This is a genomic window from Sulfitobacter dubius (assembly GCF_027214245.1).
GTDB classification, from domain to species: Bacteria; Pseudomonadota; Alphaproteobacteria; order Rhodobacterales; family Rhodobacteraceae; genus Sulfitobacter; species Sulfitobacter dubius_A.
In genome coordinates, this window is the sequence record NZ_JAPWHM010000001.1 from 566,094 (window position 1) to 621,588 (window position 55,495).

Annotated in this window: 54 protein-coding genes (1 of these 54 running past the window's edge); 31 read left to right on the forward strand and 23 right to left on the reverse strand. The window is 64.3% G+C overall.

The window, feature by feature from the left end; translation table 11 throughout:
• Positions 1–61 precede the first annotated feature (61 nt).
• The 9 genes from O4H31_RS02730 to cobJ all read left to right on the forward strand — a co-directional run bounded on the left by O4H31_RS02730 (position 62) and on the right by cobJ (position 9,210).
• Positions 62–745, forward strand: coding sequence for a CbtA family protein (locus O4H31_RS02730; protein WP_269342533.1), 684 nt, complete (start codon positions 62–64; stop codon positions 743–745).
• Between the two features lie 11 nt (positions 746–756).
• Entirely contained in the window at positions 757–1,254 is a 498-nt protein-coding gene (locus tag O4H31_RS02735) for a hypothetical protein (protein WP_269342536.1), read from the forward strand.
• A gap of 72 nt (positions 1,255–1,326) precedes the next feature.
• Positions 1,327–1,701, forward strand: coding sequence for a DUF1636 family protein (locus O4H31_RS02740; RefSeq protein WP_067628930.1), 375 nt, complete (start codon positions 1,327–1,329; stop codon positions 1,699–1,701).
• The gene (gene cobW / locus O4H31_RS02745; RefSeq protein WP_269342539.1) at positions 1,698–2,732 is read left to right on the forward strand and encodes a cobalamin biosynthesis protein CobW; all 1,035 of its coding nucleotides are present in this window, start codon (positions 1,698–1,700) and stop codon (positions 2,730–2,732) included. Before O4H31_RS02740 ends, cobW begins: the two co-directional genes overlap by 4 nt.
• A 6-nt stretch (positions 2,733–2,738) precedes the next feature.
• Positions 2,739–5,981, forward strand: coding sequence for a cobaltochelatase subunit CobN (gene cobN, locus O4H31_RS02750; protein ID WP_269342541.1), 3,243 nt, complete (start codon positions 2,739–2,741; stop codon positions 5,979–5,981).
• Positions 5,978–7,126, forward strand: coding sequence for a precorrin-3B synthase (cobG, locus tag O4H31_RS02755; protein WP_269342542.1), 1,149 nt, complete (start codon positions 5,978–5,980; stop codon positions 7,124–7,126). Before cobN ends, cobG begins: the two co-directional genes overlap by 4 nt.
• Complete coding sequence (locus tag O4H31_RS02760; RefSeq protein ID WP_269342543.1) at positions 7,116–7,745, forward strand: precorrin-8X methylmutase; 630 nt, start codon at positions 7,116–7,118, stop codon at positions 7,743–7,745. Before cobG ends, O4H31_RS02760 begins: the two co-directional genes overlap by 11 nt.
• A gap of 2 nt (positions 7,746–7,747) precedes the next feature.
• Positions 7,748–8,479 (forward strand): precorrin-2 C(20)-methyltransferase, encoded by a 732-nt coding sequence (gene cobI / locus O4H31_RS02765; protein ID WP_269342544.1) that lies wholly within the window; start codon positions 7,748–7,750, stop codon positions 8,477–8,479.
• Positions 8,476–9,210 carry a precorrin-3B C(17)-methyltransferase gene (gene cobJ / locus O4H31_RS02770; RefSeq protein WP_269342545.1) on the forward strand — a complete coding sequence of 245 codons (735 nt, stop codon included), beginning with the start codon at positions 8,476–8,478 and terminating at the stop codon, positions 9,208–9,210. The genes cobI and cobJ overlap by 4 nt, the downstream gene beginning before the upstream one ends.
• Here cobJ and O4H31_RS02775 read toward each other — a convergent pair.
• Positions 9,186–9,935 (reverse strand): cobalt-precorrin-6A reductase, encoded by a 750-nt coding sequence (locus O4H31_RS02775; RefSeq protein WP_269343013.1) that lies wholly within the window; start codon positions 9,933–9,935, stop codon positions 9,186–9,188. The two genes, cobJ and O4H31_RS02775, sit on opposite strands and share 25 nt — an antisense overlap.
• On the opposite strand from O4H31_RS02775, the gene O4H31_RS02780 reads away from it, so the two are divergent.
• Genes O4H31_RS02780 through cobF form a run of 7 tightly spaced genes read left to right on the forward strand, consistent with a single transcriptional unit; the run spans position 9,934 to position 15,360 of the window.
• Positions 9,934–11,115: a bifunctional cobalt-precorrin-7 (C(5))-methyltransferase/cobalt-precorrin-6B (C(15))-methyltransferase gene (locus O4H31_RS02780; protein ID WP_269342546.1), complete on the forward strand. Its 1,182-nt coding sequence runs from the start codon at positions 9,934–9,936 to the stop codon at positions 11,113–11,115. The two genes, O4H31_RS02775 and O4H31_RS02780, sit on opposite strands and share 2 nt — an antisense overlap.
• Positions 11,112–11,489 (forward strand): cobalamin biosynthesis protein, encoded by a 378-nt coding sequence (locus O4H31_RS02785; RefSeq protein WP_067940166.1) that lies wholly within the window; start codon positions 11,112–11,114, stop codon positions 11,487–11,489. Before O4H31_RS02780 ends, O4H31_RS02785 begins: the two co-directional genes overlap by 4 nt.
• Positions 11,486–12,271: a precorrin-4 C(11)-methyltransferase gene (gene cobM / locus O4H31_RS02790; RefSeq protein ID WP_269342547.1), complete on the forward strand. Its 786-nt coding sequence runs from the start codon at positions 11,486–11,488 to the stop codon at positions 12,269–12,271. The genes O4H31_RS02785 and cobM overlap by 4 nt, the downstream gene beginning before the upstream one ends.
• The gene (locus O4H31_RS02795; protein WP_269342549.1) at positions 12,268–13,590 is read left to right on the forward strand and encodes a cobyrinate a,c-diamide synthase; all 1,323 of its coding nucleotides are present in this window, start codon (positions 12,268–12,270) and stop codon (positions 13,588–13,590) included. The genes cobM and O4H31_RS02795 overlap by 4 nt, the downstream gene beginning before the upstream one ends.
• Entirely contained in the window at positions 13,590–14,315 is a 726-nt protein-coding gene (gene cobA, locus O4H31_RS02800; RefSeq protein ID WP_269342551.1) for a uroporphyrinogen-III C-methyltransferase, read from the forward strand. The genes O4H31_RS02795 and cobA overlap by 1 nt, the downstream gene beginning before the upstream one ends.
• Positions 14,312–14,614, forward strand: coding sequence for a DUF1636 domain-containing protein (locus O4H31_RS02805; RefSeq protein ID WP_132443870.1), 303 nt, complete (start codon positions 14,312–14,314; stop codon positions 14,612–14,614). Before cobA ends, O4H31_RS02805 begins: the two co-directional genes overlap by 4 nt.
• The gene (gene cobF / locus O4H31_RS02810; RefSeq protein ID WP_269342553.1) at positions 14,611–15,360 is read left to right on the forward strand and encodes a precorrin-6A synthase (deacetylating); all 750 of its coding nucleotides are present in this window, start codon (positions 14,611–14,613) and stop codon (positions 15,358–15,360) included. The genes O4H31_RS02805 and cobF overlap by 4 nt, the downstream gene beginning before the upstream one ends.
• A gap of 3 nt (positions 15,361–15,363) precedes the next feature.
• Here the strand turns inward: cobF and arfB are convergent, their stop codons facing one another.
• The 6 genes from arfB to O4H31_RS02840 all read right to left on the reverse strand — a co-directional run bounded on the left by arfB (position 15,364) and on the right by O4H31_RS02840 (position 20,686).
• Positions 15,364–15,786, reverse strand: coding sequence for an alternative ribosome rescue aminoacyl-tRNA hydrolase ArfB (arfB, locus tag O4H31_RS02815; RefSeq protein WP_269342556.1), 423 nt, complete (start codon positions 15,784–15,786; stop codon positions 15,364–15,366).
• 331 nt (positions 15,787–16,117) lie between these two features.
• The gene (locus O4H31_RS02820; RefSeq protein WP_269342558.1) at positions 16,118–16,738 is read right to left on the reverse strand and encodes a queuosine precursor transporter; all 621 of its coding nucleotides are present in this window, start codon (positions 16,736–16,738) and stop codon (positions 16,118–16,120) included.
• A 63-nt stretch (positions 16,739–16,801) separates the two neighbouring features.
• A complete protein-coding gene (locus O4H31_RS02825) occupies positions 16,802–17,716 on the reverse strand; it encodes an esterase-like activity of phytase family protein (RefSeq protein WP_269342560.1) in 915 nt (304 codons plus the stop codon).
• Positions 17,689–18,633, reverse strand: coding sequence for a penicillin-insensitive murein endopeptidase (mepA, locus tag O4H31_RS02830; RefSeq protein WP_269342562.1), 945 nt, complete (start codon positions 18,631–18,633; stop codon positions 17,689–17,691). Before mepA ends, O4H31_RS02825 begins: the two co-directional genes overlap by 28 nt.
• Complete coding sequence (locus O4H31_RS02835; protein WP_269342564.1) at positions 18,630–20,003, reverse strand: MFS transporter; 1,374 nt, start codon at positions 20,001–20,003, stop codon at positions 18,630–18,632. Before O4H31_RS02835 ends, mepA begins: the two co-directional genes overlap by 4 nt.
• Before the next feature lie 104 nt (positions 20,004–20,107).
• Complete coding sequence (locus O4H31_RS02840; protein WP_269342566.1) at positions 20,108–20,686, reverse strand: acyl-CoA thioesterase; 579 nt, start codon at positions 20,684–20,686, stop codon at positions 20,108–20,110.
• 132 nt (positions 20,687–20,818) lie between these two features.
• Here O4H31_RS02840 and O4H31_RS02845 point away from each other — a divergent pair, with 132 nt between their 5' ends.
• The 5 genes from O4H31_RS02845 to O4H31_RS02865 all read left to right on the forward strand — a co-directional run bounded on the left by O4H31_RS02845 (position 20,819) and on the right by O4H31_RS02865 (position 25,679).
• Positions 20,819–21,106: a YggT family protein gene (locus O4H31_RS02845; protein WP_067622549.1), complete on the forward strand. Its 288-nt coding sequence runs from the start codon at positions 20,819–20,821 to the stop codon at positions 21,104–21,106.
• A 109-nt stretch (positions 21,107–21,215) separates the two neighbouring features.
• The gene (gene recQ, locus O4H31_RS02850) at positions 21,216–23,261 is read left to right on the forward strand and encodes a DNA helicase RecQ (RefSeq protein ID WP_269342569.1); all 2,046 of its coding nucleotides are present in this window, start codon (positions 21,216–21,218) and stop codon (positions 23,259–23,261) included.
• Positions 23,262–23,292: 31 nt separating this feature from the next.
• Positions 23,293–24,072 (forward strand): peroxide stress protein YaaA, encoded by a 780-nt coding sequence (gene yaaA / locus O4H31_RS02855; protein WP_269342571.1) that lies wholly within the window; start codon positions 23,293–23,295, stop codon positions 24,070–24,072.
• Positions 24,073–24,162: 90 nt separating this feature from the next.
• The gene (locus O4H31_RS02860) at positions 24,163–24,813 is read left to right on the forward strand and encodes a DUF1007 family protein (RefSeq protein ID WP_269342573.1); all 651 of its coding nucleotides are present in this window, start codon (positions 24,163–24,165) and stop codon (positions 24,811–24,813) included.
• Complete coding sequence (locus tag O4H31_RS02865) at positions 24,798–25,679, forward strand: nickel/cobalt transporter (protein ID WP_269342575.1); 882 nt, start codon at positions 24,798–24,800, stop codon at positions 25,677–25,679. Before O4H31_RS02860 ends, O4H31_RS02865 begins: the two co-directional genes overlap by 16 nt.
• Here O4H31_RS02865 and O4H31_RS02870 read toward each other — a convergent pair.
• From O4H31_RS02870 to O4H31_RS02885, 4 genes are read right to left on the reverse strand one after another with little or no spacing between them, the layout of a single operon-like run.
• The gene (locus O4H31_RS02870) at positions 25,676–27,718 is read right to left on the reverse strand and encodes a hypothetical protein (RefSeq protein WP_269342577.1); all 2,043 of its coding nucleotides are present in this window, start codon (positions 27,716–27,718) and stop codon (positions 25,676–25,678) included. The two genes, O4H31_RS02865 and O4H31_RS02870, sit on opposite strands and share 4 nt — an antisense overlap.
• Complete coding sequence (locus O4H31_RS02875; RefSeq protein ID WP_269342580.1) at positions 27,715–30,480, reverse strand: DUF4159 domain-containing protein; 2,766 nt, start codon at positions 30,478–30,480, stop codon at positions 27,715–27,717. The genes O4H31_RS02870 and O4H31_RS02875 overlap by 4 nt, the downstream gene beginning before the upstream one ends.
• Positions 30,477–31,364 (reverse strand): DUF58 domain-containing protein, encoded by an 888-nt coding sequence (locus O4H31_RS02880; protein WP_269342582.1) that lies wholly within the window; start codon positions 31,362–31,364, stop codon positions 30,477–30,479. The genes O4H31_RS02875 and O4H31_RS02880 overlap by 4 nt, the downstream gene beginning before the upstream one ends.
• Entirely contained in the window at positions 31,361–32,368 is a 1,008-nt protein-coding gene (locus O4H31_RS02885; RefSeq protein WP_269342584.1) for an AAA family ATPase, read from the reverse strand. Before O4H31_RS02885 ends, O4H31_RS02880 begins: the two co-directional genes overlap by 4 nt.
• Before the next feature lie 70 nt (positions 32,369–32,438).
• On the opposite strand from O4H31_RS02885, the gene O4H31_RS02890 reads away from it, so the two are divergent.
• The gene (locus tag O4H31_RS02890; RefSeq protein WP_269342586.1) at positions 32,439–33,014 is read left to right on the forward strand and encodes a DUF1285 domain-containing protein; all 576 of its coding nucleotides are present in this window, start codon (positions 32,439–32,441) and stop codon (positions 33,012–33,014) included.
• A gap of 18 nt (positions 33,015–33,032) precedes the next feature.
• Positions 33,033–33,797, forward strand: a complete 765-nt coding sequence (locus O4H31_RS02895) for a hydroxypyruvate isomerase family protein (RefSeq protein WP_269342589.1) — start codon at positions 33,033–33,035, stop codon at positions 33,795–33,797.
• Here O4H31_RS02895 and O4H31_RS02900 read toward each other — a convergent pair.
• From O4H31_RS02900 to O4H31_RS02915, 4 genes are all read right to left on the reverse strand, one after another.
• Entirely contained in the window at positions 33,786–34,403 is a 618-nt protein-coding gene (locus O4H31_RS02900; RefSeq protein ID WP_269342591.1) for a glutathione S-transferase, read from the reverse strand. The genes O4H31_RS02895 and O4H31_RS02900 overlap by 12 nt on opposite strands.
• 213 nt (positions 34,404–34,616) lie before the next feature.
• On the reverse strand, positions 34,617–34,823 hold the full coding sequence (locus tag O4H31_RS02905; protein ID WP_269342593.1) for a YdeI/OmpD-associated family protein: 207 nt from the start codon (positions 34,821–34,823) through the stop codon (positions 34,617–34,619).
• Positions 34,823–37,621, reverse strand: coding sequence for a DNA polymerase I (gene polA / locus O4H31_RS02910; RefSeq protein ID WP_269342595.1), 2,799 nt, complete (start codon positions 37,619–37,621; stop codon positions 34,823–34,825). The genes O4H31_RS02905 and polA overlap by 1 nt, the downstream gene beginning before the upstream one ends.
• Positions 37,622–37,743: 122 nt before the next feature.
• The gene (locus O4H31_RS02915) at positions 37,744–37,923 is read right to left on the reverse strand and encodes a zinc-finger domain-containing protein (RefSeq protein WP_067263007.1); all 180 of its coding nucleotides are present in this window, start codon (positions 37,921–37,923) and stop codon (positions 37,744–37,746) included.
• Between the two features lie 168 nt (positions 37,924–38,091).
• Here O4H31_RS02915 and gpmI point away from each other — a divergent pair, with 168 nt between their 5' ends.
• From gpmI to O4H31_RS02930, 3 genes are read left to right on the forward strand one after another with little or no spacing between them, the layout of a single operon-like run.
• A complete protein-coding gene (gene gpmI / locus O4H31_RS02920; RefSeq protein ID WP_269342601.1) occupies positions 38,092–39,609 on the forward strand; it encodes a 2,3-bisphosphoglycerate-independent phosphoglycerate mutase in 1,518 nt (505 codons plus the stop codon).
• Complete coding sequence (locus tag O4H31_RS02925; RefSeq protein ID WP_269342603.1) at positions 39,606–40,742, forward strand: murein hydrolase activator EnvC family protein; 1,137 nt, start codon at positions 39,606–39,608, stop codon at positions 40,740–40,742. The genes gpmI and O4H31_RS02925 overlap by 4 nt, the downstream gene beginning before the upstream one ends.
• A 3-nt stretch (positions 40,743–40,745) precedes the next feature.
• Positions 40,746–42,086 (forward strand): S41 family peptidase, encoded by a 1,341-nt coding sequence (locus tag O4H31_RS02930; protein WP_269342605.1) that lies wholly within the window; start codon positions 40,746–40,748, stop codon positions 42,084–42,086.
• Positions 42,087–42,226: 140 nt separating this feature from the next.
• On the opposite strand, the gene O4H31_RS02935 is transcribed toward O4H31_RS02930, so the two are convergent.
• From O4H31_RS02935 to ilvD, 4 genes are all read right to left on the reverse strand, one after another.
• The gene (locus tag O4H31_RS02935) at positions 42,227–42,601 is read right to left on the reverse strand and encodes a hypothetical protein (RefSeq protein WP_269342607.1); all 375 of its coding nucleotides are present in this window, start codon (positions 42,599–42,601) and stop codon (positions 42,227–42,229) included.
• A gap of 9 nt (positions 42,602–42,610) precedes the next feature.
• A complete protein-coding gene (locus O4H31_RS02940) occupies positions 42,611–43,384 on the reverse strand; it encodes a DUF6478 family protein (protein WP_269342609.1) in 774 nt (257 codons plus the stop codon).
• A gap of 119 nt (positions 43,385–43,503) precedes the next feature.
• Positions 43,504–44,061 carry a hypothetical protein gene (locus O4H31_RS02945; protein WP_269342611.1) on the reverse strand — a complete coding sequence of 186 codons (558 nt, stop codon included), beginning with the start codon at positions 44,059–44,061 and terminating at the stop codon, positions 43,504–43,506.
• 22 nt (positions 44,062–44,083) lie between these two features.
• Positions 44,084–45,850 (reverse strand): dihydroxy-acid dehydratase, encoded by a 1,767-nt coding sequence (gene ilvD, locus O4H31_RS02950; protein ID WP_269342613.1) that lies wholly within the window; start codon positions 45,848–45,850, stop codon positions 44,084–44,086.
• A gap of 210 nt (positions 45,851–46,060) precedes the next feature.
• Here ilvD and O4H31_RS02955 point away from each other — a divergent pair, with 210 nt between their 5' ends.
• From O4H31_RS02955 to O4H31_RS02970, 4 genes are all read left to right on the forward strand, one after another.
• The gene (locus O4H31_RS02955; protein ID WP_269342615.1) at positions 46,061–46,960 is read left to right on the forward strand and encodes a CPBP family intramembrane glutamic endopeptidase; all 900 of its coding nucleotides are present in this window, start codon (positions 46,061–46,063) and stop codon (positions 46,958–46,960) included.
• 56 nt (positions 46,961–47,016) lie between these two features.
• Positions 47,017–47,976, forward strand: coding sequence for an acetyl-CoA carboxylase, carboxyltransferase subunit beta (gene accD / locus O4H31_RS02960; RefSeq protein WP_067941664.1), 960 nt, complete (start codon positions 47,017–47,019; stop codon positions 47,974–47,976).
• Positions 47,973–49,244, forward strand: a complete 1,272-nt coding sequence (locus O4H31_RS02965; RefSeq protein WP_269342620.1) for a bifunctional folylpolyglutamate synthase/dihydrofolate synthase — start codon at positions 47,973–47,975, stop codon at positions 49,242–49,244. The genes accD and O4H31_RS02965 overlap by 4 nt, the downstream gene beginning before the upstream one ends.
• 96 nt (positions 49,245–49,340) lie before the next feature.
• Complete coding sequence (locus tag O4H31_RS02970; protein ID WP_067629297.1) at positions 49,341–49,526, forward strand: hypothetical protein; 186 nt, start codon at positions 49,341–49,343, stop codon at positions 49,524–49,526.
• A gap of 18 nt (positions 49,527–49,544) precedes the next feature.
• Here the strand turns inward: O4H31_RS02970 and zapE are convergent, their stop codons facing one another.
• The 4 genes from zapE to O4H31_RS02990 form a co-directional block, all read right to left on the reverse strand.
• Entirely contained in the window at positions 49,545–50,603 is a 1,059-nt protein-coding gene (gene zapE, locus O4H31_RS02975; protein ID WP_269342625.1) for a cell division protein ZapE, read from the reverse strand.
• Between the two features lie 239 nt (positions 50,604–50,842).
• Positions 50,843–51,748 (reverse strand): LysR family transcriptional regulator, encoded by a 906-nt coding sequence (locus O4H31_RS02980; protein ID WP_067629295.1) that lies wholly within the window; start codon positions 51,746–51,748, stop codon positions 50,843–50,845.
• Between the two features lie 144 nt (positions 51,749–51,892).
• The gene (locus tag O4H31_RS02985) at positions 51,893–52,834 is read right to left on the reverse strand and encodes a zinc transporter ZntB (protein ID WP_269342628.1); all 942 of its coding nucleotides are present in this window, start codon (positions 52,832–52,834) and stop codon (positions 51,893–51,895) included.
• Positions 52,835–52,945: 111 nt separating this feature from the next.
• Positions 52,946–54,973, reverse strand: a complete 2,028-nt coding sequence (locus O4H31_RS02990) for an NADPH-dependent 2,4-dienoyl-CoA reductase (RefSeq protein ID WP_269342630.1) — start codon at positions 54,971–54,973, stop codon at positions 52,946–52,948.
• Between the two features lie 181 nt (positions 54,974–55,154).
• Here O4H31_RS02990 and O4H31_RS02995 point away from each other — a divergent pair, with 181 nt between their 5' ends.
• Positions 55,155–55,495, forward strand: partial view of an RNA pyrophosphohydrolase gene (locus tag O4H31_RS02995; RefSeq protein ID WP_269342632.1) — the 5' portion only. The gene runs 142 nt beyond the window's last position; 341 of the gene's 483 nt are visible here — the first part of the coding sequence; it begins with the start codon at positions 55,155–55,157; the stop codon falls past the right edge of the window.

Below are 55,495 nucleotides of genomic sequence, written 5' to 3' on the forward strand. Positions count from 1 at the left end.
ATGTCCTCGGCCCGCGTTTCGCGCGGCGCTGAGTATCATTTCGCATCCAAGGATCATTGCGATGTTTTCACGTTTTCTGACTTCCGCCCTCTTTGCAGGGGCCTCTGCCGGTTTGCTGACGGGCCTGCTACAACTCTATTTCGTGCAGCCCGTGCTGCTTCATGCCGAGCTTTATGAGACTGGCGCGCTGGTGCATTTTGGTGCGGACGCCGTATCTGCGCACCCCGATCTGCCCGGTTTCGACGCCGTACGCGATGGGCTGAGCCTGATCTTCACCATGTTGACCTATACCGCCTATGCGCTGATCCTGCTTGCCGCGATGAACCTTGGCGAAGAACGCGGTGCGGTGATTGATGGCCGCTGGGGCATCCTTTGGGGGGTGGCGGGCTTCGTCGCTTTCCACCTCGCGCCGGGGTTCAGCCTCGCGCCCGAGGTGCCCGGCGTCGCCGCCGCAGACATCACCGCGCGGCAGATCTGGTGGTTCGCCACCGCCGGGGCGGCGCTGGTGGCGCTTTGGCTGCTGGCCTTTGGCAAGGGCTGGGGCGCGTGGATCGGGGCGGCGGTGTTGCTGATGGCCCCGCATGTCGTCGGTGCACCCGAGCCCGACAGCTTCAGCGGCCCGGTGCCCACCGAGATCGGCGCGCTGTTCGCTGCCCGCGCGCTTGGCATCGGCCTTGCCGCATGGGTGTTGCTGGGCAGTTTCGCCGGGTTCTTTTGGCAACGTGAAGGCGCACGCAGCGCCTGAGGGAGGTCAAGATGGACAGATCACTGGCACTATTCGCCATCGGATTGATCTTTGGCGGTGGCATTGGTTTTGCCATCGCCGCGAGCAACGGCGTGACCTTTGACGGTCATGACCACGGCGACCCTGCCGCCCATGGCGAGATGAACCACGGCGGCGCAGATCACGCGCGGATGCACGGCCAACCCATCACGCTTGCCACAGAAGACGCCCCCAGCCTTGCGATCCGCGTGACGCCTGACCCAATGTCAGGCCATAACCTGTTCGTGGAAGCCGACGGCTTCGCCTTTGCGCCGCAAAACGCCAGCGGCGACAACAAACCCGGCGAGGGCCACGCCCATGTCTATGTCAATGGCACCAAGATCGGGCGGCTCTACGGCCCATGGCTGCATCTGCCCAATCTGCCCAAAGGCGAGGTCACGGTAGAGGTCACGCTCAACGCCAATGACCACAGCCCCCTCGCGGTAAACGGTGCGCCGATTACAGCCCGCGAGGTGCTTACAGTTGAATAATCGCCTCGCTTCCCCTTTTCATAACGGGCCGGAGCGCATACCCGGCACGCATAACCCGATGGGACCAGATCGATGAGCACGACCCTACATGTCTGTATGACCTGCCGCGCAGGCGAGGTGCTGGAGGAAGACGCCCCGCGCCCCGGCGCGCAGCTTCACGCCGCCCTTGACGCCACAGGTGCGCCCGAGGGCGTAACAATCGTTCCGGTGCAATGTCTTTCCGCCTGTTCGCAGGGCGCCGCCGTGGCGCTCTCTGCGCCGGGCAAATGGTCCTATGTTTATGGTCGTCTGACCAAGGAAGACGCCGCCGACATCCTCGCCGGAGCCGCCGCCTATGCCGCCACCCAAGACGGGCTGGTGCCATGGCGCGAACGTCCGGTCATCTTTCGCAAGCAAAGCCTTGCGCGTATCCCCCCTCTGACCCTGCCGCAGGAGCCTTCCTCATGAGCGATCTCGCCAAAATCCCCGTTACCGTCATCACCGGCTTTCTCGGGTCAGGTAAAACCACGCTGATCCGCCACCTGATGACCAATGCAGGCGGGCGTCGTCTTGCCGTTCTGGTTAATGAGTTCGGGACCGTGGGAGTGGATGGCGACATCCTGAAATCCTGCGCCATCGAGGATTGCCCGGCTGAGAATATCGTCGAGCTGGCCAATGGCTGCATCTGCTGCACCGTGGCCGATGATTTCATCCCCACCATCGAAGCGCTGATGGCCCTGCCGACACGCCCTGATCACATCCTGATTGAAACCTCCGGTCTGGCCCTGCCGAAACCGCTGCTCAAAGCCTTCGACTGGCCGGCGATCCGCTCGAAGATCACCGTCGACGGCGTCATCGCGCTGGCCGATGCCGAGGCCGTAGCGGCGGGCACTTTCGCCGCTGATGTCGCCGCCGTAGATGCGCAGCGTCAGGCCGATGACAGCCTCGACCACGAAACCCCGCTCTCTGAGGTATTCGAAGATCAAATCTCCTGCGCCGATATCATCTTGATGTCCAAGGCCGATCTGGCCGGTCCAGAAGGGCTCGCTAAGGCACGCAAGGTGATCGAAGACGAAAGCCCGCGCGAAATTCCGATCCTTGAGATGACCGAAGGCGTGATCGACCCCAAGGTCGTACTGGGCCTCAACGCCGCTGCCGAAGACGATCTCGCCGCGCGCCCCTCGCACCACGATGGCCACGACGATCACGAGCATGACGATTTCGAAACCGTGGTGATCCCGATGCCGGAAGTGGCGGATGTCGAGGCGCTGGTCGCCTCAATCGAGCGGCTCGCGCGCGAGCAGAACATCCTGCGCGTGAAGGGCTATGTCGCGGTCGAGGGCAAGCCGATGCGTCTGTTGGTGCAGGCCGTGGGCGCGCGGGTGCGTCAGCAGTTCGACCGCCCTTGGGGCAGCGACACGCGCGCCGGGCATCTGGTGGTGATCGCCGAGCATGACGACATCGATCTTGCCAAAATCCGCGAGACTTTGGGAGCCTGACCGCCCATGCATGTCGTCTTTCGCGAAAGCCACGGGTTGGAGGATACCGACACCCCCTATGATCCGGGTCAAACCCCCGCCGATCTGGTGGTGCTGTCGTTTTCCGACAGTGACCTTGGCGCTTTCGCGGCAGGCTGGCATCGCGGCGGCGGCAGGGAGGGCAAGCTGCCCTCGCTGCGCCTGTGCAACCTTGTGGCGCTGCGGCACCCGGCCTCGGTCGACAACTACATCGAACAGACGCTGACCGGAGCGAAGGGCATTCTGATCCGCCTCATCGGGGGGGAGAATTACTGGCCCTACGGCATCATGCAGGTCCAAGACTTCGCCCGCCGGAATGACATCGCGCTGGCCGTGCTGCCCGCCGACGGGCGCGAGGATCCGGGGCTCGACGCGCATTCGACTTTGCCGGTTTCCACGCTTCGCCGTCTTGCGCATCTCTGTGACGCGGGCGGGCCAGTGGCGGCGCAGGCCGCGCTGGCGCAGATGGCGCTGGCGGCGGGCTTTTACACCGGGCCGGTCATGGGCACGAAAACGGTGCCCGATTGCGGCTACTACGACCCCGATCAAGGGGTGCTCCCCCTTGCCGACGCGGCGGGGGAGACCGTCGCGGTCACCTTCTACCGCAGGTATCTTCTGGCTGCCGATACCGCGCCCGTTGATGCGCTGATCCGCGCGCTGCGGGCGGCGGGGCTGAACGCCATCGGGCTTTTCGTACCCTCCCTCAAATCCGATCCCGCGCGGAGCTTTCTGGACGATGCACTGGCGGCGATGAAGCCCGTGGCCATCGTCAACGCCACCGCCTTTTCGGGGCGCGGGGACGACGGCACCTCCCCGCTCGACGCGCCGGGATGCCCGGTTTTCCAAGTGGCGCTATCCACTGCGCGGCGGCGCGACTGGGACGAAAGCGAGCGCGGCCTTTCGCCCGCCGATCTGGCCATGCATGTGGTCTTGCCCGAGGTGGATGGCCGTATCTTTACGGGCGTTGTCAGCTTCAAAAGCCCAGAAAAGCGCGACCCCGATCTGCAATATTCCCGCTTTGCCCACCGCGCCGAAGAGGCGCGGATCGAGGCTGTCGTCGCCCGCGTGCTGGGCTGGCATCGGCTGGCGCAGACCCCGGCGGCCACGCGCAAGCTGGCGCTGGTGCTCTCGACCTATCCGGGCCGAGACGATCAACTGGCCCATGCGGTCGGCCTCGATGCGCTGGCCAGCGTCGAAGACATGCTGATGCGGCTGGCGGGTGAGGGCTATGGCGTGACCCCGCAGATTGGCTTTGGCCGCAGTCTGACCGAACAGCGCATCACTTGGCCCCTTGCCGACTATGAGGCGGCGCTGGCCGCTCTGCCGCAGGCGCTGCGCGATGATCTTCGCAACGCGTGGGGCGCGGCGGCAGGTGATCCGCTGGCGCAGGACGGCGCTTTTCACTTCGCGGCCCAAGCCTGCGGCAACGCGCTGGTCGCGCTGCAACCCGAACGCGGCGATCTGCAAGACCGCGAAGACAGCTATCATGACCTCGCCCGCACGCCGCGGCATTCCTATGTGGCCTTCTACCTCTGGCTCCGGGCGCAGGGGCATCACGCGCTGGTGCATATCGGCGCGCATGGCACGCTGGAGTGGCTGCCGGGCAAGGCCGTGGCTCTGTCGGACGACTGCTGGCCCGAGGCGCTGACCGGTGATCTACCGGTGATCTATCCGTTTATCGTCAACGATCCCGGCGAAGCCGCACAGGCCAAGCGGCGCATTGGGGCGCTGACGCTCGGCCATCTGCCGCCCCCGCTGAAAGACAGTGAAACACCCGATGGGCTGTTGCGGCTGGAACGGCTGCTGGACGAGTACTCTACCGCCGACGGGCTCGACCCCGCGCGCCGTGATCGGCTGGTCGACACGATCCGCGCTGAGGCGCAGGCGGCGGGGGTCGAAGATGACCTTGGCCTCGATGCCGCCAGTTCCTCGGCCGAGGCGCTGACCCGGATCGACGCCTTCGTCTGCGACATCAAGGAAAGTCAATACGGCGATGGCCTGCACGTCTTCGGCGCGGGGGAGGGCGAATGGGATGGGCTGCTGACCGCACTTGCGGGGCGGCGCGTTACTGCTGGCCCGTCGGGTTCGCCCTATCGCGGGCGGTCGGATGTGCTGCCCACGGGGCGCAACCTCTATGCCGTTGATCCGCGCGGCGTGCCCAGCCGGGCTGCCCATGCGCAGGGCGTGAAACTGGCCGAGGAGCTTCTCAGGCGGCATCTGCAAGACAACGGCGATTGGCCGCGGGGGCTGGTGATTGACCTTTGGGGATCGGCCACCATGCGCACGGCGGGCGAAGAGGTCGCTATGGCCATGCATCTCGCCGGTCTTGCGCCGAAATGGGACGACGGCAGCGAGCGTGTCTCGGGCTTTGAGGTGCTGCCGCTGACCCTGCTGGACCGTCCGCGCATTGACGTGACATTGCGCATTTCGGGCCTGTTTCGGGATGTGTTTCCGGGGCTGGGGCAGATATTTGAGGCAGGCGCCGCAGCATTGGCCGAGCGTGAAGAAGCGCCCGACATGAACCCCTATCTCACCCGCACGCCGCGCGTCTTTGGCCCCAAGCCGGGTCTTTACGGCGTGAACATGGAAGCGGCTTTGCAGGATTATTCCGACGCCGGTCGCGCGGCAGCGGGGGAGGCGTGGCTGAGCGGCTCCGAATGGGCAATCAACGCCCAAGGCGAAGCGCATCAGGACCGCGCCGCGCTGGAGGCGCAGTTGCACCGCGCCGATGGCTTTGCCCATGTGCAGGACTTGGCCGAAAGCGATATCCTGCTCGCCTCGGACTATGCCAGCCACGAAGGCGGCTTTGCCGCCGCGATGGCGCATCTGGGCGCGCAGAAGCCCGCGATGTACCACCTTGATCACACCCGTGCTGGCAGCCCCCGTGCGCGGTCCATGCCCGAAGAAATCGCCCGTGTCGTGCGCGCCCGCGCCGCCAATCCCGGCTGGGCCAGCGGCATGATGCGCCACGGCTTTCGCGGCGCTGCAGAGGTGGCAGCGACGCTCGACAACCTCGCCGCCTTTGCGCATCTGACCCGCGAAGTGCCTGCGCATCTCTTTGACCTTTATTTCGACGCCACGCTGGGGCGCGATGATCTCGTCGCCTTTATGGAGGCCGAAAACCCCGCCGCCTTGCAGGCCATGCGTGACCGTTTCGCCGCGTTGCGCGATGCGGGGCTCTGGGTGACGCGCCGCAATTCGATCTTGGCCACTTTGGACGGGGTGGAGTGAGCACGGCTCCCGTCATCAAGGGCTGGTGCCCCGGCGCGCTGCGGCCAATGCTGTCGGGCGATGGGCTGGTGGTCCGCCTCCGGGTGCGGCAGGGGCGGTTGACCCCGGCTCAAGCGAGGGGCGTGGCAGAGCTGTCGCAGCGCTACGGCAACGGGATGCTTGACCTGTCGAACCGGGGCAATCTGCAACTGCGTGGGATTGATCCCGAGCGGCATGAGGGGCTGATCGACGCGCTTCGCGCGCTGGCATTGATCGATGTAGATGAGCGGACGGAGCGACGGCGCAACATCATGGTCAGCCCCTTTTGGCAGGCGGGCGATGATACCGAATTCCTGAGCCATGCCCTCTCATCCGCCGCGCAGTCCCATGCGCTGCCGGATGTCTCCGCCAAATTCGGCTATGCGGTCGATGCGGGGCCGCAGCCGGTGTTGCAGGCCGATCCCGCCGACATCCGTTTCGAGCGGTCAGCGAAGGGGCAACTGCTACTCTGCATCGAAGGGGCGCCGCGGGGCAAACCCGTAACCCGCGCGACTGCGGTGGCCGAGGCCATCGCGCTTGCCGAATGGGTGCGCGCGCAGGGGGTGACCCGCGCTGCGCGCGCCACGGCCACGGGGGCACCGCTTCCCGCGGGTTTTGACTGCCCGCGTCAGGCGGGGCAGGGCACACCCGCCCCCGGCCTCTACCCAGCCGGGGCGCTTGTCGCCTGTGCTTTCGGGCAGATGGAGGCCGAAACGCTGGCCGCACTTGCCGAGCTTGGCCCGCTCCGCCTGACCCCGTGGCGGCGGGTGCTGATCGAAGGTGCCCCGCGCCTGCCTGATCTGTCCGGTCTCATCACCGCCGCCGATGACCCGCTGTTGCGCGTCGTTGCCTGTATCGGTGCGCCGGGCTGCGCACAGGGCAGGGGCGAGACGCGCGAGCTGGCGCGGCACCTTGCTGCCGTGGTGCCAAAGGGGCAACGCCTGCATGTCTCCGGCTGCGCCAAGGGCTGCGCCGCGCCGCGTGCCACGGACCTCACCCTGACCGCCACCGCGCCGGGGCAATATGACCTTATCCGCAATGGCCGCGCCGATGCGGCCCCTGATCTGCGCGGGCTAACCCCCGCCGCCATCGCCTCTCACCTTAGAAAGTCCGCAGATGCCTCATAGCTATATCACCGACGGTGCCGAGATTTACCGCCAGTCCTTTGCCACCATCCGCGCCGAAGCGGCACTGGCGCGCTTCACTCCCGAAGAAGAGATCGTCGCCGTGCGCATGATCCACGCCGCGGGCATGGTCGGGCTGGAGGAGCACATCCGCTTTTCCGAAGGCATGGCCGTGGCCGCGCGGGCGGCGCTGGAAGACGGCGCGCCGATCCTGTGCGACGCCTATATGGTCAGCGAAGGCATCACCCGCAAACGCCTGCCACGCGAGAATAAGGTGATCTGCACCCTGCGTGACCCCTCGGTGCCGGATTTGGCTGCGAAGATGAGCAACACCCGCTCCGCCGCCGCGCTGGAACTGTGGCGGCCGCATCTGCAAGGCGCAGTAGTTGCCATCGGCAACGCGCCGACGGCCCTGTTTCACCTGCTCAACATGCTCGAAGACTCCGATTGCCCGCGCCCGGCGGCGATCATCGGCTGCCCGGTGGGCTTTATCGGTGCGGCGGAATCAAAAGAGGCGTTGATGCAGGATTTGCCAGTGCCTTCGATGATCGTGCATGGGCGTTTGGGCGGCTCGGCGATCACCGTGGCGGCGGTGAACGCGCTGGCAAGCAGGGTGGAATGAAGATGGGCAAGGTTATCTGTGCGGGCCTTGGCCCCGGCGACCCTGAACTGATGAGCGTGAAATCCGACCGTGCCATTCGCGGCGCGCGGCATCTGGCGTATTTCCGTAAGAAAGGCCGTGCGGGGCAGGCGCGCCGGATCGTTGAGGGGATGTTGCGCGACGATGTCGTGGAATATGCAATGGAATATCCCGTAACCACGGAGGTGCGGTTCGATTCGCCCGAGTACCGCGCCCAGATGGTCGCTTTTTACGAGGAATGGGCCGACCGTTTGGAAACGCTGGCGCAAGATCACGAAGTGGTCGTGCTGTGTGAGGGCGATCCCTTCTTCTACGGCTCCTTCATGCATCTGCACACGCGGCTTCAGGGCCGCGCCGAGGTTGAGGTGCTGGCCGCGATCCCCGGCATGGTGGGCTGCTGGAACGCCCTGGATACCCCCTTCACTTGGGGCGACGACGTGATGACCGTGCTGATGGGCACTTTGCCTGAGGCCGAATTGACTGAGCATATGAAACGCGCCGATGCGCTGGTGGTGATGAAGACGGGCCGCAACCTGCCAACCGTGCGCCGGGCGCTGGCGGCGGCGGGCAAACTGGAAGATGCATGGCTGGTGGAGCGTGGCACCATGCCGGATCAGCGGGTGGCGCGGCTCTCTGACGTGGCGGATGACGACTGCCCCTATTTCGCGATTGTCTTGGTCCATGGCCAGGGCCGCAGACCGGAGGCAGACACATGAGCGGCATCCTTTATATCGCGGGCCTCGGCCCCGGTGACGACGCGCTGGTCACGCCCGAGGTGACCGAGGCGCTGGCGCAGGCCACTGACGTCATCGGCTATATCCCCTACGTCGCCCGCGTCGCCCCGCGCGACGGGCTGACGCTGCATCCCACAGACAACCGGGTGGAACTGGACCGCGCGACCCATGCGCTGCAATTGGCTCAGGCGGGCGCGCGGGTGGTGGTGGTGTCTTCGGGTGATCCGGGCGTTTTCGCCATGGCCTCAGCCGTGTTCGAGGCGGTGGAGCGTGACCCGGCGTTTGAGAGCGTCGACATCCGCGTGCTGCCCGGCATTACAGCGATGCTGGCAGCAGCGGCGCGGCTCGGTGCGCCCTTGGGTCATGATTTCTGTGCGATTAACCTCAGCGATAATCTCAAGCCGTGGACGATGGTCGAGCACCGTCTGCGGATGGCCGCGCGGGCGGATTTCGCCATGGCCTTCTACAACCCGCGCAGCAAATCACGTCCTCATCAGTTCGCCGAGGCATTGGACATCCTGCGGGCCGAATGCGGGCCGGACCGGCTCATCACCTTCGCCCGCGCCGTGACCACGCCCGAAGAGGCGTTCAACACCGCCACCTTGGGCGAGGCGACGCCCGAGATGGCGGATATGCGCACTGTGGTGATCGTCGGCAATTCCGCGACACGGCGGGTCGGACGCTATGTCTATACGCCGCGCAGCGCGGTATGATGTAGCCAATGCATCACTTCGGTCACATCATTGGCGGCCACCTCGCCCGGCAGTTTCGGCCGCTCGGCCAAGATTACCGGCAGGCCAAGGCTGCGGGCGGCATCCAGCTTGGCCCGCGCGCCGGAGCCTCCGGCGTTCTTGGCGACCACATGGGTGATCGCATGGGTCTGCATCAGCGCGGTATCCCCCGCCACGTCGAAGGGCCCGCGCGCCAACACGACCGTCGCCCGTGGCAGCGGCAGCGGATCGCGTGGCGGATCGACGAGGCGCAGCAGGTAGCGATGCTGCGGTTTCGCGGCGAAAAGCGCCAGTTGCTGCTTGCCGATGGCCAGAAACACCCGCGCCGGACTGTCGGGCAGGGCGGCGGGCAGCGCGGCGAGGTCAGGCACGAAGGTCCAGTTGTCCCCCTCCTGCGGCTCCCACGCGGGGCGCTCGAACCGCACCAGCGGCAGGTCTTGCCGGGCGCAGGCGATGAAGGCATTGTTGCTCATCCCTGCTGCAAACGGATGGGTGGCGTCGACGACATGGGTGATCGCCTCGGTCTTGAGGTAAGCCACCAACCCGGCCACGCCGCCAAACCCGCCGACGCGGGTGGGCAGGGGCTGGGCCACCGGGCTGACGGTGCGTCCGGCATAGGAAAACACGGCATCGATCTCGGCTTTGACCAAGGCACGCGCCAGGGCGCTGGCTTCGGTGGTGCCACCCAAAAGAAGGACGCGCATAATGGGTGACCCTTGGCTCAGCATCATCGGAATGCCCGACGATAGCGCGGATGCCTTGCCCCCGGCAAGCCGCGCGGCGCTGGCGGAGGCCGAGGTGATCTTTGGCGGGCCGCGTCACTTGGAACGGGCAGCGGCAGGCGCGCGCGGGCGGGCTTGGCCGGTGCCTTTCTTGGTCGAGCCGGTGCTGGCCGAGCGCGGCAAGCGGGTGGCGATGCTGGTTTCGGGCGATCCCTTTTGGTTTGGCGCAGGCGGCAGCATTATCGGCGCGTTGGACCCCTGCGAATGGCGCAGCCTGCCCGCGCCCTCGACATTTTCGCTGGTGGCCAATGCGCTTGGCTGGCGGTTGGAGGAGGTTACCTGCCACGGTCTGCACGCCGCACCGCTGGCGCAATTGCGCGGTGTGTTGCGTCCCAAGGGGCGGATGATCTGCTTGCTGCGCGATGGCGATGCGCCTGCGGTATTGGCACGCTTCCTCTGCGAACAGGGCGCAGGTACGGCGCAAATGCATGTGGCCGAGCGGCTTGGCGGCCCCGATGCGCGGATGCGGGCGGTGCAGGCTGAAGGGTTTGATCTGACGGATGTGCAAGCACCGGTGGCCGTTGGGGTGGAGCTGCCCGAAGGCATCGGCCTGCCGCGCGCCCCTGGTCTGCCGGATGATTGCTTTGCGAGCGACGGCCAAATCACCAAAGCGCCGGTGCGGGCGCTGACACTTTCGGCCCTCGCCCCCCGGCGTGGCGAGTTGCTGTGGGACATCGGCGCGGGCAGCGGCTCGGTCTCGGTCGAGTTTTGTCTTGCCGGTGGATGCGCCATCGCCTTTGAGCAGCACGCGGCGCGGGTGGAGAATATCACCCGCAACATCACAGATTTTGGCCTGAACGCCCGGATGCAGGTCGCCCATGGCCGCGCGCCGGAAGTCTGGGCGGGGCATCCTTTGCCTGACGTGGTCTTCGTCGGCGGCGGCGGGAACGCGGCTCTTTACGATGCCCTGCTGCCTGCGCTACCAGCAGGCACGCGGCTGGTCGCCAATGGGGTGACGCTGGAAACCGAGGCGCTTTTGGCGCAGCTTCACGCGGCGCATGGCGGCAGTCTTTTGCGGATAGAACTGGCGCAGGCCGCCCCGCTTGGCACAATGCGCGGCTGGCAGCCGCTGCGGCCCGTGGTACAATGGAGCGTGACACTATGAGAATGGCCGGGATCGGATTTCGGGGCGCGGCAAGCGTCGCCTCGCTGCGCGATGCTTTGGCGCGGGCAAACCCCGAGGGCCTCAAGATCGACGCGCTGGTGACCGAAGCCGCCAAGGCACGCGCCACCGTGTTCCGCGACTTTGCCCAAGAGTTGGGCGTGCCGGGGCTGGGCATCACCACCGAGGATTTGGGCCGCATGATAACCCCCACGCAATCGGCCCGGATCGAAGACCGCTTCGGCACCGGGTCACTCTCGGAAGCCGCCGCATTGGCCGCCGCCGGACCGGGAGCCGTATTGGTTGCCGAGCGCGTCGTTTCAGGCGATGCCATGGCCACAGCGGCGATTGCCGAGACGAAAGGAAAAACACCGTGACTGTACATTTTATCGGAGCAGGCCCGGGGGCGGCGGACCTTATCACCCTGCGCGGACGCGACCTGATCGCGGCCTGCCCGGTCTGCCTCTATGCCGGATCGCTGGTGCCCGAAGCGCTGCTGAGCCACTGCCCTGAAGGCGCGCGGATCGTCAACACCGCGCGGCTGTCGCTGAACGATATCATGGAAGAGATCGCCGCCGCCGATGCCGCAGGGCATGACGTGGCGCGATTGCATTCCGGTGATCTGTCGGTCTGGTCCGCGATGGGCGAACAGCTGCGCCGGTTGCGCGAGATGGGCATCCCTTATGACGTAACGCCGGGGGTGCCGTCCTTTGCCGCTGCCGCTGCCGAGCTCGGCGCCGAACTGACCCTGCCGGGCGTGGCGCAATCGGTCATCCTCACCCGCACCTCGGGCCGCGCCACCGCGATGCCCGAAGGCGAGACGCTGGCCAATTTCGCCCGCACTGGCGCGACATTGGCCATCCATCTATCGGTGCATGTGCTGGACAAGGTCGTCGAAGACCTGACCCCGCATTACGGGGCCGATTGCCCGGTCGCCGTGGTCTGGCGCGCAAGCTGGCCCGATCAACGCATCGTCAAGGCGACGCTTTCGACCCTGCGCACCGAAGTCGGCGAAGAGATGGCCCGCACCGCGTTGATCCTCGTGGGCCATGCCCTTGGCGCTGAGGATTTCGGCGAGAGCCGCCTTTACGCCGCCGACTATGACCGCCGCTTCCGCCCCGTCGGGGCCGAGCCGCGTTTCCCGGAGACCTCTTCATGATCCCCCCCGGCCTGCTGATCTCTGCCCCGGCCTCCGGCACCGGCAAGACAACCCTAATGCTAGGCCTGCTGGCCGCGTTGCGCGCAGAAGGTGTCGCGGTGCAGCCGTTCAAAAGCGGCCCCGATTACATCGATCCGGCCTTTCACACGGCGGCCTCGGGGCGGGCGTCTTTCAACCTCGACAGTTGGTCGATGGACCGCGCGCGGATCGAAGGGCTGGTCGGCAATGCCGATGGGGCTGAGTTGATTCTTGGCGAAGGGTCGATGGGGCTGTTTGATGGTGTGGCCAAGCCCGGCGCCTGTGGCAATGGCGCCAGCGCCGATGTCGCGGCGCTGATGGGCTGGCCGGTGGTGCTGGTGCTCGACGTGTCGGGTGCGGCGCAGTCGGTGGCGGCGACGGCGCTTGGCTTTCGCGAGATGCGGCCCGATGTAGAATTGGCAGGCGTGGTCCTGAACCGCGTCGCCTCCCCCCGGCATGAGACCTTGGTCCGCGCTGGCATGGAAGCTGTGGGCATCAAGGTTTTCGGTGCTCTGCCGCGCCGGGTCGAGATCGAAATGCCCGAGCGTCACCTCGGGCTGGTGCAGGCCGGAGAGCAGGAAAACCTGCCCGATTTGCTGGGGCAGGCGGCAGCCTTCGTCGCGGCCCATGTCGATATCCCGGCGCTTCGGGCCGCCGCGCGGGGCACCTTGCAGAACCCGCCCGCGCCCGCACAGATCACCCCGCCCGGACAGCGCATTGCGCTGGCGCAGGACAACGCTTTTGCCTTCGTCTATCCGCATCTGCTGGCCGGTTGGCGCGCGGCGGGGGCAGAGATTTTGCCCTTCTCCCCGCTGGCGGATGAAGCCCCCGACGACAGCGCCGACTGCTGCTGGCTGCCGGGCGGCTACCCTGAACTCCACGCAGGCAAACTCGCCGCCGCTGCGCATTTTCGCAAAGGGCTGCGCGATTTTGCCGAAACCCGCCCCGTGCACGGCGAATGCGGGGGCTATATGGCGATGGGTGCAGGTATCATCGACAAAGAAGGCACGCGGCACGAAATGGCGGGGCTTCTGGGGCTGGAGACCTCTTTCGCCAAGCGCAAGATGCATCTGGGCTACCGTCAGGCCGATCTTAACGCGCCGATCCCCGGCCATTCCGCGCGGGCCGAATTGCGGGGGCATGAGTTTCACTATGCCACCATCCTTGCCGAGCCCGACGCGCCGTTGGCCCGCATCACCGACGCCAACGGCCTTGAGGTGCCCGAAACCGGCTCGGTACGCGAGTTCGCGGGCGGCGGACGCGCCACGGGGACCTTCTTTCATATGATTGCGGCGCTGTGATGGGCGGCTTTGTTTCCTTCGTCTCCTCCGGTCCGGGTGATCCGGAACTGCTGACCGTCAAGGCCGTGGCGCGGTTGCAGGCGGCTGATGTGGTGTTGTTTGATGACCTGAGCGCGGGCCCGATTTTGGAGCACGCGCGGCCCGATGCGGACCTAATCGGCGTCGGCAAACGGGCCGGGCGCGCGTCGCCAAAGCAAGACCATGTGAGCCGGGTCTTGGTCGATCATGCGCAGGCCGGGTTGAATGTTGTTCGGTTGAAATCCGGTGACAGCGGCATGTTCGGGCGGCTGGAGGAAGAGATCATCGCGCTGCGGGCAGCGGATATTCCTTTCGAGATCGTGCCGGGCGTGACCGCCGCCTCCGCCGCCGCCGCGACCGCAGGCATCCCGCTGACCCGCCGCATGACGGCGCGGCGGGTGCAATTCATTACCGGCGCAGATGTGACTGGCGAACTGCCGAGTGATGTGAACATGGCCGCCTTGGCCGATCCGATGGCGACCACCGTGGTCTATATGGGCAAACGCACCTTTGCCGGGCTTGCCGCGCGGCTGATCGAACACGGGTTGCCCGGCACCACGCCCGCACTGCTGGCCGAGGCGGTTTCGACTCCGGCGGAGAAGGTGCAGCGCTTTACCATCGAAACTCTGGCGCGCCATCTGGAGAGCGCCAGCAGCACCACGCCCGCGCTGATCTTTTACGGGCCTTTGGCCGAGTTCGAGGCGTGAAAGTCTTCGTTTGCACCTCTTGCACCGACGATGGCGGCTTTCTGGACGTGGTCCGCGCCGGATTGTCTGACGTGGCGGTCGAGGGCATCGACTGTATGTCAGGCTGCACACGGGCGCAGACGGTTGCCTTTCGCGCGCCGGGCAAGGTGGCCTATCTGTTCGGAGAGATCACGGAAGCCGACATGGATGATCTGCGCCGCTTCGTGACGCTCTATGCCGCCTCTTCTGATGGCACATTCCCCGACGCGCGGGTGCTCGGCGGGCTGCGTTTAAAGGCAATCGCGAGGATACCGGGATGACTGATCTGGAACTGACATTGATCGGCATCGGCACCGGCAACCCTGAACATCTGACGCTGCAAGCGATCCGGGCGATGAACGCGCAAGACCTGATTCTGATCCCGCAAAAGGGCGCGGGCAAGGACGATTTGGCAGGTCTCCGGCGCAGTGTCTGCGACGAGGTGCTGACCAATGAGGCGGTGCAGATCGTCGGCTTCGACCTACCCGTGCGTGACCCCGCGATTGAGGAGTATCGCGCCCGCGTCGACCAGTGGCATGACGCGATTGCAGATGCATGGCGCGCGGCAATGGCGCAGCATCCAACGGCGCGGCGGGTGGCGCTGCTGGTCTGGGGCGATCCGTCGCTCTATGACAGCACCCTGCGCATCGCCGCGCGGCTGGATCCTGCACCCCGCATGACGGTGATCCCCGGCATCACCTCGCTGCAAGGGCTGACCGCGTCTCATGCGATCCCGCTGAATGAAATCGGTGCGCCCTTCATGGTGACAACCGGGCGGCAGCTGCGCGACCACGGCTGGCCCGAGGGGGTCGATACGCTGGTCATCATGCTGGATGGCGACTGCGCCTTTCAGATCTTGCCGCCTGCGGGCGTGACGATCTGGTGGGGCGCCTATGTCGGCATGGCTGAAGAGATCATCCGCCACGGCCCGCTGGCTGAGGTTGCCGAAGACATCATCGCCACACGCGCGGCGGCGCGGGCGGCGCATGGGTGGATCATGGATATCTACTTGCTGCGCCGAGGCTAAGGCTCAGGTATTTGGGTCAACCTTGCCGCGCATCGCCTTAACCTCGCCACGCACCTTCTTGGCCTTGAGGCGGCGCTTCTTCGACGCCAGCGTCGGACGGGTCGCGATGCGGCGTTTGGGCGGGGTGAGGGCGGTGCGGATCAACTCGGCCAGCCGTTCGCGGACCAATTCGCGGTTGCGCGCCTGACTGCGGGTTTCATCACATTGCAATACCAGCGCCCCTTCGGTGGTCCAACGCCGCCCGGCCAAACGGCGCAGGCGGTTCTTGACCGGCTGCGGCAGGGAGGGCGAGGTGGCGGCTTCGAACCGCAATTCCACCGCCGAGGAGACCTTGTTCACATTCTGCCCGCCGGGACCGGAGGCGCGCATGAAGCTTTCGGTCAGCTCCCAGTCGTGAATGGCGATGTCATCGTTGATGTGCAGCATGAGCTCTCCTTGCCCGGTAACATGCCAGTCTGCGCCGTGAGGGTGAAGGGGGAATGCGAAATGGGCCGCCCCTTGCGGAACGGCCCAATCGAATGGTTTCAGGAGGGGGATCGGTTAGACCGATGTCCACCAGGTGGTTGCACTGCCAGGGGCTGCCCTAGCAAGAAACCCCGCTGGTTGTTCCGACACCTCGCTCCAATACCTTTCTTGACACTGGATCACCTCCTTTACATTTGTTGAACTCACCCTGAGCGTTGCACAGGTTTTGAAATTCGCAAAGCGTTTTTTTGGACGGTGCGGCGGCAAGGGGGCGGGCCCCCTTGCGCCGGTATCAAGCGCGGGCGGTCAGCCGTGCGGTCAGCAGCCGAAAGGGGATCAGCGCCGCCAGCGCGATGGCCAGTTTCACCGACCAATCCGCCACGGCGAGCGAGACCCAAAGCGGCGCAACGGGGCCTGCGCCCAACAGTGGCAAAGCCTCGGTCGCCCAAGCGACATCGGTCGCGGGGTGGATGAACGACAGGCTGGCCGAGAACGCGATGGAGAAAAATAGCGCCGTGTCGATCGCGCTGCTGATCAGCGTGCTGATCAGAGGCGCGCGCCACCATGCGCCCTCGCGGAACCGGTTGAAAATCGTCACGTCCAAAAGCTGCGCCACGAGGAATGCAGAGCCCGAGGCAATCGCGATGCGGACCGTCACCAGCGGGCCGAATTCGCCCATGATCTGTGTCCCAATGAGCGAGCAGATCAACCCGACGACAAACCCCACCAACACGACCCGGCGGGCGGCAGAGGCCCCGTAAAGGCGGTTCATCACATCGGTGACGAGGAACGCCAGCGGATAGGTGAAAGCGCCCCAAGTCAGCCACTGGCCGAATAGAAACTGAACAAGGATATTCGAGGCCACGACGATGGCGGCCATGGCAAGAATGCCGGGAAGATAAGTGCGTGTCATATGTGGACCGTTTTGTGCAAGGGTGCGGCGACTTGGCCTGCGGGATCGCAGACGGAACGGTCTTTAGCCCTCGAAACCCGGTTTGGCAAGGATCAACTCTACCACCTCATTGCGCTGCATGACGAAGAAGTTGTCGTCCGACAGTAGTGTCAGCCGGGTTTGCCCCGCCGCGTCCTGCCAAGTGCTGAGCGCTTCGAGGTTGTCATATTGACCGGGGCCGGAAGTCAGCAAGGTTATCTCCCCAAGCCCCGGCGCGGTCAAATCAAAGCTGCGGATGCGGCTGCGAAAGCCCAATGGCGTGATCGTCCGCTCCAGCAGATAGAGCGTGCCATCCTCGGCAAAATCCGCGTCCACCGGCAAGAACGGCCCATGGCGTGGGATCTCTGCGGCGATTGTCCATGCGGTGCCATCAAAGGCATAAAGCGGGATGGGGCCCGATGTGGGGTCGCCGCCTTCGGGGGCCGCAAAGAGCCGTCCATCGGGATGAGCGGCCAATGTCTCCATCCCTGCGTTCGGCGCGAACTTGGCAAAGTCGTCATGTCTGGGCAGCGGGGTGGTGACGCCACTCTCTGGCGACAAGCGCGCGACGTGGTGATCGTGTTCGAACGAGATGTAGAGGTGCCCCCGGCCATCGCGGGCCAGCGCTTCGGCATCGCGCATTTGACCGCGCAGGGCTTTGCCATCGGCCCCTTTGAGCGGGGCGTTTTCCTCAAGCTCAAGGGCAACCAAATGGCCCGCCTCGCGAACCATGCGCGCCTGCACGACGCGGCCCCGGTCCGAGACCGCCGTCAGGCGGGTGCCATCGGCATTGACCTCGACGCCGGAAAAGCCACCGAACCACGGGGCCGGGTGGCTCCATGTCAGCACGCTGTCCACCTGCACCACCGGCTCTGTCTGCGCGGCGGGGGCCACGCAGGCAATCAGCAGGAAGAGCGGGAGGCAAGCGCGGATCAGTTTGCGTTCAAAACGGCGTTGCATTGGGCAGGCAGGTCCGCAAGCAAGATGTCACGCTTGGGCTTGGGTGTCGTTTTGCGCGCGTTCGGATCGGGCTTTGGCGGGTTCAGGATATTAGCCTGCCACTGGCGCGCATCGGCGCAGCCGTCACCGGGTGGGGGTGGCGCCTGATCCACACAGCCGCGCGCGCCTGTTGGGCAGGCAATACGGACGTGGAAATGATAGTGATGCCCGTACCAAGGCCGGATTTTGCGCAGATAGCTGCGGTCGCCTTTCTCATCGGCGCACATTTGCACCTTGGCACCGGGGAAAACAAAAATGCGTGCGGTACGGGGGTCTTGAGCTGCGGCCTTGATCACTTCGTGATGCGCAGGTGTCCAAGAGGAATTCACATAGGCCCCGCTGGAGCGGCGCATGGAGATGGAGGAGATATTCTCGCGTTGCGCCCGGCTGAGGTTCAGCGACTTCGGCGGCAGCATCCAGATATCGGCGTCCAAGCCGATCTGGTGGCTGGCGTGACCGGTCAGCATCGGCCCCCCGCGCGGCTGGCTCATATCGCCGACATAGATGCCTTCCCAACCCGGCTGCTGCGCGGCCTTGCGGCTGAGTTTCTTAACCATGTCGACCATCTCGGGGTGGGCCCAGTTGCGGTTGCGCGACAGGCGCATGGCCTGCCAAGTCGGCCCCGTCTCGGGTAATTGCTCGGCCCCGGCGAGGCAGCCTTTAGAGTAGCTGCCGAAAGCCGCCGAGGATTGCGTAGAGGCAAAGCTCTTGGCCCCGAAAAGCCGCTTGGCGGCGACCGTGCTCAAGGCGCCGCCCGAAGAGCCGATGGTCGGCAGGGCGACTTTCTCGCCGCTGATGTCGGTTTCGGTCCGGCCGCCCCCGCAAGAGGCAAGCGCAAAGGCCAGCGCCACGGAGGTCAGGGTGCGAAGCAGCGTCATGTGGCGAAATCTCCCTTGGGTTTGACCCAGGCTAACAGGATCAAACCGACGATGAAAAGCCCCACAACGGGGGTGATCCCCAGCCGTTGGCTGCCGGTGAGGTCGCTGGTCAGGGCAATCAGCGCGGGGGCGAGGAAGGAAGTGGCCTTGCCCGAAAGCGCATAGAGGCCAAAAGCCTCGGTCATACGCTCGGGGTTTCCTTGCCGTGTCAGCATGTTACGCGAGGAAGCCTGTAGCGCACCGCCCGCCGCCCCGATAGAGGCACCAGCGACGTAGAAGAGGATATCCGGCAGGGCAGACCCCTCAGGCAAAGAAACGCCCATGACAGAATTCGGCCCCAACGAGATGATCAAACAGGCAGTCGCCACAAGGATGATGCAGCAGGCCACGATCACCGGCATCGGCCCGATGCGCCGGTCGATCCGCCCGCCCAACACGCAGAACACCGCGCCCGAGATGGCGGCAAGGATGCCAAAGATGCCGATCTCTTGGATCGACCAATCCAGCACGCCAAGCGCATAGACCCCGCCAAAGGTATACATCCCATTCAGCGCGTCGCGGTAAAACATCGAAGATCCGAGATAGGCCAGCAGCGAGGGGTGTTTTGGCAGGTCCCGTAATGTGCGCGCCAGATCCGACAATCCCGCGCCCACACGGTAGCGTTGGGCATCGGGCTTCGGCGTGTCGCGCACATAGAGAAAGAAGGGGATCATAAAGACCGCGTACCAGATCGCGGTAAGCGGCCCGACAATACGGGTGTCAGCCTTCGTCGCCGTATCCAGCCCGAAGAGCGGAGATAGCCCCGCCATCGTGCGCCCATTCGCGCCGCTTTGGAACAGAGCAATCATCGCGATCAGCGCCAGCACACCGCCAGCATAGCCAAAGGCCCAGCCATCGCCAGAGATGCGCCCGCGCTCATCGGCGTCTGGGTGCAGTTCCGGTAGGTAGGCGTTGGTAAAGATCGTGGCAAATTCCATCCCGACCAAGCCGATGCCGAAAAAGAACAGTGCCCAAAGCAAAGAGAAATTCGCCGGGGCTGTCCACCACAGGGCGGCTGCGCCGATCACATACATCGCCGAAAACAGCCAGATCCATGGCATCCGACGGCCCGAGGAATCTGCCACCGCGCCCAAGATCGGGGCCAGTATGGCAATTGCGATCCCGGCCAGCGCCAGACCATAGCCCCAATAGGCCTGTGCTTGGGCTTTCGCGGCGGAAAGCTCCATCCCGCCGTCGACCAGCGCGTTGGTCGCGGTTTGGGCGAAATAGGGACCAAAGATAAAGGTCAGCAGCAGGGTGTTGTAAGGCTGGCTGGCCCAGTCGAAAAAGTACCATCCCCAGATGCGCTTACGCCCGCCTGTCTGTGCCATGTTGCGCCCCTTCGCGGCCTGCTCTTTTCCAAGTTAGAGCAGGGCGCGGCGCAAGGCGCAAGCGCCAGTCGTGGCGGGGCAGAAACGTTGGGCTGCCGGTCGGGTCAGGCGGAATGGTGCTGTGCAGCTTCGGGCACGGGCGCGCCGTCCTGCATCGGCGGCCAAGGCCGGTGCGCATCGGCACGGATCCATTCGGCCACCCAGCCCGGCACCTCAGGCGAAGGTTGCTGCCGTCCCATGGCGCGCAGCACCTTTTCCGGCGGGATCAACCCATTGCGATCGGTCACGGCAGAGCGATACAGCACATGGCTCGCGCATTCGCCGTTCTTCTTCCACATGGATTGCTCAAGATAGATGAACTTGTCATCCCAACACAGCGTCCGGCTGCGCATCTCGAACTTCTCAAACATGCGGATGCGGCGCCGGAAACGTGTGCTGGAGCCTGCGATTGTGATCGCCCATTTGTTTTGGCGAAGCAGCGTAATCAACCCGGCACGCTGCGCCATGGCGGTGCGGCCCAGATCATAGAGCGACAGCGCCCGCCCGTTGTTCAGCTCCATCCAGATATCGAGGTCATGCGGCCAGCAGATGTGATGGCTGACATGGGTGTCGGTCAGGTTTTCCAGAGGCGCCTGCCGCGCGGCGACGATGACGTCTTTGGCCATGCGGATGATCGGGAACATGAGACTTTCCTTTTTGATAGTGACGCGGATTTGCGGCGGAAGGCCCGCGCGGTCAAGCATATACGTCGCGGCACTCTTGCCCTTTGCGGACGGGGCGCTTAACTGTCTTGCGTCACACCAAGGGGATATTCCATGACGTCACTGTTCCAAATCCTGATGCTGCTTTTGAACATCGTTTGGTTCATTGTCATCGCACATGTCATCATGTCTTGGTTGATCAACTTTCAGGTGCTGAACCTGCGCCAGCCCTTGGTCGCGCAAATCTGGGACGGGCTGAACCGCATTCTAGAGCCGGTTTATAGCCGCGTGCGCAATGTGATCCCGCCGATGGGTGGTCTGGATCTGGCGCCGTTGATCGTGCTGATCGTCGTGGCCATCGCGCGGATCGTGCTGACAAACAACGCCGCGGCCTTCTACTGACCCGTGCCAAGCCCGGTCCGCGCGCCCATGTCGCGTGCATCTGGCCTTGTTCACGGTTTGTTAGTGTGGGAGTCTGCATAAAAAGAGCAGACAATCTTACAGGTTCCCCATGACAGGCGCTGCCACGCTTCTTCGTGATGTATTCGGTTTCGACGGGTTCCGCCCCGGCCAACAAGAGATTGTGGAGGCCGTGACCGAGGGCGAGAACGTGCTTGCCATCATGCCCACGGGCGGCGGTAAATCTTTGTGTTTCCAACTGCCCGCGCTGATGCGCGAGGGGGTGACGGTGGTCATCTCCCCGCTGATTGCGCTGATGCGCGATCAGGTGCGCAGCCTGCAAGAAGCAGGCGTCGCGGCGGGCGCGCTGACTTCGGGCAACACAGCCGAAGAGACCGACGCGGTTTGGGAAGCGTTGGAGGCGGGCACCCTCAAACTGCTCTATATGGCACCGGAGCGGCTTGCCGCAGGCTCGGCCATGGGCATGTTGCGCCGTGTCGGCGTCAATCTCATCGCCGTGGATGAGGCGCATTGCGTCAGCCAATGGGGCCATGATTTCCGTCCCGATTACCTTCGCATCGGTGAATTGCGCCGCACGCTGAAAGTGCCGCTGGCTGCCTTCACCGCCACGGCGGACGCCGAAACGCAGGTGGAGATTGTTGAGAAACTGTTCGACGGCACGCCCCCGCGCGCCTTCCTGCGCGGGTTTGACCGGCCCAACATCCACCTCGCCTTTGCCGCCAAGAACAAACCACGCGATCAGATCCTGAACTTCGCCGCCGCCCGCAAGGGGCAGTCGGGCATCGTCTATTGCGGCACGCGGGCCAAGACCGAAGGGCTTGCCAAGGCGCTGCGCGATCAGGGGCAAACGGCACTGCATTACCACGGTGGGATGGAGGCCGAAGACCGCCGCATCGCTGAGCGGCGCTTTCAGCAGGAAGACGGGCTGATCGTCTGCGCCACGGTGGCCTTTGGCATGGGGGTCGACAAGCCCGACATCCGTTGGGTCGCCCATGCGGATCTGCCTAAGTCGATTGAGGCCTATTATCAGGAGATTGGCCGCGCCGGGCGTGATGGTGCCCCGGCTGAGACGCTGACCCTCTTTGGCCCCGACGACATCCGCCTGCGCCGGAGTCAGATCGACGAAGGCCTCGCCCCGCCCGAACGCCGCGCCGCCGATCACGGGCGGCTCAACGCGCTGCTCGGTTTGGCCGAGGCGTTGGAGTGTCGTCGCCAGACCTTACTGGGCTATTTTGACGAGTCCGAAATCACCTGCGGGCGCTGCGACCTCTGCGACAACCCGGCGGATGTGTTCGACGGCACCACGGCAGTGCGCAAAGCGCTCTCGGCCATGCTGCGCACCGACGAATGGTTCGGCGCGGGCCATCTGATCGACATCCTTTTGGGCAATGAGACCGAGAAGGTCCGCCAACGCGGCCATCAATCGCTGCCCACTTACGGCGTCGGCGGCGAATACAGCCGTAATGAATGGCAGGCGGTGTTCCGGCAGATGATGGGCCATGACCTCGTGCGCCCTGATGCCGAACGTCACGGGGCCCTGCGCATGACCGATGCCGCCCTGCCGATCCTACGCGGTGAGGCGTCGATCAACCTGCGGCGGGACACGATCAAGGCGGCAGGGGCCAATCGCCGACCTGCCGTCAAAGCGATGGTCAGTGATGAAGACGCGCCGCTGCTGTCGGCCCTCAAAGCCAAGCGCCGCGCATTGGCCGAGGCGGCGCGCGTGCCTGCCTATATCATCTTCACCGACCGCACCCTGATCGAAATGGCCGAGGCGCGCCCGCAAAACCTAGATGCCATGGCCCGTATCGGCGGCGTGGGCGCGAAAAAGCTGGAAAACTACGGCGCCGCCTTCCTTGAGGTCATCAACGGCGAAGCGCAGCCGATGCATAAGGCCCGGCGTAAACTGGCGGGCCGCGATGCGGGCAATGTCTATGACCAGTTGTTGCAGGTGCAGGCCGATCTGGCGCGCGGCGAACAAGGCACCGAAAAGCCGCTGAGCTGTTCTGCCGCGATGCTGGCCAAGGTCGCACAACTGCGCAGCGCCGACAGCTCCGCGATTGAACGTTTGCTCGGCGACAAACGCGCCGAACGCTTTGGCCCCGCCTTTCTGGACGTTCTGCGCGACGCGGGCTAAATCACCCCCGACACGCCCCAAGGAGACTGCCATGCTCGTCGTTATTTCCCCCGCAAAACGCCTTGATTGGGCCGAACGCGATGTCGCGGTTACCCAGCCTGATTTTCAGGAAGACGCAGTACGGCTGGCGACGACCGCGCGCAATCTCACCTTGGGCAACCTCAAAGACCTGATGGGGCTGAGCGACGATCTGGCCCGTCTCAACCGCGACCGGTTTCAAGCGTTCGAAGCCGAGCCCGCTGCCGAGGTCACCCGCCCCGCCGCGCTGGCCTTCGCAGGCGATACCTATCAAGGGCTGGAGGCCGCGAGCCTTGATGCCGATGAGATGACCTATGCCCAAGAGCACCTGCGCATCCTCTCGGGGCTTTACGGCGTGCTCCGCCCGCTCGACGCGATCCAAGCCTACCGGCTGGAGATGGGCAGCAAGCTGAAAACCCGCCGCGGCGGCAACCTCTATGACTACTGGCGCGACAGCCTGTCAAAGGCGCTGAACGCGCAGGCCGAGGCAACCGGCAGCGATGTTCTGGTGAACTGCGCCAGTCAGGAATACTTCGGCGCGGTAGATCTCAAGGCGCTGAAACTGCGGGTGATCACCCCGCAGTTCATGGAAGACAAGGGCGACGGTAAGGGGCCGAAAATCGTCAGTTTCTTTGCCAAGAAGGCGCGCGGCGCCATGGCGCGGTATATCGTGCAGCACCGGGTGAATGATCCCGAAGGGTTGCAGGATTTCGACAGCGGCGGCTATGCCTATCAGCCCGATGCCTCGACCCCCGAGCGTCCGGTCTTTGTCCGGCCCTATCCGTCGACCTGATCTGGGGGCGGGGGGCGATGCGCGCGATCCCGCCATATGCCACCCGCCGGGCAATTGCCGCGCATGGCGAAGGGGGGTAGACCTAGCGCCATGAAATACCCGCTTGTTACCGCCGCCCTTCTTGCCTGCGCCACACCGCTTGGCGCGCATCCGCATATCTTTGTCGATACGGGGCTTGAGGTGATTGTCGATGCCGAGGGGCGGTTGACCCATCTGCGGATCACATGGGCCTATGACGAATTCTATTCTCTGTTGGTGACCGAGGATCGCGGGCTCGACCCCGATTACGATGGCGTGTTGACCGAGCCAGAGGTGGCCTCACTCAACGGGTTCGACATGCAGTGGATCGAAGGGTTCAACGGCGATACGGTCTTGCTGAACGGCGGTGAAAAGATCGCGCTTTCCAGCCCGCAAGAGGTGGCGACGACCTTTTCCGAGGGCCGGATCATCACCAGCCATCTGCGCGCGGTCGAGGGCGATGCGCCTCACGCGGATGGGCTGGTCATCAAACCCTATGACCCGACCTATTACACCGCTTATGAGGTGACGCAGAAAGTGACCGTCCAAGGCAGTGACGCCTGTCGCGCGCGGGTCAAGATGCCTGAGATGAACGCCGATCTGCGCGAACTTCAGCAGGATCTGAGCGCCTTGGACGCGAATACCGATCCGAACGATGTCGGCCTGCCTGAAATTGGCGAAGCCTTGGCCAATGAAGTGGTGATCACATGCGACGCATCATAGCGCTGGCCGCCTTCGCGACCTTGCTGGCGCTGGCGGCGCTGTGGTGGACGGGGGGCTTTAACGCCCTTGCCCATTGGGCGGCGGGACAGCAGCGCGGGTTTCAAAACAGCATCGCCAGCGGGCTGCGCGCCACGCGGGGCGGCGATACGGCGGCGTTCTGGACGGTGCTGCTGGCATCTTTTGCCTACGGCGTGGTGCATGCGGCAGGGCCGGGGCATGGCAAGATCGTGATTGGCGGCTATGGGCTGGCGCGCTCTGTGCCCATGCTGCGGCTGTCGCTGATCGCTTTGGCCGCCTCGCTGGGTCAAGCGGTGACGGCGGTGGCCTTGGTCTATGCGGGGATCCTGCTTTTGGGCCTTGGCCGTGAGGCGCTGGTGGGCGTGACAGAAGACATCATGGCCCCGGCAAGCTACGGCGCGATTGCCCTTATCGGGCTTTGGCTGATCTGGCGCGGGCTGCGTCATGCGCGGCAAAAGGAAGCGGCGCACAGCGAAGAAGTTTGCGGCCATTGCGGTCATGCCCATGGGCCGAGCTTGGCACAGGTCCAGCAGGCGGGCAGCCTGCGTGATGCGCTGCTCTTGATTGCCGGGATCGCCATTCGTCCCTGCACCGGGGCGCTGTTCGTGCTGGTTATCACTTGGCATATGGGCATCGGCGGCGTCGGTGTTTTGGGCGCTTTCGCCATGGCGCTTGGCACCGGATTGATCACCATCGCCACCGGTCTTGCCGCCACGGGGTTGCGGGCGGGGGTGCTTGGAGGGCTCGCCGGATCGCCGCGCTTGGCGCAGGCCGCGGCGGTGGCAGAGCTAACGGCAGGGCTTATCGTCGTCACGCTTGCGGGCGGGCTGCTGCTCCGCGCGCTTTAACGGCGGCCTTCGCGCAGCCAAGCGGCAATGATGAACAGGGCCGAAAGCAACAACACCAACCACCCCGGCAGCAGCGGCGTTTGGCGCACATCGCGGGTCTCATAAGCACCACGGGGGGTCAGCCCCAGCCAACCGCGCCCGGCAGCAGGGCGGCCAAGGCGCACGTCGCGCAGGCGCGGCAGCCCATCCTCCACCCGTGCCACGCCACCGCGCAGGGTGTCGATGGCTGGGCGCAGGGCTGCGTCACTGGCAATCGTCTCAATAAACTCGCGCGGGGCAGCAGGGCCGAGGCCGATGACAGTCACCTCCTCCCCGTTTTCCAATCGGTAGAGGCCCATCTCTTCGCCCGTGAATTCAGCCTCAAAACGGCCCGGACCAGCGGGGGCGAGGGGCACTTCGGTGGTGCTGCCATCGGGGGCGGTGATGGTGACGGGGGGCACGGTTTCATCCAAGGTGCGCCGGGTGATGCGCATGGTGCGGCCCTGGGCGGTGGCGGTCAGCGCCTCTTCCTCAAGCTCGGGTTCTTTCATCATCCAATGGGCCAGACGGCGCAGCAGTTCCAACTGTGGACCACCGCCCTCATAGCCACGGTTCCATAGCCAAGCGTGATCTGAGGCCAGCAGCGCCACGCGGCCTTCGTCGACGCGGTCGAGCACCAGCAACGGGCGGTCGTCTGCGCCGCTCATGACCACATCGCCACGCTCAGCCGTCACATCGATCTGACGCAGCCAGCGGCCCCAATCGCCCTTGCCGGGCAACTCAGCGGTGACGGGATGGCGCTGACCAATGTCAGTCACGACGGGGGGGAAAGCTTTCTCCAGCACCCGCGCGGTGGGGGTGGCGGGCAGCACCGTGCCAAGCGGCGAGCGGTAGAGGCTGTCGGCACTGGCAAAGTCAGGCCCCGCAGCAACCAGCACCGCGCCGCCCTTGCGCACATATTGCGCCACATTATCGAGGTAGAGCGCAGGCAGGATGCCGCGCCGCTGATAGCGGTCAAAGATAATCAGATCGAAGTCGTCAATCTTGTCCATGAACAGCTCGCGCGTCGGAAAGGCGATCAGCGACAACTCGTTCACCGGCACGCCGTCCTGCTTGTCGGGCGGGCGCAGAATCGTGAAATGCACCAGATCGACCGCGCTGTCGGACTTCAGCAGGTTGCGCCATGTGCGCCCCCCGGGATGCGGCTCCCCCGAGACGAGCAACACGCGCAGACGGTCGCGCACCCCGTTCATCTGGATCAGCGCGGCATTGTTGCGGTCGGTCAGTTCCCCATCGGCTTTAGGCAGGGAAAAGCGGATCACATTGCGCCCGCCGTGGGGCAGGGTGACGGGCAGGTCGATGTCTTGGCCTACGGGGACGTTAAAGCTTTGCGGTTCCTCGCCGTCGACAGAGATATCAAGCTGGGTCAGCCCGTCACTCTCGGGCGCAGCGCCCAGATCGTCGATGCGCAACGTCAGTGTCACTGGCTCACCGATCATGGCAAAGGCCGGAGCGTTGCGGACGGTCAGGCGGCGGTCCCAATCCTCGGCAAGGCCTGTTTGCAGAAGGTGCAGCGGCGCGGGAAGGTCAAGCGGTAGGTCAGCGTCATGCACCCGGCCATCACTGACTGCCAAAATGCCCGCGATCCGCGAACGTGGCTCTTCGGCCAGCGCATCAGCCAAGGTGGTCATCAGCCGGGTGCCGGCATCCTCGGCCCCGTCCGGCACGGTGATCCGGCGCAGTTCAGTGTTGGGGCGTGCAGTGATGCGGGCGGCCATCGCCTCGGCGGCGGCATCGGTTTGATCGGCGCGGTCGGCAAGCCGCTGGCTGGCGCTCTCGTCTTCGAGCAGCAGGACGATGTCCGACAGCGGGGCGCGGTCTTCGGTTTGATAGGAGGGGCCAGCGAGCGCCGCCAAAACCACCGCTGCCGCCAATCCCCGCAGGGCCCAGCCCGACAGGCCACGCCACACCGCCAGCAGAACGCCGAGCGCGGCCAGCACCCCCAGCCCAATCAGCAGCGGCAGCGGGATCAGCGGATCGAAAAGCACGGTTCCGGTCATTGGCCCAACCTATCAAGCAGCGCAGGCACATGGACCTGATCGGATTTGTAGTTGCCCGTCAGCACATGCATCACAAGGTTCACGCCAAAGCGGTAAGCCAGTTCGCGCTGCCGCTCTCCGGCATAGCCGCGCCCGATGGGCAGCAGCGGCGCGCCATCACGGCGCACGGCCCAAGCGGCGGCCCAATCGTTGCCGCCGATCACCACCGGGGTCACTCCGTCATTGAGGTTGCGGAACGGCATGCCTTCGATCCGTTCGGCATCGGGCGGCGCGGCCTCAACCCAGACATCGCGGCTGGTGTAGCGACCCGGGTAGTCCTGCAGCAGATAGAAGGTGCGGGTCAGCACATGGTCGCCGGGCAGCGGCTCAAGCGGTGGGATGTCAAGCGGGGCGGCCAATTCCTGCAGCCTGCGCCCGTTCGGGCTGGCGGCACCGTAGCTCGCGATATCCGCGTCGCGGGTATCAAACAGGATCAACCCGCCCGAGCGGAGATAGTCGTTCAGCTTGCCATAAGCCTCGGTCGAGGGCTGCGGTTGATCGGGGGTGACGGGCCAATAGAGGATCGGGAAAAAGGCGAGTTCGTCTTGCTCCAAATCGACACCTGTAGGCAGGGCAGGCTCTACCGTGGTGCGAAAATAAAGCGTGTCCGACAGGCCGGTCAGCCCGGCGCGGGCGACTTCGTCAACGTCGCTATTCCCGGTCAGCACATGGGCCAGCGTGACTTCGGAGGCGGAGCGCACGGCAAAGCTTTCGGGGTCAGTCTCCTGCGCGTCGCCTATCTGTGGCAAGCCCAGCCCCAAGATCAGCGCCAGCGTACCAGCCGAGCGGCGCAGCAGCAGCCCCGAAAGGGCGAGAGAGGCCAGCACATCGGCGACCAACAACAGGATCGCGAGGCTCAGAAGCGCTCCGGCCAGCGGCTGTTCCGGCGGCAGCGTGAGACCACGCAGCGGCACATCCGATGGCCATGTGGCGGGGGTGAGCGTGGTCTCAGCAGTCAGCACATTGCGCGCCAGCCGTCGGTCTTCTGAGCCGTAGATGCCGGGGGGTAGCGCAGGGCCAGCGGGGGCCGAGATCAGGTCGGGCCCCGCGACGCCGGGCAGGTTGCCCGCGTCCGACAGGGTGCCGAAACCGTCCATCACCCGCAGCGGGGTCCATGTGGTGCCCTCAAGGCTACCGGCCTCGGGCGTGCTGGCGCCTGACGACACGGCCAGCCGCTCCATCATCTGCACGAAAAGACCCGACAGCGGCAGGGTCGACCATTCCGCCGTGGCGGTGACGTGGAAAAGTACGATCTGCCCCTGACCGACGGCCTTGCGCGTGACTAGCGGCGTGCCGTCACTCAGCGACGCAATCACCCGGTCGGCCAGTGTCGGGTCCGGTTGCGCCACGACCTGCGCGGAAACGGTCACGTCATCTGGCACCGGCAGGCCGAAGAAGGGAGAACCGTTGCGGAACGGGGCCAGCGCTTTAGGCTCCCCCCAAGACATCGCACCGCCCACGCTGCGCCCTCCGGCGCGCAGGCGCACGGGCATCAGCGGGTCTTCGTCGATGCGGCTCACGTCACTCGCCGCAATGCGCGGTCCGGCGAAGCGGATCAGCATGCCACCCGCATCAATCCACTCTTGCAGAGGCTCTGCTTCGGCGGGGCTGAGGGTGGCCACATCGGCCAGCACGATCACATCGGGGTTGGCGGGCAGCACGTCGGTCAGGGTGCCGTCGATCAGGTCAGCACTCGGGGCCAACGCCTGTTCGATATAATGCAGCGGCGAAAGCAGTTGCAGCCCTTCCTGCGCCCCGCGCCCGCTGATCAGCGCGACCTCGCGGCGGCGCAGCCCGTCGTCGACCAAGGTGCGCGCCCCGGCAGAACGTTGTCCTGCGATGTCGAAGGAGGTCAGTCGCGCGCGCAGTTCGGCGGGCAGCGACAGGGAGGTGGTGGCCTCTGTCGCCCCCGCCTCGAAACTGGCGTTGGCGGTGGCCAAAACGCGGGCATTGCCTGCGGGGTCGCGACCATGGGCCTGCACCACGGCCTCGCGCTCCGGGCCGGGAATGGCGCGGCGCAGGGTCAGGTCGATTGCGCCATCTTGGTAGACGGCGGGGGCGATGCCGATGACATTGCTCGCCGATTGATGCACCTCCACCGCGCCTTTGGATTGCAGCGCGGCGAGCAGGTCATCGCGGCCCGGATAGTCCAAGCCATCGCTGAACCACATTGTATCGAAGGCGGGCAGGTCGGCCATGATCTCAGCCGCGCGGGTGATCTCTGCCGGGGAAGGCTGCCACGGCGCGGGGGAAAGCCCTGCTAGGCGGCTACGCCACGCATCAGCGGATTGGAATGTTGGCACCTGCGGGTCGGTCAGGGTCAGGATGCCCACTGTCCGCTCGGCCCGTCCGGCGCGGGTCAGTTGCGCGTCTACGGCGGCCAACTGTTGGTCCCAGCGACTGGCCCCGGCCCATGATGTATCCAGCACCATCAACAGGGGGCCGCTGCCCTGTTCCGCTTCGGCCTGCGGGTTCAGCACCGGCCCGGCGAGGCCAACAATGATCGCAGCCACGGCCAGCATCCGCAGTAGCAGCAGCCACCACGGCGTGCGGTCCGTCGTGCTTTCGTCATCCGCCAAACCCAAGAGCAGTGCCACACCGGGAAAACGGCGGCGGATCGGGGCCGGGGGCACGGCACGCAGAATCAGCCAGAGGATCGGCAGCGCCAGCAGGGCCAGCAGCAGCCAAGGCGCGGTGAAACCGATGCCGCCGAAAACGCTCATGCAGCACTTCCTTGCCGCGCGTCCAACGCGCCATAGAGCCACAGCAGCGCCGACTGCGCCGACGCATCCGTGTGGTGTAGCCCGTAACGCCAGCCGGTGCGGGCGCAGAGTTGTTGCAATTCATCTTTGCGCGCCGCGAGCCGGTCGAAATAGCGGTCGCGCAGGTCATTCGCCTTCAGCGTCTCATGGCGCAGCGTGCCGCCGACGCTTTCGAAAATGGTACGGCCCACGAAGGGGAAGGCTTCCTCTGCCGGGTCGAGCAGGTGGTAAAGCACGCCGCGCACGCCACGGTCAGCGGCTTTGGTCAGCGCGGTGCGGACGGGGTCGAGTTCGCCCATGAAATCCGAGATAAAGATCGCCCGCGCATGGGGGATCATGCCGCGGTGTTCGGGCGGGGCATATTCGCGGGTGTCTTCTTGGCAGAGCAATTCGGCAAGACGCAGCACCTGCGGATTGCCGCGCCGGGGCGGCAGGGCAGTCCCGGTAAGGCCCACACGCTCGCCCCCGCGCAGCAGCAGGATCGACAGCGCCAACCCCAGCAACCGTGCGCGATCTGCTTTATCGGGCAGCCCTTTGTCAGAGGCAAAGCGCATCGACGCCCCCTGATCGACCCAGAGCATCACCGACTGGGCGATCTGCCATTCCCGCTCGCGCACGAACTCATGATCGCCCCGGGCAGAGCGGCGGTGATCGATCATGCGGCGGCTGTCGCCCATCTGCGCCGGACGGTATTGCCAAAAATCATCCCCCGTCCCTGCACGGCGAAGGCCATGGGCACCGGGTAGCACGGCACCTGCCAAATGCTCGGCCCGCGCCAAAAGCGCGGGAAGCCGGGCCGCCTCGCCCTCGGCGTCGGCCCTGAGGGTTAGGGGGGAATGGGTCACGCGGCGGCCTTTTTCCCGATCAATTGACCGGCGGTGGCGTCGATCAGCCCTTGCAGGCTTTCGCCGCGTGCGCGGGCGGCAAAGTTCAACGCCATCCGGTGGCTCAACACCGGGCGGGCCATCGCCAGCACGTCTTCGGCAGAGGGGGCAAGCCGCCCCTCCAGCAGCGCACGGGCGCGGACCGTCAGCATCAGCGCTTGCGCGGCACGGGGGCCGGGGCCCCAAGCGACACTCTCGCGCACCGCCGGGGTGGCCTCAGGTTCATGGGGGCGGAAGGCGCGGACGAGGTCAAGGATTAGCTCCACCACGCTGTCGCCCACGGGCATCCGGCGCAGCAGGGTCTGGGCAGAGAGCAGATCTTCGGTGGTGAAGACCGGGCGCACCGCGCCCTCTTCGACACCGGTGGTGGCCAGCAGAATGTCCCGCTCCGTCGGGCGGTCGGGGTAGGCCACGTCGATCTGTACAAGGAAACGGTCAAGCTGCGCTTCGGGCAGAGGATAGGTGCCTTCTTGCTCGATCGGGTTTTGAGTGGCCAAGACGTGGAAGGGCTGGCCGAGGGCGCGGTCTTGGCCCGCCACAGTCACCGTCTTTTCCTGCATCGCCTGCAAAAGCGCCGACTGGGTACGCGGACTGGCGCGGTTGATCTCATCGGCCATCAGCAACTGGCAAAAGATCGGCCCTTCGATAAAGCGAAAGGCACGGCTGCCATCAGGCGCGGTGTCGAGCACTTCGGAGCCGAGGATATCGGCGGGCATCAGATCGGGGGTGAATTGCACGCGGTTGCCGTGCAAGCCCATGACGGTGCTCAAGGTCTCGACCAGACGTGTCTTGCCCAAGCCCGGCAGGCCGATCAACAGCCCGTGGCCACCGCAGAGCAGAGCCGCGAGCGCGAGGTCCACGACCTGCTCTTGCCCGACGAACCGCCCGGTGATCGACTGCTTGGCCTCGCCCAGTTTTTCGGTCAGCGCTTCGATTTGCGCGATCAGGTCATCCGCTTCGGCCATGACATTTCTTTCTCCGGAGTTATATCTTCCAGGTGTAAGTGTATCGCGACCAAAGGGAATGGCAAAACCAATGAGCGGACAAAATACCGTGACACCCACCGCAGACGGTCTGATCGAAGCTGCCAAGGCCGCGAAAACGCGCGGAACCCCGCCGCTTGAGAAATGGAACCCGGAATTCTGCGGCGATCTGGACATGCAAATCAAACGCGACGGGACGTGGTTTTACCAAGGCACGCCGATTGGGCGGATCGAATTGGTCAAATTGTTCGCTTCGATTCTCTGGCGCGAGGGGGATGACTATTTCCTCAAGTCCCCGGTCGAGAAGGTGGGCATCACGGTCGAAGATGCGCCCTTTGTCGCCGTGGATTTTGAGGCTGAAGGCGCGGGCGCGGCGCAGCAGTTGCGGTTTATCAGCAATCTGGGCGATGTGGCCGAAGCCGGCCCGGAACATCCGATCCGCGTGGTGCGCGATGAAGAGACGGGCGAGCCCTCGCCCTATGTGTTGGTGCGTCGGAACCTTGAGGCGCTGATCGACCGAAAGAGCTTCTACCGTCTGGTCGATCTGGGCCAGCACCGCGATGGCTGGTTTGGTGTCTGGTCGGGTGGGGAATTCTTTGGCATCATCCCTTCGGAAGACCTGCCGTAAACTCACCGAAAGACCTGAATGCCGATCACCCCCGCCGCCAACCTATCGCTGCTTTGGTCCGAACTGCCCTATCTGGACCGGTTCGACGCGGCGGCAGAGGCGGGGTTTGGCGCGGTCGAAGTGTTGTCTCCCTATGGCATCCCCGCGAAAGAGACGCAGCGCGCCTTGCTGCGCAACGGGTTAACCCTTGCCCTGATCAATGCCCCACCGCCGAATTATACCGGCGGTCAGCCCGGTTTCGCGGCCATTCCGGGCGGGGAGGCACGCTTTGCCCATGATATGCGCCGCGTCTGGCGCTATGTCGACGCGCTGCGGCCCAGAATGGTGCATGTCATGGCCGGAGAGACCGAGGGGGCAGCGGCGACAGAGACTTTTATGGCGAACCTCCGCTATGCCGCCGCCGAGGCGCCGCCGGGGGTCACGTTGATGATTGAGCCGCTCTGCCCGCAGGCCAAGCCGGGCTATTTCCTGAACGATTATGCTCAGGCGGCAGAGCTTCTCGCGGCAGTGGACGCGCCCAATGTGGCGCTGCAGTTCGACAGTTTTCACGCGCAGATGATCCACGGCGATGCTGTCGCGGTGTTTGAGGAATACCGCCGCCTTATCCGCCATGTGCAGCTAGGTGATGCGCCAGAGCGGGGGGCGCCGGGCAGTGGCAAAGTCGATTTCGACGGGCTCTTCGCCGCGCTTCGGGCGGGCTATGACGGTTTTGTTAGCGGGGAGTATATTCCGGATGTGGCGACAGAGCAGACGCTTGGATGGGTGGCCGCCTTAGGGGAATGACACCGGCGCATCGTCGGGCTGCCACTGGGGGTATTTGCTCATTACGCTTTCGAACCGGGGCGAGGCGAGGAACCGGTCGAGCCAGCCGCGCAGGGCGGGCCAATCCTGCGCGTCGAACCAGTCACGGTCGATGAAGGCGAACTGCCGCACGAAGGGCAGGATCGCGTAATCTGCCAGCGTGGGACGGTCGAAAATCCAATCGTCCAGTTGCGCGTCGAGGTCTTGGAGAAAGGCTGTGGCCTTGGCGCGTTGTTCTTCGGGGTCCACATTGGGATAGCGGGTGGCGTATTTGGTGCGGTCCAGCGCGTCTTTGAACGGGCCATCGGCGCGGGCGATCCAATCGTGCCCCTCGGGCGGCATGTCGCACCAGCCTTCGGGATCGTTCTGGGCCAGCGCCCATTTCATGATGTCGAGGCTTTCGTCGATGGGGCCGGTTTCGGTGACGAGGCAAGGGACGGTGGCGGTGGGCGAGGCGTCGAGGAAGGCTTGCGGTTTGTCGCGCAGCACGACTTCGCGCAGGTGGACGGGCGTTTGCGCGGCGGCGATGGCGAGCCGGGCGCGCATGGCATAGGGGCAACGGCGGAAGGAGTAGAGGATTGGGGTCATGGCAGTGTATCTAGGGGCAGCGCGACAATAGTGCAAAGGGGCAGCGCCTGCCTGCGGGTCGGCGATCGGGCAGAAGTTTCTACCGCTTTATGGCTCAGTCTGGATGTGCGCCCGAGAGGTTTTACCCAGCCTCACCAAATCGCCTACCCGGGGGGCGGGCAGGCGATGGCCCGGTGCCTGCGACTTGATTCCGGGCCGGTACTTCATTTCACCCTACTGAAACGGTGTCGGCGGAAGCCCCTTGCCGGCAAAGCGCGCCACGTCATCCACCCGCTTTGACCGCGCCGTCGTGGTCCGCGCCGCGTCGATCCATGCCAGCGCATCGGCGCGCAACTCAGCGCTGTAGCCGTCCCAACCGGCCTGCGCGCCGGTCTCTTCCAACGCTTGGGCGAGGTCTTCGGGGAGGTCTGTATGAGCCATCAATGCGCCTCCGCCCAGTTGGCACCAACGCCGGCGTCGACGATCAGCTTCACATCCAGCTTGACCACCGGATCATTGGCGTTTTCCATCACTTCACGCGCGGCGGCAATCAGCGCATCTTCGGCCCCTTTTTCCACCTCGAACAGCAGTTCATCGTGCACCTGCAACAGCATCGTCGCGGGCAAATCGGCGATGGCCTCGGGCATCCGAACCATGGCGCGGCGGATCACGTCGGCGGCGGTGCCTTGGATCGGCGCGTTGATCGCGGCGCGGGCGGCGAAACCGGCCTGCGGCCCTTTGGCCCCGATGTTGGGCGTGTTGATCTTGCGACCGAACAGCGTCTGCACAAACCCATGCTCTTTGGCGAAGGCTTTGGTGTCGTCCATATAGGTGCGGATGCCGGGGAAACGTTCGAAATAGCGGTCGATAAAGCCCTGCGCCTCGGCCCGTGGAATGCGCAGGTTGCGCGCGAGGCCGAACCCGGAGATGCCGTAGATCACCCCGAAGTTGATCGCCTTGGCGTTGCGGCGAATTTCCGGGGTCATCTGATCCATCGGCACGTCAAACATCTCGGACGCGGTCATGGCGTGGATGTCATCGCCGCGCTCGAAGGCTTCCTTGAGCGCGTCGATCTGCGCGATATGCGCCAGAATGCGCAACTCGATCTGGCTGTAGTCCAGCGCCACCAGCACCTTGCCCTCGGGCGCGACGAAAGCCTCACGAATGCGGCGGCCTTCTTCGGAGCGGATCGGGATGTTTTGCAGGTTCGGGTCGGTCGAGGCGAGCCGCCCCGTCGCCGCCCCGGCGATGGAATAGCAGGTGTGCACCCGACCCGTGTCGGCGTTCACATGGTCTTGCAGCGCGTCGGTATAGGTCGATTTCAGCTTGGACAACTGCCGCCAATCCAGCACCCGACGGGCGAGGTCATGTTCGGTCGCCAGATCCTCCAGCACATCTGCGCCGGTGGAATATTTGCCGGTCTTGCCCTTCTTGCCGCCCTCAAGCCCCATCTTGCCAAACAAGATTTCACCAAGCTGCGCGGGGGAGCCGACGTTGAACGTCTCTCCGGCCAGATCGTGAATATCAGCCTCTAGACCGGCCATTTTCTGGGCGAAAGCATTGGACATCCGGCTAAGGGTATCGCGGTCGACGAGTATCCCCGAACGTTCCATCTGCGCCAGCACTGGCACCAACGGGCGCTCAAGCGTTTCGTAAACTTTGGTGACTTCGGCGCGGTGCAGCTGCGGCTTGAAGAGTTTCCACAGGCGCAGGGTGACATCGGCATCCTCGGCGGCATAGGGCACCGCGTCTTCCATCGGCACCTTGTCGAAAGTCACGGCGGATTTGCCGCTGCCGAGTAGCGGTTTAATCGGCAGGGGCGTGTGGCCGAGGTAGCGTTCGGAAAGCGTATCCATCCCATGCCCGTGCAGGCCTGCGTGCATCGCGTAGGACATCAGCATCGTGTCGTCGATGGGTGCTACGGTGATGCCCAGTTGGGCAAAGATCTTGCCGTCGTACTTCATATTCTGCCCGATCTTGAGGATCGCAGGATCCTCCAGCATCGGAGTCAGCAGTTGCAGCGCTTCCTCAATCGGCATCTGGCCGGGGGCGAGGTCATCGGAGCCGAACAGATCATCGCTGCGGCTGGCCTTGTGGGTCAGTGGGATATAGCAGGCCTGCCCGGCCTCAACCGACAGCGACACGCCGACCAGTTCGGCGGTCATCTCGTTCAGGCCGGTGGTTTCGGTGTCGACCGCGACATAGCCGACCTCATAAATCCGGTCGAGCCAGACGCGCAGCGCTTCGGTGTCACTGACCTGCTCATACTTGCTGTGGTCGAAGGGCACATCCGCGACCTGCGGTGCGTCGGCCACGGCGGGCGCTGGCGCGTCGGGGATGGCGGGGGCTTCGCGGCCCAGCACTTCGGCCACGCGCTTCGACAGGGTGCGGAACTCCATCTCGGACAGGAAGCCGAGCAGGCGGTCGGCATCGGGGTCGCGCACTTCGAGGTCGTCGATGGTGAAGTCGAGGGGGGTGTTTTCGTCTAGCAGGACGAGGCTGCGGCTCAGGCGAATTTGCTCGGCGTGGTCGATCAGGGTCTGGCGGCGTTTGGGCTGTTTGATCTCGCCCGCGCGCTCTAGCAGCGCATCCAGATCGCCGTATTCGTTGATCAAAAGCGCGGCTGTCTTGATCCCGATGCCGGGCGCGCCGGGGACGTTGTCGACCGAATCGCCCGCCAGCGCCTGCACATCCACCACGCGGTCAGGGTAGACACCGAACTTCTCAAACACCCCATCGCGGTCGATGGTCTTGTTCTTCATCGCGTCGAGCATTTCCACCCCGTCGCCCACAAGCTGCATCAGGTCTTTGTCGGAACTGATGATCGTGCAACGCCCCCCGGCGGCGCGGGCTTGGACGGCCAATGTGGCGATGATGTCATCAGCCTCATAGCCCTCGAGCTCTTTGCAGGCGATGTTAAACGCCTCGGTCGCGGTGCGGGTCAGGGGGATCTGCGGGCGCAGGTCTTCGGGCATGGCCTCGCGGTTGGCCTTGTACTGGTCGTACATGTCATTGCGGAAAGTGTGGCTGCCCTTGTCGAAGATCACGGCGACATGCGTCGGCGCATTGGGGCCGGTGTTGCCCTCAACATAGCGGTGCAGCATGTTGCAGAACCCGGCGACCGCGCCAATGGGCATGCCGTCGGATTTGCGCGTCAGCGGCGGCAGGGCGTGATAGGCGCGAAAGATGAAGGCCGAGCCGTCGATCAGATGCAGGTGGTGGCCTTTGCCGAATGTCATAGGAATGCTCCGCTGGGTTGGCGACCCTTTTGCCACGAAGCATGGCCCACGGCCAGACGCCAATGCGCTGCGCGGGCAGGTTCGTGCCGTCGGTTCAGATGTTCAGAGGGGGCCGGAAAGGCTCAGACTTTGCCTTCGAAATCCGCATGGACGAATTTACAGTCGCAATAGCCGCATTCGACCCAACCGCGGTCTTGTGGGATTTGCAGCCAGACGCGCGGGTGGCCAAGCGCGCCTTCGCTGCCGTCGCAGGCCACGCGCCAAGTGTTCACGATGCGGGTTTCGGGCGCTTGCAGGGTCATGGAGTTGGTCCTCGGCTCAGGCGAAAGTTGCCACTCGTTATGACCAAAGCAGGCGCGCGGGGCAAGGCCTCTGCGCGGGAATGGGAGGCTTGTGCACAAAGTGGTTCAAGTGCCAGCCCACAAGGGGTAAAAGGCGCTGAACAGCCACCAAGCCGGAGCAACAGTCTGATGAGCGCCCCCAAACCTGTCGTATTGTGCATCCTTGACGGTTGGGGCCTCAGCGAGGCGCCGGAGGGCAATGCCCCCCTGCTGGCCAAGACGCCGAATTTCGACCGGATCATGCAAGCGGGGCCAAAGGCGGAGCTCATCACCCATGGCCCTGACGTTGGCCTGCCGCGCGGCCAGATGGGCAATTCCGAGGTCGGCCACACCAATATCGGCGCGGGCCGGGTGGTGGCAATGGATCTGGGGCAGATCGATCTGGCCATCGAAGAAGGTAGCTTTGCCGAGAATGAGCGGCTGCGGGGTTTTATCGCTAAGCTGCAAGAGACGAGCGGCACCGCGCATCTGATGGGCGTCGTCTCGGACGGTGGGGTGCATGGGCATCTCAGCCATATGATCGCCGCCGCCCGCGCGCTGGATGCGGCGGGACTGCCGGTGGTGATCCATGCGGTGACCGATGGGCGCGACGTGGCGCCGTCCTCTGCCCTTGGCTATTTTGAGACGTTGCAGGCGGCGCTGCCCGAAGGCGTCAAGATCGTCACCGTGACAGGGCGCTATTTCGCGATGGACCGCGACACTCGTTGGGACCGGGTGGGCAAGGCTTCGGCGGCAATTCTGCGCGGCGAGGGGCAGGCGTTTCCCGATGCCCGCGCAGCGGTTCAGGCCGCATACGGGCGGGGCGAGACGGATGAGTTCTTTGCCGCTAGTGTGATCGACGGCTATGCGGGCGCGGCGACGGGCGACGGGCTTTTCTGCCTTAACTTCCGCGCCGACCGCGCGCGCGAAATCATGGCGGCCTTGGGCGACCCGGGGTTCGACGCCTATGACACCGGCCCGCGCCCCGATTGGGCGGCGCTGATGGGCATGGCGGAATATTCCAAAGACCACGCCGTCTATATGACCACGATGTATCCCAAGCCGGACATCAAGAACACGCTGGGGGATTGGGTGGCACAGCAGGGGCTGCGGCAGTTCCGGCTGGCCGAGACTGAGAAATATCCGCATGTGACCTTCTTCCTCAATGGCGGGGTCGAGACTCCGGCCACGGGGGAAGACCGCAACATGCCCAAGTCGCCCAATGTCGCGACCTATGACATGCAGCCCGAGATGTCCTGCGGCGAGGTGACGGATCAATTCGTGCAGGCGATCGAGGCGGGCTATGACCTCATCGTGGTGAATTACGCCAACCCCGATATGGTTGGCCATACCGGCGATCTGGAGGCAGCGATTGCGGCTTGCGAAGCGGTGGACGCGGGGCTGGGGCGCGTGCTGATAGCGTTGGAGAAGGCAGGCGGCGCGATGATCGTCACGGCGGATCACGGCAATTGCGAGATGATGATCGATCCCGAGAACGGCGGCGCGCATACGGCGCATACTCTTAACCCCGTGCCGGTGGTGGCGGTGGGCGCGCCCGAAGGGACCGCCCTGCGCGAGGGGCGGTTGGCCGATTTGGCGCCCACGGTGCTTGATCTGATGTGTCTGCCGCAGCCCGAAGAAATGACTGGGAAAAGTTTGCTTTCATGAAACATCTGGCCGCGGCTGTCCTATTTGCCTGTCTGCCCATGATGGCACAGGCGCAGGCCGAAGAGGCCGCAGCAGAGGCGCGCGCGGCGGCGTCGGCGCTGGAGGCGGCGTCAACACGGCTTGACCAAGCCGATGGGGCGCGTGACCGGGTGCAGGCGCTGACCGAAACGATTCAAGCGTTTGAGGCGGGACTCGCGGCAATGCGCGCGGGTCTGCGGCAGGCGGCGATCAACGAGGCACAGCTCAGCCGCAAGCTTCAGGCGCGCGAGGGTGAGGTGGCGCAGTTCTTGGGCGTCTTGCAAAGCATCGGCGGTGACCCCTCGCCCGTGGTGCTGCTGCACCCCGATGGTCCGATGGGCACTGCGCGTGCCGGGATGTTGCTAGCGGAATTGACGCCCGCGCTCAACGCCCGCGCCGATGCGCTGCGCCAAGATTACGAAGATATCAAAACCTTACGTGCCTTGCAGACCGATGCGGCACAGCGCTTGCAAGAGGGGCTGACCGAAGTGCAGCGCGCCCGCACCGCGCTTAATCAGGCGATGGCCAACCGTACCGATCTGCCAACGCGCTTTACCGAAGACCCGGTGCGCACCGCGATCCTGATTGCCTCGACCGAGACATTGGATGGCTTTGCCAGTGGCCTGTCCGAGATCACCACCGGCGCGGAAGAACCAGCCCCGGTGAACCTTGACGGGCAGGTGGGCGAGCTGCCCTTGCCCGCCCAAGGCTTGGTGCTGCGCAAGGCGGGAGAGACGGATTCGGCTGGGGTCACACGGCCCGGCATGATCCTTGCCACCCGCCCCCGCGCCATTGTCACCAGCCCCGCGGCGGCGACGATCCGCTACGTGGGTCCGCTGCTTGATCTGGGCAATGTCGTGATCCTTGAGCCGCAGGTCGATACGCTTTTCGTGCTGGCGGGGCTGGATATCGTTTACGGCCAAGCCGGGCAGGTGATTGCCGGTGGCACGCCCATCGGGTTGATGGGCGGGCCGGAAAGCGGCACAAGTTCTCAGATGTCACCAAATGGTGAAGGCACTGGCACTGACCGGACGGAAACGCTCTATATAGAAGTCAGGCAAGACAACACACCTCAGGACCCGGCAGACTGGTTCCGCACCGACAAGGATGGATAGCAGATGAAGAAATTCGTGATGGCAGCCGTTGCAGGCACGGTCGCGGGGGTGGTGGCAACCACTCAGATCGCCGGACCGCTGCTGGCGCAAGAGGCCGAGAAGACGACCAATGTTTACGAACAGCTCGATCTTTTTGGTGATATTTTCGAACGCATCCGCGCCCAATATGTCGAAGATGTCGACCCCGGTGACCTGATCGAAGCCGCCATCAACGGTATGCTCACCTCGCTTGATCCGCATTCATCCTACCTGTCGCCCAAGGACGCCGAAAAGATGCGCGAGCAGACGCGCGGCGAATTCGGCGGTTTGGGCATCGAGGTCACCCAAGAAGAGGGTTTCGTCAAAGTCGTCTCGCCCATCGATGGCACCCCTGCTGCTGAGGCCGGGATTGAGGCGGGCGATTTCATCACCCATGTCGATGGTGAAAGCCTCTTGGGTCTCGGCCTCGACGACGCGGTTGAGATGATGCGCGGACCGGTGGGGTCAGAGATCCTCATCACCGTGGTGCGCGAAGGGGAGCCCGAGCCCTTCGACGTTTCCATCGTGCGCGACACAATCCAGCTGACCGCCGTGCGCGCCCGGACCGTGGGCAACACCGCCGTGCTGCGTCTGACAACGTTCAACGAACAGACCTATCCCAAGATGAAAGAAGGTCTTGAGCAGCAGATCGAAGACGCGGGTGGCATTGAGAATATCAACGGCATCGTCATTGATATGCGCAACAACCCCGGTGGCTTGCTCAATCAGGCGATTGCCGTTTCGGATGCCTTCCTCGAAGAAGGGGAAATCGTCAGCACCCGTGGCCGCGACATCGAAGATGGCGACCGGGTGAACGCCACGCCGGGTGATCTGGCGATGGGCAAACCGATTGTGGTGCTGATCAACGGGGGCTCTGCCTCGGCCTCGGAAATCGTCGCGGGGGCCTTGCAGGACCACCGCCGCGCCATCGTCATCGGCACCAAGAGCTTTGGCAAAGGGTCGGTTCAGACCGTCATGCCGCTGCGCGGCGACGGGGCCATGCGCCTGACCACGGCGCGCTACTACACGCCTTCGGGCCGGTCGATCCAAGCGCTTGGCGTGTCGCCCGACATCGTTGTGGCCCAACCCCCCGCAGCACCGGAGACCGAGGAAGACGAAGAGGCATTGTCGGCACGTCCCCTCCGCTCCGAAGCCGATCTGCGCGGGCGGTTGAACAATGACAGCCTGACCGACGATCAGATCAAACAGATCGAAGATGATCGCGAAAAGGCCCGCAAGGCGGCTGAGCTGCGTGAAGAGGATTACCAACTGGCCTATGCCATCGACATCCTCAAGGGTCTGTCGGCGTTGGGCCCGAACGAGTAAAATATCGCAGATAAGATGCACAAAGCCCCGCTGGAGACAGCGGGGCTTTTTGTTTGGGGCCGGTCCGTTGGCGGTGGGGCGGGGCGCGACCTGGAGCGCGCGGCGCCGCGTTCCGATTGCAGTGCGGGGCGGCGCCTGCCTTACCCCGTTTCGCGGCAATGCCGCCGAAAGGCGCGTTTGAGCATGTCGAGTTCGGCGCGCAGCAGGTCCATCTCGGCCCGGATGTCATCGCCAAGCGCTTCATCCGCGATCAGGGTCACATGACCCAAGAGCGCCCCGCCGGTCTTTTCGGTGATAACCAAGGTCTGCACCCCATCGGCAATCGCCTCGGGTGGGAGGGCGAAAGAGAGGTGCCAGCGCCCCTCGGTCCCTTCGGCTTCCAGCGTCACCTCTGCCACCTCTTTGCCTTCATGCGTCACGCCGATCTGCGGGGCGTCGGTGCCATCCTTGGCGGTCAGCACGCCGTGCCAGATGCCTTGGCGCAATACGGTCTTGGTCAGGTCAAAGTGGTTCATGACGGGGTCCTAGATCTGGGCGCGGGGGCGGCGCGAGAAAGTGAGGTCGCGCAGCACGACTTGGTTCATGTCCGGCCCCTCAAAGATCAGGTCGATCCATGCCGCCTCGATCCGCTTTTCGTTGAGATTGCTATAGGCCAGATCAAATTCGACGCTGATATTTTCCTGACCAACGGGCAGCTCGCGGACGATCTGTTCGGTGTTCGGACCATGGCGGATGTTGAGCCGGGCAAAGATCTCAAGCGGGTGTTCCAGTTGCACGATCGTATCCATGCGGATCAGGTGGCGGCGTTTCAATCCGGTGATGGCGTCGGTGGGCAGATTGATCACTAACGACAGGAAAGACCCATCAAATTTGAAGACATCGAGTTGCAGCCCATAGGGGGCCAAATCGGCCTCGCGCCGGTTGCGCAATTGGCGCAGGGTCAGTTCCGATTGCGCGCAATCGTGGAATAGGGTCACTTCCTCGCCCAATGTCGATTTGGTTTCGACCGATGACATCCCCGGCGTGGCAAGCGGGCCGCGCCAAAGTTCGGGCCGCCATGCCCAATCGGCGTTATGCGGTTTCGGAAAGCCGCTGGCGCCAATCGCCGGCAGGGCGAGACGGTCTTCTGCGCGGTGAATAAGACGATCCAGTTGGGCGCGCAGCAGCCGGGCGCGGCTGCGTTGGCGGCGCAGGGTGGCAAGATCGACCGTGGCGGCCCTGCGGGCCGCATCGGCCCAACGTTGCAGCGCGCGGGCATAGAGCTTGCTCTCCAGATAGCCGTTGGGGAAGTTGACCATGAACCTGCGCCTCTCGTTTTGCCGCAGTCTATGCAAGGCGGGGATTTCGTTCAAATGAATAGCCCTCGTGATTGTTTCCGGGGGCGGTCAGTGTTGCCAATTTGGAAACAACGGGCGGGTCAGCTGCCAGCGGCGGCAGCCTGCGCGCTTTTGCTGCGACTTTGTCGGATTAGGTCTGCGACCAGTGCGCGGCCCTCTTCGGAAATGGCGCGGCTTTGCGGTGCGCCGTACAGGGAGACGCTGGCGACATGGCCACCGATCCGTGCCATGCCGCGCCAGTGGCGGGGCGACATGCCCTCGGCGGGCACCGGCCCTTGGGCCACAAAGATCGTTGCACCTTCAATGCTGCCAGCTTCTTGCAACTGGCTCAGGCCAGTGGCCTCGGCGACCTGTTGCGGGGTGGGCAGAGGGGCCTCTGCCTCGGCCTCGATCAGCGCCAGCGTGAGGATGCCACGAGGCGCGGTGGTGACAACCTCCGGCAGGCCAAGCGCATCGCAGCGCGCCATCAGGGCAAAGCGGCGTTTGAGGCTTTTGGGGTCGATGCAATAGCCCTGCGGGGGCACCACCTGCACCGCGCCCGCGGCGAGCGCCGTTTGCCGCAGGGGTTTGTCGGGCGCGCCGGTACTGCCGCCAAAGGAAAAACCCTGACCGCCTTCGCAGGCGGACAGGGTGAGCATAGCAAGTGCCGCGAGAGGGCGCTTAGAGGTCCATGTAATCATGGGTCTCGGCCTGAGCGCCCGGATGTGTCACAGCACCGAGGTAAGTGGGGCCAACAAGCTTGGCATATTTCCACAGCGCGCCGCTTTGGTAGTTCGTCTCACGGGGGCCGGCCCAGTCTTTGCGACGCTCGGCCAGTTCATCATCGCTGAGATCCACGCTGATGCTGCCGGTGATGGCATCGAGGGTGATCATGTCGCCGTTTTTCAGCAGGGCAATCGGCCCGCCGTGCGCGGCTTCGGGGCCAACGTGGCCGACACAGAAGCCTCGGGTGGCACCCGAGAAACGCCCGTCGGTGATCAGAGCCACCTTTTTGCCCATGCCCTGACCGGAAAGTGCTGCCGTGGTCGCCAGCATTTCACGCATGCCGGGGCCGCCTGCGGGGCCTTCGTTGCGGATGACGAAAACGTCGCCTTCGGAATAAGCGCGGTTTTGCACGGCTTCGAAAGCGTCTTGCTCGCACTCAAACACCAGCGCCGGGCCGGTGAAAACGATGTCTTCTTCGGACATGCCTGCGATTTTCACGATGGCACCTTCGGGGGCGAGGTTGCCTTTCAGGCCCACGACACCGCCGGTTTTGCTGATCGGGTTGGCAACTGAATGGATCACCTTGCCGTCTGCCTCGCGGGTAACCTGATCGAGCACTTCGCCCATCGAGTATCCGGTGGCAGTCATGCAGTCTTCGTGGATCAAGCCCGCTTTGCGCAGCTCATTCATCACGACAGGCACGCCGCCCGCATCGTAGAGGTCCTTCGCCACGTATTGGCCGCCCGGTTTCATGTCGACGAAGTAAGGCGTGTCGCGGAAGATTTCGCAGACGTCTTCAAGGTAGAATTCGATCCCCGCTTCATGGGCCATGGCGGGCAGGTGCAGACCGGCGTTGGTCGACCCACCGGTGCAGGCGACGATGCGCGCCGCATTTTCAAAGGCTTCGCGGGTGCAGATGTCGCGGGCGCGGATGTTCTTCTCGATCAGGTTCATCACCGCGGCGCCCGAGGCTTCGGCATAGGCGTCGCGGCTTTCATAGGGCGCGGGCATGCCGGACGAGTTCGGCAGCGCAAGGCCGATGGCCTCGGATACACAAGCCATGGTATTGGCGGTGAACTGGCCGCCGCAAGCACCGGCAGAGGGGCAGGCCACGCGTTCGAGCACGTCCAAAGCGGCTTGCGACATGGTGCCGTTTTGGAAGCGGCCCACGGCTTCGAACATGTCCTGCACGGTCAAATCACGGGTGGCGAAATCCTCGGGCACATCGGCCCCGGCAGGTGCTTTGCCCGGCAGGATCGACCCGCCATAGAGGAAGACCGACGGCACGTTCAGCCGCAGCATCGCCATCATCATCCCCGGCAGCGACTTGTCACAGCCCGCAAGGCCGACGATGGCGTCATAGCAGTGGCCGCGCATGGTCAGCTCAACCGTGTCGGCAATTGCTTCGCGCGAAGCCAACGAGGAGCGCATGCCCTCATGGCCCATGGCGATGCCATCGGTGACGGTGATCGTGGTAAATTCGCGCGGGGTGCCCTGTTCGGAATGCACGCCAACTTTCACGGCCTGCGCCTGACGGTTCAGCGCGATGTTACAGGGGGCAGCTTCGTTCCAGCAGGTGGCGACGCCCACCAGCGGCTGGTGAATCTCTTCTTCGGTCATGCCCATGGCATAGTAATAGGACCGGTGCGGCGCGCGGGCCGGGCCTTCGGTCACGTGGCGGCTGGGCAGCCGGGATTTGTCGAAGCGGGGCGTGGTGGACATCGGTGGGCTCCTTGAAACGTCTTGAATGGAATAGTCGGGCAGGGGCGGTGCTGCAAGGCTTTGGCGCGGATGAGGCGGGGGAACTGTTGTATTGCAGCGTGTTAGGGCATAGGTTCTGACCTTCTGGCGCGGTCGGTTGGAACCGCCCGCAAGCGTGAAAGCCCGGCATATGCTCTGCAAGAACCACTCCCGATCTGACCTGCGCCGCTCATGAACTGGCGGCCTGATTACAGCGCGCATGCGGAGTTTGTCGCGGCTGCGCGCCGTTCATCGGCGCTTTGGCGGTTTTTCTTGGGGCTGTTCGTGGCGGTGGTGGCCTATGTTGCGCTGAACGAGCTCTACTTCCAGACAATCTATGCCTTCGCAGGAACATCGGCGGCATCGCTGCATGGCAACCTGCTGAAAGGCGCTACGCCGCAGGCGATGTATCTCCTGCTGTTCAGCTTTGGGACCATGGCGATGGCCGTCGGTGTGACCGTGCGGGTGGTGCATCGGCGCAATGCGGGCAGCCTATTGGGCGTGTCCGGGCGGCTTTGGCCAAGTTTTCGCGCGGTGTCTTTGGCAATGTTGCTGCTGGGGGCTGTGTTGCTGATCCTGCCGCCGTGGGACATGGGAGGCGATTTGACAGCCAACCTGCCTCTAGGCCGTTGGTTGCTGCTCTTGCCGCTGTCGCTGCTGGCCGTGCTGGTGCAGGTCAGCGCCGAAGAGATCGTCTTTCGCGGCTATGTGCAGCAGCAACTGGCGGCACAGTTTCGCTCGCCGCTGATCTGGATGGTCCTGCCCTCGGCGCTGTTCGCGCTTGGTCACTACCTGCCTGCCGAGGCGGGGGAGAATGCGCTGATGGTGGCGCTCTGGGCTGGGGTTTTTGGCATCCTGATGGCTGACCTTACTGCGCGCTCCGGCTCGCTGGGGCCTGCGATTGCGGTGCATCTGTGGAACAATGTCTCGGCCATTCTCATTATCTCTCTGCCGGATGATCTGTCCGGGCTGGCGCTGTACCTTACGCCCTTTTCGATGGATGACGCGGCGGCGTTGCGGACTTGGTTGCCGGTGGATTTTGCGTTGATGTTGGTGTCGTGGCTCGCGGCAAGGCTGGCGATACGCCGCTGATTGCAATTTCCCCATGCGGGGATTATCTGGAACGGAACCACAGCAGAGGCCTGCCAATGAACTGGATCACAAACTACGTCCGTCCGCGTATCAACTCGATCTTCTCGCGCCGCGAGACGCCGGACAACCTGTGGACCAAGTGTAACGAATGCGGCACCATGCTGTTTCACCGCGAGTTGGCGGACAATCTGAACGTCTGCACCAACTGCGGCCATCACATGCATATCAGCCCGCGTGAGCGGTTTAAGGCGCTGTTCGACGGCGGCATCTTTACCGAAGTGAAGGTTCCTGCGCCCACGCCAGACCCGCTGCATTTCAAGGATCAGAAACGCTATCCCGACCGGATGAAGGCCGCGCAAAAGCAGACGGGTGAACATGAAGCCATGCTTGTGGTTACGGGTGAGATTGGCCGCACGCCGATCGTGTCCTGTGCGCAGGACTTTTCGTTCATGGGCGGCTCCATGGGCATGTATGTCGGTAATGCAATCATTGCCGCCGCTGAAGAGGCCGTGAAGCTGAAACGCCCGCTGGTGCTGTTCTCCGCCGCCGGTGGCGCGCGGATGCAAGAAGGTATCCTCAGCCTGATGCAGATGCCGCGCACCACGGTCGCCGTGCAGATGCTGAAAGAGGCAGGCCTGCCCTATATCGTCGTGTTGACCCATCCCACCACCGGCGGCGTCACCGCGTCCTACGCGATGTTGGGCGACGTGCAGATTGCTGAGCCGAATGCGCTGATCTGCTTTGCCGGGCCGCGCGTGATCGAGCAGACCATCCGTGAAAAACTGCCCGAGGGCTTTCAGCGGGCGGAATATCTGCTCGACCATGGGATGCTCGACCGGGTGACCAAACGGACCGAGATGCGTGATGAGTTGATCACTATCACCCGCATGCTGATGGGCCTGCCGCCCGCCGTGCGGGGTGACCTGCCCGCGCCCGAAGAAGTGGAGGTGGCCGAGGCCGCCGCCGCTGTTCAGGCCGCAGCGGAGTTGCCCGCCGATACGCCTAAGAAGAAATGAGCACGCCTTCATCGGATGTCATCCTTGAACGGATGATGGCGCTGCACCCCAAGATCATCGATCTGACGCTCGACCGGATGTGGCGGCTGCTGGAGGCATTGGGCAACCCCCAAAACAACCTGCCGCCGGTGATCCATATCGCCGGCACCAACGGCAAAGGGTCGACCCAAGCGATGATTCGCGCGGGGCTAGAGGCGGCGGGCAAGACGGTGCACGCCTATACCTCACCCCATCTGGCACGGTTTCATGAGCGTATCCGCGTTGCAGGGCAGTTGATCTCAGAGCCCGATCTGGCGGCCGTGTTAGATGAATGCCACGCCGCCAATAGCGGCGACGAGATCACCTATTTCGAGATCACCACCTGCGCCGCCATCCTCGCTTTTTCGCGCAGCAGAGCCGATTACACGCTGCTGGAGGTGGGGCTAGGCGGGCGGCTGGACGCGACCAATGTCGTCGATCCCGTGCTGACGGTGATCACCCCGGTGTCGGTCGATCACCAGCAGTATCTGGGCGAAACACTGGCCGAGATTGCGGGCGAGAAGGCTGGCATCATCAAGCGTCTTGTGCCCTGTGTGGTCGGCCCGCAGCAAGACGCCGCGCTTGAGGTGATCGAAAACCGCGCCGCGAAACTGGGCGCGCCGCTTTTGGCCTATGGTCAGCAATGGCATGTCGCGCCCGAAGCGGGGCGCATGGTCTATCAAGATGAGCGCGGCCTGCTTGATCTGCCGCGCCCCAATCTGCCCGGCGATCATCAGATCATGAACGCGGGGGCTGCGCTGGCGGCGCTGCGCCAGCTTGGGATCGATGCAGAGGCTTGCGAGGTTGCAGTGACGCAGGCGCAGTGGCCCGCGCGGATGCAGCGGCTGTCAGAGGGGCCGCTGGCCCGCATGGCACCGGAGGGTGAGCTTTGGCTGGACGGCGGGCACAACCCCGCCGCAGGCGTGGCGCTGGCCGCGACCTTGGCCGCCTTGCCGAAACGCCCGACGCATCTAGTCTGCGGCATGTTGAACACCAAGGATATCGCTGGATACTTGCGCCCCTTGGCGGCAGAAGCGGCAAGTCTGACCGCCGTGTCGATCCCCGGCGAGGCGGCGACCCTACCTGCTGAGGCAACGGCCAAAGCGGCGCGCGATGTCGGGTTCGAGACCGCCGAGGCCGAGAATGTCACCACGGCGCTCAAGGCGATCATCGCCCGCGAACCCCATGCGCGTGTGCTGATTTGCGGCTCACTCTACCTTGCCGGTAGCGTGTTGCGTGAAAACGTCTAGTTAACCATATTTGGGTGTACCGCTGCTGCGAAATGCAGATGTGGTGTATCTTGGTCTTAGGAAGTCTCCCCTTTCGAATTTGACCGAGGTGTCCCCATGCGCAATTTCAGCCAGTCCGCGCGTCACGATCAGGACGATGCACGGAAATATCAATTTATCTTCATGGCCATAGGTGTCGCCATTATCGCAGGCGGTCTGTGGTGGCTTTATGAAGTCGAGCGGCCTTACCACCCGATTTTGCAGGGCAATGACCTGCATATGCAGCCGGTCAGTGATTCCTGATTTGGCGGCAGGGGGCGGTCAGCGCCCCCAGTCTTCCCCCTGCATTTCGCGCAGTCGGGAGGCTGTACGCTCGAACTCAAAGGTGCCTTCGCCTTCGAGATAGAGCATTTCTGGCGCGGCGGCGGCAGAACAGATCAACCGCACCTTTGCCTCATAAAGCGCGTCGATCAGCGTGACAAAGCGCTTGGCCTCGTTAAAGTTCGACCGGCCGAGGGTGGGGATGTTGTCCAGCAGTAGCACCCGCACGGCCTGCGCCAGCGCGAGGTAATCCGCGGCCCCCAAGGGCTGCCCGCAAAGGGCGTGGAAGCCGGCGCGGGCCATGCCGTTGTGAAAGGCCGGAATCACCACTTCGCGGCCCTTGACGTGGAGGGTCAGCGGCTCGCCCTTTGTGCCTGCCAGATCGTCCCAAACCGCATCCATCGCGGCGCGGCTCTCGGCGTTGACGGGGGTGAAATAGACCTGCGACCCGGCCAGCCGATCTTGGCGGTAATCGGTCGGGCTGGCAAGTTCATGGACCACCATGCGCTCTTTGATGAGGTCGATGAAGGGGACAAACACCTCGCGGTTGATGCCGTTTTTATACAAGTCATCGGGCAGGCGGTTGGAGGTGGTGACGACTACGACCCCGGCGGCGAAAAGCGCCTCGAACAGGCGGCCCACGATCATCGCGTCGGTGATGTCGGTGATCTGCATCTCGTCGAAAGCGAGCAGGCGCACGCTGTCGGCCACATCGCGGGCAACGGGCGCGATGGCGTCATCTACGCCGGTCTTGCGAACCTCATGCATGGCGTTGTGGATTTCCTGCATGAAGGCGTGGAAATGCACCCGGCGCGCGGGCACGTCGGGCAGATGCGCCACGAACATGTCCATCAGCATCGACTTGCCGCGCCCCACGCCACCCCAGAGGTACAGCCCCTTGGCCGGTTCGGGCGCTTTGCGAAAGAAGCTTTTCTTCGGCGGGTGGGCCAGCGCATCGCGGATGCGGTCAAACTCCGCCATGACGGTTTCTTGGGCCGGGTCGGCTTTAAGTTTGCCCTCGGCGACAAGCCGGGCATAGGTCTCGCGCATATTGTTCATGGCGGGAGAGATAGCGTGCTGGTGGGGGAGAGGAAAGGTGGTCTTGTGTGGCAGAGTGCGAAGCAACTGAGGGCCATCGGCTGCCCGCGGGTCGGCGATCCGCGGCAGGTCGCTGCCACTTTATGGCTCAACCATGATGTGCGTTTGCCAAGTCCCACCTAGCCGTACTAAATCGCCTACCCGTCCGGGCGGGCAGGCGATGGCCCGGCGCCTGCGGCTTGATTCCGGGCCGAGTGTGTTTACCAGTCCGTCGGCCCCTTCTCGGCAAATTCATGCACGAGGAAGTCGATGAACGCCCGCACTTTGGGCTGGGTGAACCGGCCCGGGGGATAGACGGCGTAGATGCCCTGCGTCTCCAGCGGCAGTTCGGGGATGGCATCCTCGACCAACCCTTTCTCCATCGCATCGGCGTAAAGAAAGCTCGGCAGATAGGCGATCCCCAGTCCCGAAATCGCGGCGTTCAAAAGGCTCTGCCCGTCATTGACCGACAGCCAGCCCGCCGTGCGGACCTGCCGCTTTTCACCCGAAGGTGCGGTCAATTTCCACACATTCCCCGACGACTGGTTCGAGTAGTGCAGCAGCTTGTGATTGTTCAGATCGTCGATCTTTTCCGGCCGCCCGTATTGTTCGAAATATTTCGGGCTGGCGATCATGCGTTTGGTCGTCTCGGTCAGCTTGCGCGCGCGCAGGGTGCTGTCCTCCAACTCTCCGATGCGCACGGCCATGTCGAACCCTTCCGAGATCAGCTCAACGTAGCGGTTGTTCAGGACCATGTTCACCGTGATGTCGGGGAAGTCCTGCAAGAACTCCGACAGCGCAGGTGACAGATGATTCACGCCAAAGTCCGTCGCCACCGATATCCGCAACAGCCCTGAGGGCGCGGATTGCATCGAGGTGACCAGCGCATCGGCCTCGCCTGCGTCGTTCAGCACGCGGCGGGCGCGGTCGTAATAGGCCAGCCCGATCTCCGTGGGCGACACGCGGCGGGTGGTACGGTTAAGCAACCGCGCCCCCAAGCGGGCCTCAAGTGAGGATACATGCTTTGAGACGGCGGATTTCGAGATCCCCATCTTCTTGGCAGCATCTGTAAAGCCGCCTTGATCCACCACTGTGGCAAACGCTTCCATTTCCGTAAGGCGGTCCATTGCCTGTCCCTTCGCATTGATCTTGTTGCCCTCAGGTATGGGCGGGAATTCAGGCAGGATCGGGGCAGAGGCAAGACAGTCCCGTGGTCTTTGCGGGGATCGTTCATGGCATGGAAACGGCAGAACAATCCGTTTCCGAGGGGCTTACAGCCAGCGCAGCCATTTCAGAACCGCAAGCATGAGCGCGGCGAGGCCCACCATGGCAAGGCAAAGGACCGCAAAGGCACGCGGATCGTCCACGCCGGGCATCCCACCAACGTTCACGCCGAAAAGCCCGGTCAGAAACCCCAGCGGCAGGAACACGGCGGCGGCGATCGACAGCACATAGCCATGGCGCGCTTGGCGTTGGGCGACTTGGTTGTCGTGTTCGTCCTGTACCGTGACAATGCGTTCTTGAAGGGCGTCCAGTTCCTCCACCACGATGGCGGTGCGATTGGCCAACTCGCGCAGTTTCATCGAATCGACATCCGGGACCAGCGGCAGGTCTAGGTCCGCCAACCGCTCCAACGCGCTGCGCTGCGGGGCGAGGTAGCGTTCGAGTTTGATCGTGCTGCGGCGGGTGACGGGCAAGTCTTTCGGCGGCGGGGTGCTGAGGTCTTCGAGGTCGGTTTCATAGAAGGCCGTGCGGTCCGCCAGCCGCGCCACTTCGATCTGCACCCGTTCGGTCAACCTTGAGACCAGCGCTTCAAGGAAGGCCGAAGGCCGGGCCGGGGCATTGCTCTGGGCGGCCAGCGCGCGCAATTCATCGATGGCAAAGACCCGGCGCATCCGCACGGTGATCACCACCGCATCCGTCACCCACATCCGGACCGAAACCATCTGATCGGCCTGCTGCCCTTCGTTCAGGTTGATGCCGCGCAGATTGAGGATCAGGCCGTCCTCATATTCATCGCAGCGCGGGCGCGTTTCGGGTTGCAGCAATGCGCCTGCCGGAATCTCGGGCAGGTGTTCTGCCAGCCATGGCGCCAGCGCGGGATCGGCCATGTCGAAATGCCACCAACGGTAGCGCGCAGGCCCGGTCAGTTGGGTGTCTTCGGGCACCGTGGTGGTGCCGTCATCAGATATGTCAAAGACGCAGAGGGGCATGGTCACCTATTGGCTGGCAAAAGCGGTCAGGTGATTTAGCGGGTTGCGCGCGCCGGGTGCAAGGGCGCGCGCCAGCGCACAGGGTTAGAGGACGCGCTCAAACGCATAGGGTCAGAGAGCTGCAGCCAGACGTGTGCCTTGGTTGATCGCGCGTTTCGCGTCAAGCTCTGCGGCCACATCGGCGCCGCCAATCACATGACAGGCGGTGCCGCTGGCCTCTAGGGTGTCGGCAAGACTGCGGTCAGAGAGTTGCCCGGCGCAGAGGACGATGGTGTCGGCCTCGATCAGCGTGGGGTTCTCCCGCGCCTCGCCAAAGGAGATGTGGAGCCCCTGTTCGTCGATACTTTCGTAGTTCACGCCCGCGATCATCTTCACGTTGCGCATAGTGAGGGAGGCGCGGTGAATCCAGCCCGTGGTTTTGCCCAAACCTTTGCCGGGTTTGCTGGTCTTGCGTTGCAGCATGGTGATCTGCCGCGCAGGCGCGGGGGGCTGTGGCCCTTCGGGGGCCAACCCGCTGCGATGCGCGCCCGGATCGGTGACACCCCATTCGCGCATCCATTCGGGGAGGTTCAGCGTGCTGCTCTCGCCATCGTGGACAAGGTGTTCCGACACGTCGAAACCGATCCCGCCCGCACCGATTACGGCGACCCGCTGGCCGACCTTTGCCGTGCCGTTCAGCACATCGATGTAGCTCACGACATTGCCGCCGTCTTGCCCCGGGATTTGCGGATCGCGAGGCACCACGCCTGTGGCGATGATGACCTCGTCGAAGCCGCGAAGCGCGTCCGCCATGGCCTCGGTCTCAAGCTGCACGGTCACGTCGTGGACCTTAAGCATGGTGCGGTACCAATCGACCAAGCCCCAGAACTCCTCTTTCCCCGCCACCTGTTTGGCGAGGTTGAGTTGCCCGCCGATTTCGGCGGCGCGGTCGATCAGCGTCACCTTATGCCCGCGTTCGGCAGCCGTGATTGCGGCGGACAGGCCAGCAGGGCCAGCGCCCACGACGGCCACAGATTTCGCTGCCGCTGCCGGCTCGATCCGCAGTTCCGTTTCATAGCAAGCGCGCGGGTTTACAAGGCAGGTAGAGATCTTGCCGCCGAAAGTATGGTCGAGGCAGGCTTGGTTGCAGGCGATGCAAGGGGCGATCTGGTCGGCCTTGCCTGCCTTGGCTTTGGCGAGGAAGTCGGCATCTGCCAGCATGGGCCGCGCGAGGCTGACCATATCGGCGCAGCCCTCCGCCAGCACCTCTTCGGCCACATCCGGCGTGTTGATCCGGTTCGAGGTGATCAGCGGGATGCCCACCTTGCCCATCAGCTTTTTCGTCACCCAAGAGAACGCCGCGCGGGGGACAGAGGTGGCGATGGTGGGGATGCGCGCCTCGTGCCAGCCGATGCCGGTATTGATGATATTGGCGCCCGCCTTCTCGACCTCTTGCGCCAGTTGCACGACCTCATCGAAGGTCGAGCCATTGGGGATGAGGTCGATCATCGACAGCCGGTAGATCAGGATGAAATCATCGCCCACCGTTTCGCGCACCCGGCGCACCACCTCCAGCGGCAGGCGCATGCGGTTTTCATAAGACCCGCCCCAGCGGTCCTCGCGTTTGTTGGTATGGGTGACGAGGAACTGGTTCAGGAAATACCCCTCTGACCCCATGATCTCGACCCCATCATAGCCCGCCTCCCGCGCGCGCAGGGCGCAGGCGGCGATGTCACTGATCTGTTTCTCGATGCCTTCCTCGTCCAACTCCTTGGGCGCGAACATGGAGATGGGGGATTTGATCGCGCTTGGAGCCACGCATTCAGGCGTGAAGGCATAGCGGCCCGCATGGAGAATCTGCATGGCGATTTTGCCGCCCGCTTCATGCACCCGCTGGGTGATGATGCTGTGGTTGTCCACGTCCTTCTGGCTGACCATCATTGCCGCGCCATGGGCCACGGCGCCTTCGCGGTTCGGGCCGATGCCACCGGTGACCATCAGCCCCACATCGCCCCGCGCCCGTGCCGCATAGAACTCCGCCACGCGGTTCCAATCGCCGGTCTCTTCCAGCCCGGTGTGCATCGAGCCCATCAGCAACCGGTTCTTCAGCGTGGTAAAACCAAGGTCGAGCGGGGCAAGCAGGTGGGGATAGTCGGACATGGCTTTACCTTTCTGGGTGGGCTGGGTCACTGTGACACCATCGGAAACGGCAGGGCAAGTCACGCGAAACGCCGCGTCAAGGATGCCGGTGCCGAAACGTCAAAGCCATAATGTGACCGCTTTGAGCCTTGTCATGATCGTGCTAACTCCCTCGTGAACGCCATTCAGGAGACCTGCCCTCATGACCCCCGAAGAGATTGCCAAACTGCCCTACCGGCCTTGCGTCGGCGTGATGCTGGTGAATGCCGAGGGCGAGGTCTTTGTCGGCCAGCGGCGCGACCGGGATCAGGACGCATGGCAGATGCCGCAGGGCGGGGTGGACACGGGCGAGACCGCGCGCGATGCGGCCCTGCGCGAGTTGGAGGAAGAGACCGGCATCCCCCGCGATCTGGTGCGGATCGAAGCCGAGACGACAAGCTGGCTGCCCTATGATCTGCCCCATGAACTGGTGCCCAACATCTGGAAGGGCCGCTACCGGGGGCAGGAACAAAAATGGTTCCTCATGCGTTTTCTGGGGCAGGA

Excerpts from the sequence above, each read along its gene's own strand:
- O4H31_RS02905 (WP_269342593.1), bottom strand. The coding sequence starts at position 34,823 with ATGGCTCATACAGACCTCCCCGAAGACCTCGCCCAAGCGTTGGAAGAG.
- O4H31_RS02730 (WP_269342533.1), top strand. The coding sequence starts at position 62 with ATGTTTTCACGTTTTCTGACTTCCGCCCTCTTTGCAGGGGCCTCTGCC.
- O4H31_RS02845 (WP_067622549.1), top strand. The coding sequence starts at position 20,819 with ATGACGTCACTGTTCCAAATCCTGATGCTGCTTTTGAACATCGTTTGG.
- O4H31_RS02840 (WP_269342566.1), bottom strand. The coding sequence starts at position 20,686 with ATGTTCCCGATCATCCGCATGGCCAAAGACGTCATCGTCGCCGCGCGG.
- O4H31_RS02735 (WP_269342536.1), top strand. The coding sequence starts at position 757 with ATGGACAGATCACTGGCACTATTCGCCATCGGATTGATCTTTGGCGGT.
- arfB (WP_269342556.1), bottom strand. The coding sequence starts at position 15,786 with ATGCTGCACATCAACGATGACATCGCCATTCACGACTGGGAGCTGACC.
- O4H31_RS02915 (WP_067263007.1), bottom strand. The coding sequence starts at position 37,923 with ATGACCCTGCAAGCGCCCGAAACCCGCATCGTGAACACTTGGCGCGTG.
- O4H31_RS02945 (WP_269342611.1), bottom strand. The coding sequence starts at position 44,061 with ATGCTCACCCTGTCCGCCTGCGAAGGCGGTCAGGGTTTTTCCTTTGGC.
- O4H31_RS02875 (WP_269342580.1), bottom strand. The coding sequence starts at position 30,480 with ATGAGCGTTTTCGGCGGCATCGGTTTCACCGCGCCTTGGCTGCTGCTG.
- zapE (WP_269342625.1), bottom strand. The coding sequence starts at position 50,603 with ATGAACAATATGCGCGAGACCTATGCCCGGCTTGTCGCCGAGGGCAAA.
- recQ (WP_269342569.1), top strand. The coding sequence starts at position 21,216 with ATGACAGGCGCTGCCACGCTTCTTCGTGATGTATTCGGTTTCGACGGG.
- O4H31_RS02990 (WP_269342630.1), bottom strand. The coding sequence starts at position 54,973 with ATGTCCGACTATCCCCACCTGCTTGCCCCGCTCGACCTTGGTTTTACC.
- cobN (WP_269342541.1), top strand. The coding sequence starts at position 2,739 with ATGCATGTCGTCTTTCGCGAAAGCCACGGGTTGGAGGATACCGACACC.
- polA (WP_269342595.1), bottom strand. The coding sequence starts at position 37,621 with ATGACATTCGGCAAAGGCCACCACCTGCATCTGATCGACGGCTCGGCC.
- O4H31_RS02820 (WP_269342558.1), bottom strand. The coding sequence starts at position 16,738 with ATGACACGCACTTATCTTCCCGGCATTCTTGCCATGGCCGCCATCGTC.
- O4H31_RS02865 (WP_269342575.1), top strand. The coding sequence starts at position 24,798 with ATGCGACGCATCATAGCGCTGGCCGCCTTCGCGACCTTGCTGGCGCTG.
- O4H31_RS02935 (WP_269342607.1), bottom strand. The coding sequence starts at position 42,601 with ATGAACCACTTTGACCTGACCAAGACCGTATTGCGCCAAGGCATCTGG.
- O4H31_RS02895 (WP_269342589.1), top strand. The coding sequence starts at position 33,033 with ATGCCGATCACCCCCGCCGCCAACCTATCGCTGCTTTGGTCCGAACTG.
- O4H31_RS02940 (WP_269342609.1), bottom strand. The coding sequence starts at position 43,384 with ATGGTCAACTTCCCCAACGGCTATCTGGAGAGCAAGCTCTATGCCCGC.
- O4H31_RS02835 (WP_269342564.1), bottom strand. The coding sequence starts at position 20,003 with ATGGCACAGACAGGCGGGCGTAAGCGCATCTGGGGATGGTACTTTTTC.
- O4H31_RS02925 (WP_269342603.1), top strand. The coding sequence starts at position 39,606 with ATGAAACATCTGGCCGCGGCTGTCCTATTTGCCTGTCTGCCCATGATG.
- O4H31_RS02760 (WP_269342543.1), top strand. The coding sequence starts at position 7,116 with ATGCCTCATAGCTATATCACCGACGGTGCCGAGATTTACCGCCAGTCC.
- cobI (WP_269342544.1), top strand. The coding sequence starts at position 7,748 with ATGGGCAAGGTTATCTGTGCGGGCCTTGGCCCCGGCGACCCTGAACTG.
- cobA (WP_269342551.1), top strand. The coding sequence starts at position 13,590 with ATGGGCGGCTTTGTTTCCTTCGTCTCCTCCGGTCCGGGTGATCCGGAA.
- O4H31_RS02965 (WP_269342620.1), top strand. The coding sequence starts at position 47,973 with ATGAGCACGCCTTCATCGGATGTCATCCTTGAACGGATGATGGCGCTG.
- O4H31_RS02980 (WP_067629295.1), bottom strand. The coding sequence starts at position 51,748 with ATGGACCGCCTTACGGAAATGGAAGCGTTTGCCACAGTGGTGGATCAA.
- O4H31_RS02780 (WP_269342546.1), top strand. The coding sequence starts at position 9,934 with ATGGGTGACCCTTGGCTCAGCATCATCGGAATGCCCGACGATAGCGCG.
- accD (WP_067941664.1), top strand. The coding sequence starts at position 47,017 with ATGAACTGGATCACAAACTACGTCCGTCCGCGTATCAACTCGATCTTC.
- O4H31_RS02890 (WP_269342586.1), top strand. The coding sequence starts at position 32,439 with ATGAGCGGACAAAATACCGTGACACCCACCGCAGACGGTCTGATCGAA.
- O4H31_RS02885 (WP_269342584.1), bottom strand. The coding sequence starts at position 32,368 with ATGGCCGAAGCGGATGACCTGATCGCGCAAATCGAAGCGCTGACCGAA.
- yaaA (WP_269342571.1), top strand. The coding sequence starts at position 23,293 with ATGCTCGTCGTTATTTCCCCCGCAAAACGCCTTGATTGGGCCGAACGC.
- O4H31_RS02785 (WP_067940166.1), top strand. The coding sequence starts at position 11,112 with ATGAGAATGGCCGGGATCGGATTTCGGGGCGCGGCAAGCGTCGCCTCG.
- O4H31_RS02795 (WP_269342549.1), top strand. The coding sequence starts at position 12,268 with ATGATCCCCCCCGGCCTGCTGATCTCTGCCCCGGCCTCCGGCACCGGC.
- O4H31_RS02930 (WP_269342605.1), top strand. The coding sequence starts at position 40,746 with ATGAAGAAATTCGTGATGGCAGCCGTTGCAGGCACGGTCGCGGGGGTG.
- O4H31_RS02825 (WP_269342560.1), bottom strand. The coding sequence starts at position 17,716 with ATGCAACGCCGTTTTGAACGCAAACTGATCCGCGCTTGCCTCCCGCTC.
- O4H31_RS02860 (WP_269342573.1), top strand. The coding sequence starts at position 24,163 with ATGAAATACCCGCTTGTTACCGCCGCCCTTCTTGCCTGCGCCACACCG.
- O4H31_RS02900 (WP_269342591.1), bottom strand. The coding sequence starts at position 34,403 with ATGACCCCAATCCTCTACTCCTTCCGCCGTTGCCCCTATGCCATGCGC.
- cobJ (WP_269342545.1), top strand. The coding sequence starts at position 8,476 with ATGAGCGGCATCCTTTATATCGCGGGCCTCGGCCCCGGTGACGACGCG.
- O4H31_RS02955 (WP_269342615.1), top strand. The coding sequence starts at position 46,061 with ATGAACTGGCGGCCTGATTACAGCGCGCATGCGGAGTTTGTCGCGGCT.
- gpmI (WP_269342601.1), top strand. The coding sequence starts at position 38,092 with ATGAGCGCCCCCAAACCTGTCGTATTGTGCATCCTTGACGGTTGGGGC.
- O4H31_RS02740 (WP_067628930.1), top strand. The coding sequence starts at position 1,327 with ATGAGCACGACCCTACATGTCTGTATGACCTGCCGCGCAGGCGAGGTG.
- O4H31_RS02970 (WP_067629297.1), top strand. The coding sequence starts at position 49,341 with ATGCGCAATTTCAGCCAGTCCGCGCGTCACGATCAGGACGATGCACGG.
- cobW (WP_269342539.1), top strand. The coding sequence starts at position 1,698 with ATGAGCGATCTCGCCAAAATCCCCGTTACCGTCATCACCGGCTTTCTC.
- ilvD (WP_269342613.1), bottom strand. The coding sequence starts at position 45,850 with ATGTCCACCACGCCCCGCTTCGACAAATCCCGGCTGCCCAGCCGCCAC.
- O4H31_RS02985 (WP_269342628.1), bottom strand. The coding sequence starts at position 52,834 with ATGCCCCTCTGCGTCTTTGACATATCTGATGACGGCACCACCACGGTG.
- cobF (WP_269342553.1), top strand. The coding sequence starts at position 14,611 with ATGACTGATCTGGAACTGACATTGATCGGCATCGGCACCGGCAACCCT.
- O4H31_RS02870 (WP_269342577.1), bottom strand. The coding sequence starts at position 27,718 with ATGACCGGAACCGTGCTTTTCGATCCGCTGATCCCGCTGCCGCTGCTG.
- mepA (WP_269342562.1), bottom strand. The coding sequence starts at position 18,633 with ATGACGCTGCTTCGCACCCTGACCTCCGTGGCGCTGGCCTTTGCGCTT.